Origin of the sequence: Micrococcus sp. R8502A1, from assembly GCF_006704135.1 — a bacterium.
Lineage (GTDB): Bacteria > Actinomycetota > Actinomycetes > Actinomycetales > Micrococcaceae > Micrococcus > Micrococcus luteus.
Genome location: NZ_VIGS01000016.1, coordinates 1 through 44,305 on the forward strand (window position 1 = coordinate 1; position 44,305 = coordinate 44,305).

42 protein-coding genes are annotated in these 44,305 nt (G+C 73.6%); 22 read left to right on the plus strand and 20 right to left on the minus strand.

Annotated elements, in window-relative coordinates:
• Positions 1 to 18: 18 nt before the first annotated feature.
• Positions 19 to 480: an aminotransferase class III-fold pyridoxal phosphate-dependent enzyme gene (locus tag FLM69_RS04820; protein ID WP_255502722.1), complete on the plus strand. Its 462-nt coding sequence runs from the start codon at positions 19 to 21 to the stop codon at positions 478 to 480.
• Between the two features lie 62 nt (positions 481 to 542).
• On the opposite strand, the gene FLM69_RS04825 is transcribed toward FLM69_RS04820, so the two are convergent.
• From FLM69_RS04825 to FLM69_RS04840, 4 genes are read right to left on the minus strand one after another with little or no spacing between them, the layout of a single operon-like run.
• The gene (locus FLM69_RS04825; protein ID WP_095354133.1) at positions 543 to 1,715 is read right to left on the minus strand and encodes a cysteine desulfurase family protein; all 1,173 of its coding nucleotides are present in this window, start codon (positions 1,713 to 1,715) and stop codon (positions 543 to 545) included.
• Positions 1,712 to 2,632 carry a carboxylating nicotinate-nucleotide diphosphorylase gene (nadC, locus tag FLM69_RS04830; protein WP_141843294.1) on the minus strand — a complete coding sequence of 307 codons (921 nt, stop codon included), beginning with the start codon at positions 2,630 to 2,632 and terminating at the stop codon, positions 1,712 to 1,714. Before nadC ends, FLM69_RS04825 begins: the two co-directional genes overlap by 4 nt.
• Entirely contained in the window at positions 2,629 to 3,957 is a 1,329-nt protein-coding gene (gene nadA / locus FLM69_RS04835; protein ID WP_036316443.1) for a quinolinate synthase NadA, read from the minus strand. The genes nadC and nadA overlap by 4 nt, the downstream gene beginning before the upstream one ends.
• A complete protein-coding gene (locus tag FLM69_RS04840) occupies positions 3,954 to 4,676 on the minus strand; it encodes an NUDIX hydrolase (protein WP_141843295.1) in 723 nt (240 codons plus the stop codon). The genes nadA and FLM69_RS04840 overlap by 4 nt, the downstream gene beginning before the upstream one ends.
• A gap of 128 nt (positions 4,677 to 4,804) precedes the next feature.
• Here FLM69_RS04840 and FLM69_RS04845 point away from each other — a divergent pair, with 128 nt between their 5' ends.
• The gene (locus tag FLM69_RS04845) at positions 4,805 to 5,641 is read left to right on the plus strand and encodes an alpha/beta fold hydrolase (protein WP_141843297.1); all 837 of its coding nucleotides are present in this window, start codon (positions 4,805 to 4,807) and stop codon (positions 5,639 to 5,641) included.
• Positions 5,642 to 5,767: 126 nt separating this feature from the next.
• Here the strand turns inward: FLM69_RS04845 and FLM69_RS04850 are convergent, their stop codons facing one another.
• Together FLM69_RS04850 and FLM69_RS04855 are read right to left on the minus strand one after the other, a co-directional pair.
• Positions 5,768 to 6,715: a DUF808 domain-containing protein gene (locus FLM69_RS04850; protein WP_041105414.1), complete on the minus strand. Its 948-nt coding sequence runs from the start codon at positions 6,713 to 6,715 to the stop codon at positions 5,768 to 5,770.
• Between the two features lie 145 nt (positions 6,716 to 6,860).
• Complete coding sequence (locus FLM69_RS04855) at positions 6,861 to 7,379, minus strand: ferritin (protein WP_041105037.1); 519 nt, start codon at positions 7,377 to 7,379, stop codon at positions 6,861 to 6,863.
• Positions 7,380 to 7,508: 129 nt separating this feature from the next.
• Between FLM69_RS04855 and FLM69_RS04860 the strand changes: the two genes are divergently transcribed.
• A complete protein-coding gene (locus FLM69_RS04860) occupies positions 7,509 to 8,048 on the plus strand; it encodes a PACE efflux transporter (RefSeq protein WP_041105039.1) in 540 nt (179 codons plus the stop codon).
• Between the two features lie 24 nt (positions 8,049 to 8,072).
• On the opposite strand, the gene FLM69_RS04865 is transcribed toward FLM69_RS04860, so the two are convergent.
• The gene (locus FLM69_RS04865; protein WP_041105041.1) at positions 8,073 to 8,975 is read right to left on the minus strand and encodes a patatin family protein; all 903 of its coding nucleotides are present in this window, start codon (positions 8,973 to 8,975) and stop codon (positions 8,073 to 8,075) included.
• Between the two features lie 81 nt (positions 8,976 to 9,056).
• Between FLM69_RS04865 and tpx the strand changes: the two genes are divergently transcribed.
• The gene (gene tpx, locus FLM69_RS04870; RefSeq protein WP_044659388.1) at positions 9,057 to 9,557 is read left to right on the plus strand and encodes a thiol peroxidase; all 501 of its coding nucleotides are present in this window, start codon (positions 9,057 to 9,059) and stop codon (positions 9,555 to 9,557) included.
• A gap of 2 nt (positions 9,558 to 9,559) precedes the next feature.
• Positions 9,560 to 10,741 (plus strand): S1C family serine protease, encoded by a 1,182-nt coding sequence (locus FLM69_RS04875; protein WP_044659389.1) that lies wholly within the window; start codon positions 9,560 to 9,562, stop codon positions 10,739 to 10,741.
• Positions 10,742 to 10,756: 15 nt separating this feature from the next.
• Here FLM69_RS04875 and zupT read toward each other — a convergent pair whose 3' ends face one another.
• A complete protein-coding gene (zupT, locus tag FLM69_RS04880; protein WP_044659390.1) occupies positions 10,757 to 11,545 on the minus strand; it encodes a zinc transporter ZupT in 789 nt (262 codons plus the stop codon).
• A gap of 65 nt (positions 11,546 to 11,610) precedes the next feature.
• On the opposite strand from zupT, the gene FLM69_RS04885 reads away from it, so the two are divergent.
• The 10 genes from FLM69_RS04885 to FLM69_RS04930 all read left to right on the plus strand — a co-directional run bounded on the left by FLM69_RS04885 (position 11,611) and on the right by FLM69_RS04930 (position 25,566).
• Positions 11,611 to 13,089, plus strand: coding sequence for an NAD(P)/FAD-dependent oxidoreductase (locus tag FLM69_RS04885; RefSeq protein ID WP_044659391.1), 1,479 nt, complete (start codon positions 11,611 to 11,613; stop codon positions 13,087 to 13,089).
• A 251-nt stretch (positions 13,090 to 13,340) separates the two neighbouring features.
• Entirely contained in the window at positions 13,341 to 15,197 is a 1,857-nt protein-coding gene (locus FLM69_RS04890) for an ABC transporter family substrate-binding protein (protein WP_044659392.1), read from the plus strand.
• Between the two features lie 162 nt (positions 15,198 to 15,359).
• Positions 15,360 to 16,880 carry an ABC transporter permease gene (locus FLM69_RS04895; RefSeq protein ID WP_036382661.1) on the plus strand — a complete coding sequence of 507 codons (1,521 nt, stop codon included), beginning with the start codon at positions 15,360 to 15,362 and terminating at the stop codon, positions 16,878 to 16,880.
• 5 nt (positions 16,881 to 16,885) lie between these two features.
• Entirely contained in the window at positions 16,886 to 18,094 is a 1,209-nt protein-coding gene (locus FLM69_RS04900) for an ABC transporter permease (RefSeq protein WP_235186493.1), read from the plus strand.
• Positions 18,095 to 18,126: 32 nt separating this feature from the next.
• A complete protein-coding gene (locus FLM69_RS04905) occupies positions 18,127 to 19,998 on the plus strand; it encodes an ABC transporter ATP-binding protein (RefSeq protein ID WP_255502720.1) in 1,872 nt (623 codons plus the stop codon).
• A 149-nt stretch (positions 19,999 to 20,147) separates the two neighbouring features.
• Positions 20,148 to 22,058: a translational GTPase TypA gene (gene typA / locus FLM69_RS04910; protein ID WP_141843301.1), complete on the plus strand. Its 1,911-nt coding sequence runs from the start codon at positions 20,148 to 20,150 to the stop codon at positions 22,056 to 22,058.
• The gene (locus tag FLM69_RS04915; RefSeq protein WP_141843303.1) at positions 22,051 to 22,617 is read left to right on the plus strand and encodes a hypothetical protein; all 567 of its coding nucleotides are present in this window, start codon (positions 22,051 to 22,053) and stop codon (positions 22,615 to 22,617) included. The genes typA and FLM69_RS04915 overlap by 8 nt, the downstream gene beginning before the upstream one ends.
• Positions 22,614 to 22,940: a ferredoxin gene (fdxA, locus tag FLM69_RS04920; RefSeq protein ID WP_141843306.1), complete on the plus strand. Its 327-nt coding sequence runs from the start codon at positions 22,614 to 22,616 to the stop codon at positions 22,938 to 22,940. The genes FLM69_RS04915 and fdxA overlap by 4 nt, the downstream gene beginning before the upstream one ends.
• Positions 22,941 to 22,945: 5 nt before the next feature.
• Entirely contained in the window at positions 22,946 to 24,097 is a 1,152-nt protein-coding gene (gene dapC / locus FLM69_RS04925) for a succinyldiaminopimelate transaminase (protein ID WP_141843308.1), read from the plus strand.
• A gap of 182 nt (positions 24,098 to 24,279) precedes the next feature.
• Positions 24,280 to 25,566 (plus strand): citrate synthase, encoded by a 1,287-nt coding sequence (locus FLM69_RS04930; RefSeq protein WP_141843310.1) that lies wholly within the window; start codon positions 24,280 to 24,282, stop codon positions 25,564 to 25,566.
• A 96-nt stretch (positions 25,567 to 25,662) separates the two neighbouring features.
• Here FLM69_RS04930 and FLM69_RS04935 read toward each other — a convergent pair whose 3' ends face one another.
• A complete protein-coding gene (locus tag FLM69_RS04935) occupies positions 25,663 to 26,670 on the minus strand; it encodes a DUF559 domain-containing protein (RefSeq protein WP_095347503.1) in 1,008 nt (335 codons plus the stop codon).
• Positions 26,671 to 26,927: 257 nt separating this feature from the next.
• Entirely contained in the window at positions 26,928 to 27,893 is a 966-nt protein-coding gene (gene dapD, locus FLM69_RS04940; RefSeq protein ID WP_141843312.1) for a 2,3,4,5-tetrahydropyridine-2,6-dicarboxylate N-succinyltransferase, read from the minus strand.
• A gap of 69 nt (positions 27,894 to 27,962) precedes the next feature.
• Here dapD and dapE point away from each other — a divergent pair, with 69 nt between their 5' ends.
• Positions 27,963 to 29,099, plus strand: coding sequence for a succinyl-diaminopimelate desuccinylase (dapE, locus tag FLM69_RS04945; RefSeq protein WP_141843314.1), 1,137 nt, complete (start codon positions 27,963 to 27,965; stop codon positions 29,097 to 29,099).
• A 61-nt stretch (positions 29,100 to 29,160) separates the two neighbouring features.
• On the opposite strand, the gene FLM69_RS04950 is transcribed toward dapE, so the two are convergent.
• The 4 genes from FLM69_RS04950 to FLM69_RS04965 form a co-directional block, all read right to left on the minus strand.
• Entirely contained in the window at positions 29,161 to 30,048 is an 888-nt protein-coding gene (locus tag FLM69_RS04950) for an amino acid ABC transporter permease (protein ID WP_141843315.1), read from the minus strand.
• Positions 30,045 to 30,725: an amino acid ABC transporter permease gene (locus FLM69_RS04955; protein ID WP_049146610.1), complete on the minus strand. Its 681-nt coding sequence runs from the start codon at positions 30,723 to 30,725 to the stop codon at positions 30,045 to 30,047. Before FLM69_RS04955 ends, FLM69_RS04950 begins: the two co-directional genes overlap by 4 nt.
• A 105-nt stretch (positions 30,726 to 30,830) precedes the next feature.
• A complete protein-coding gene (locus FLM69_RS04960) occupies positions 30,831 to 31,724 on the minus strand; it encodes a glutamate ABC transporter substrate-binding protein (protein ID WP_123244004.1) in 894 nt (297 codons plus the stop codon).
• 47 nt (positions 31,725 to 31,771) lie between these two features.
• The gene (locus FLM69_RS04965) at positions 31,772 to 32,506 is read right to left on the minus strand and encodes an amino acid ABC transporter ATP-binding protein (RefSeq protein WP_179288613.1); all 735 of its coding nucleotides are present in this window, start codon (positions 32,504 to 32,506) and stop codon (positions 31,772 to 31,774) included.
• A gap of 178 nt (positions 32,507 to 32,684) precedes the next feature.
• Between FLM69_RS04965 and FLM69_RS04970 the strand changes: the two genes are divergently transcribed.
• The 3 genes from FLM69_RS04970 to FLM69_RS04980 all read left to right on the plus strand — a co-directional run bounded on the left by FLM69_RS04970 (position 32,685) and on the right by FLM69_RS04980 (position 34,180).
• On the plus strand, positions 32,685 to 33,488 hold the full coding sequence (locus FLM69_RS04970; protein ID WP_123244003.1) for a TIGR00730 family Rossman fold protein: 804 nt from the start codon (positions 32,685 to 32,687) through the stop codon (positions 33,486 to 33,488).
• On the plus strand, positions 33,485 to 33,829 hold the full coding sequence (locus tag FLM69_RS04975) for a cell division protein DivIVA (RefSeq protein WP_123244008.1): 345 nt from the start codon (positions 33,485 to 33,487) through the stop codon (positions 33,827 to 33,829). Before FLM69_RS04970 ends, FLM69_RS04975 begins: the two co-directional genes overlap by 4 nt.
• A gap of 180 nt (positions 33,830 to 34,009) precedes the next feature.
• Positions 34,010 to 34,180, plus strand: coding sequence for a DUF3117 domain-containing protein (locus FLM69_RS04980; protein ID WP_002855133.1), 171 nt, complete (start codon positions 34,010 to 34,012; stop codon positions 34,178 to 34,180).
• Positions 34,181 to 34,258: 78 nt separating this feature from the next.
• On the opposite strand, the gene FLM69_RS04985 is transcribed toward FLM69_RS04980, so the two are convergent.
• On the minus strand, positions 34,259 to 34,909 hold the full coding sequence (locus FLM69_RS04985; protein ID WP_123244002.1) for an O-methyltransferase: 651 nt from the start codon (positions 34,907 to 34,909) through the stop codon (positions 34,259 to 34,261).
• A gap of 196 nt (positions 34,910 to 35,105) precedes the next feature.
• Between FLM69_RS04985 and FLM69_RS04990 the strand changes: the two genes are divergently transcribed.
• On the plus strand, positions 35,106 to 35,972 hold the full coding sequence (locus tag FLM69_RS04990; RefSeq protein ID WP_061867036.1) for an anti-sigma factor: 867 nt from the start codon (positions 35,106 to 35,108) through the stop codon (positions 35,970 to 35,972).
• A gap of 60 nt (positions 35,973 to 36,032) precedes the next feature.
• Positions 36,033 to 36,641, plus strand: coding sequence for a twin-arginine translocase TatA/TatE family subunit (locus FLM69_RS04995; protein WP_049147241.1), 609 nt, complete (start codon positions 36,033 to 36,035; stop codon positions 36,639 to 36,641).
• 48 nt (positions 36,642 to 36,689) lie between these two features.
• Here the strand turns inward: FLM69_RS04995 and FLM69_RS05000 are convergent, their stop codons facing one another.
• From FLM69_RS05000 to FLM69_RS05010, 3 genes are read right to left on the minus strand one after another with little or no spacing between them, the layout of a single operon-like run.
• Positions 36,690 to 37,838, minus strand: a complete 1,149-nt coding sequence (locus tag FLM69_RS05000; RefSeq protein ID WP_123244001.1) for an Mrp/NBP35 family ATP-binding protein — start codon at positions 37,836 to 37,838, stop codon at positions 36,690 to 36,692.
• Entirely contained in the window at positions 37,835 to 38,626 is a 792-nt protein-coding gene (locus tag FLM69_RS05005; RefSeq protein WP_036382691.1) for a DUF1003 domain-containing protein, read from the minus strand. Before FLM69_RS05005 ends, FLM69_RS05000 begins: the two co-directional genes overlap by 4 nt.
• Positions 38,627 to 38,666: 40 nt before the next feature.
• A complete protein-coding gene (locus FLM69_RS05010; protein WP_036339212.1) occupies positions 38,667 to 39,935 on the minus strand; it encodes a magnesium transporter MgtE N-terminal domain-containing protein in 1,269 nt (422 codons plus the stop codon).
• 92 nt (positions 39,936 to 40,027) lie between these two features.
• Here FLM69_RS05010 and FLM69_RS05015 point away from each other — a divergent pair, with 92 nt between their 5' ends.
• Positions 40,028 to 40,804, plus strand: coding sequence for a general stress protein (locus tag FLM69_RS05015; RefSeq protein WP_101967527.1), 777 nt, complete (start codon positions 40,028 to 40,030; stop codon positions 40,802 to 40,804).
• 6 nt (positions 40,805 to 40,810) lie between these two features.
• Here the strand turns inward: FLM69_RS05015 and FLM69_RS05020 are convergent, their stop codons facing one another.
• On the minus strand, positions 40,811 to 42,616 hold the full coding sequence (locus FLM69_RS05020; RefSeq protein ID WP_141843317.1) for a pyruvate kinase: 1,806 nt from the start codon (positions 42,614 to 42,616) through the stop codon (positions 40,811 to 40,813).
• 33 nt (positions 42,617 to 42,649) lie between these two features.
• Positions 42,650 to 44,161 carry an aminopeptidase P family protein gene (locus FLM69_RS05025; protein ID WP_141843319.1) on the minus strand — a complete coding sequence of 504 codons (1,512 nt, stop codon included), beginning with the start codon at positions 44,159 to 44,161 and terminating at the stop codon, positions 42,650 to 42,652.
• Positions 44,162 to 44,305: the final 144 nt, after the last annotated feature.

The window sequence follows — 44,305 nt, forward strand, 5'->3', positions numbered from 1 at the left end:
GCCCGCCAGCTCTACGCCGTGCGCGGTGCCCGGGGCGTCCACCTCGACCTCGAGGGGCCGGGCGGGGAGCGTCACCGCGCCATCGACGCGATGGCGTCCTGGTGGTCCGTGGTGCACGGGCACGGGCCCCCCGCGCTCGTCGAGGCCCTGACCCGGCAGGCCGCGGCCTTCCCGCACGTCATGTTCGGCGGGCTCACGCCCGCGCCCGCCGTCGACCTCGCGGAACGGCTCGTCGCGCCCCCCCCCGCCGCGCCCGAGCGCGCGCTTCTCGCCCCCTCCCGCTCCGGCTCGGGGGGGGGGGCTCTCCAGCCCGCCCCCCCCGACCCTGCCCCCGCCACCAGAGGGGGCGGGGGCGAACACGGCGGCGGACGCCGCGGCGAGCACCGAACGGCGGGAGGCGGAGTGGGACAGGGGTGCGGTGGTCTGCTTCACGGGGCCAGGGTGGGGCACGCAGGCGAGGGACATGTGGCGTCGGGCTGACCCCCGGGTGAACTTCCGACGCCGGCCCCCGGCGGCAGCGGGGTCGACCGGCCCGGGGCCGCTCAGCGCAGGGCGGCGACCGTCCGGACGGCGTCGACGATCGCGTCCGCGGCGGCCTCGAGCAGCGGGGCGTCGGCGTCCGGGCCGAACGTGCAGCGCAGGGCCGTGCGGGCCTCGTCCTCGCTGAGGCCCAGCGCGAGCAGGGCCGGGGACGGCTCGGCGTCGTGGGCCGAGCACGCGGACCCCGCCGAGGCCAGCACGCCCCGGCGGGCCGCCTCCTCCAGCACCGACTCGCCGTTCACGCCGGGCAGCACGAACGAGGCGTGACGCGGCAGCCGCCGCGCGGGATGGCCGGTCAGCCGCGCGTCGGGAACGAGCTCCCGGACGCCGTCGAGCACGCGCGCCGCGAACCGGTCCCGCAGCCCGGACCACGCGTCCGCGGCCGCGGTGCGCTCCGCCTCGGCCTCCTCGAAGGCCGCCGCGAACCCGGCGGCACCGGCCACGTTCTGCGTCCCGGACCGCCGGCCCCGCTCCTGGCCGCCGCCGGGCACGAGTGGTTCCAGGGCGTGACCCGGGCGCACCCACAGCGCGCCGACCCCCTTGGGCCCGCCGACCTTGTGCCCGGACAGCGCCACGAGATCCGCCCCGAGGGCGCGCACGTCCACCGGGATCTGCCCCGCGGCCTGCACCGCGTCCACGTGCAGCGGCACGCCCGCCTCCCGGGCGACGGCGGCCAGCTCGGCCACCGGCTGCACCGTGCCCACCTCGTTGTGGGCCAGGTGCACGCTGACCAGCGCGGTGTCCGGGCGCAGGCGGGCGGCGAGGTCGTCCGCCGAGGTCAGGCCGTCACGGTCCAGCGCGAGGTGCTCGACCTCGACGCCGTGCAGCCGGGCCAGCTGGTCACAGGACTGCCGCACCGCGCTGTGCTCGATCCCCGTGGTCAGCACGTGGTTCGCCGGGCGGCCGGCGAGGATCCGGGCGCGCACCGTGCCGAGCACGGCGAGCGCGTCGGCCTCCGTGCCGCCCGAGGTGAACACGACCTGCCCGGCCCGGGCGCCGATCGCGCGGGCCACCCGCGCGCGGGCGTCCTCGAGCAGGGCCGCCGCCGCCCGGCCGGCCTCGTGCGCCGAGGAGGGGTTGCCGTAGACGCCGGTGAGGGCGGGCCACATCGCCTCCAGCGCGCTGCGCCGGACGGGCGAGGTGGCCGCGTGGTCCAGGTCGAGGGTGGTGCTCATCGGCGCGGCGAGCCCTCCTCGACCACGGCGTCCAGGCCCAGGTCCAGGGACTGGACGGTATGGGTCAGCGCTCCCACCGAGATCACGTCCACGCCCGTGGCCGCGATCGCCCCGATCGTCTCGAGGCTCACCCCGCCGGAGGCCTCGACGACGGCGCGGCCCGCCACGAGCTCGACGCCGGCCCGCAGCTCGGCCGGCGAGAAGTTGTCCAGCATGATCGTGTCGACCTCGGCGGCGAGCACCGCCGGGATCTGCTCGAGCCGGTCGACCTCCACCTCCACGTGGGTGGTGTGCGGCAGGCGGGCCATCCCGGCGCGCAGGGCCGCGGTGAGGGCCTCGCCCGGGTCGCCGGCACCGCCGAACCCCAGCGCGGCCAGGTGGTTGTCCTTGAGCATCACGGCATCCGAGAGGCTGAAGCGGTGGTTGTGCCCGCCTCCGTCCCGCACCGCCTGCCGTTCGAGCACGCGCAGACCCGGGGTGGTCTTGCGGGTGTCCACCACCCGCGCGTGCCCGCCGCCGGCGCGCACGGCGGCCACGTGGGCGGCCGTCGTCGTGGCGATCCCGGACAGGCGCTGGACGAGGTTCAGCGCCACGCGCTCGGCGCGCAGCACCGAGCGGGCGGGGCCCGCGACCTCGGCGACGACGGCGCCGGGGGACAGGTCGGCGCCGTCGGCCAGGTGCAGGGTGACGGACACGGCCGGGTCGACGAGCCGGAAGGCGGCCTCGAGGGCGTTCGTGCCGGAGAGCACCCCGGCCTCGCGGGCCACCACGCGCGCGGTGATCCGGGCCTGCTCCGGGACGAAGGCCTCCGAGGAGACATCACCCCAGGGCGCGTCCTCGGCGAGCGCTGCGGCCACGATCCGCTCCACGTCCGGCTGCGGGGCCGGCGTCGCCGGGGCGCGGTCGGCCGGGGTCACGTCCCGGCCCCGGCGGACTGCGCGGCCGACTGCTTCGGCGCGACGGCCAGCATCCGCTCGAGCGCGGTGCGGGCCGGGTCGGCGACGGACGCGGGCACGGTGATCCGGTTGACCACGCGGCCGGCCACGAGCTCCTCGAGCACCCACGCGAGGTAGCCGGGGTGGATGCGGTACATGGTGGAGCACGGGCAGATCACGGGGTCGAGGCAGAAGATCGTGTGCTCGGGGTGCTGGGCGGCCAGGCGCTGCACGAGGTTGATCTCGGTGCCGATCGCGAAGGTCGAGCCGGCCGGCGCCGCCTGGATCGCCTTGACGATGAAGTCGGTGGACCCGGAGGAGTCCGCGGCCTCCACCACGGGCAGGGGGCACTCGGGGTGCACGATCACCTGGACGTCCGGGTGCTCGGCGCGGGCCTGCTCGATCTGCGCCACGGTGAAGCGGCGGTGCACCGAGCAGAAGCCGTGCCACAGCAGGACCTTCGCGTCCCGCAGGGCGTCCTCGGAGTTCCCGCCCAGCGGCAGGCGGGGGTTCCACGTCGGCATCTGCTCGAGTGGGATCCCCCTGGCGCGGCCCGTGTTCCGGCCCAGGTGCTGGTCCGGGAAGAACAGGACGCGTTGGGCACGCTCGAACGCCCAGTCCAGCACGGCCGAGGCGTTGGAGGACGTGCACACGATGCCGCCGCGCTCGCCGACGAAGCCCTTGAGGGCCGCGGAGGAGTTCATGTAGGTCACGGGCAGCAGGGGCACGCGCCCGTCGTCGTCCGGCTCGGTGCCGTAGACCGCCTCGAGCTGCTCCCACGCGTCCTCGACCGAGTCCAGGTCGGCCATGTCCGCCATGGAGCAGCCGGCGGCGAGGTTGGGCAGGATGACGGCCTGGTCCGGGGTGGAGAGAAGGTCCGCGGTCTCCGCCATGAAGTGCACGCCGCAGAACACGATCGCCTCCGCCTCGGGCCGGCCCTGGGACGCCCGCGCGAGCTGGAAGGAGTCGCCCACGAAGTCGGCGTGCTGGACGACCTCGTCGCGCTGGTAGAAGTGGCCCAGCACGACGACGCGTTCGCCGAGCGTCTGCCGCGCCGCGCTGATCCGGGCGTGGAGCTCCTCGTCCGAGGCCCGCTGGTACTCCTCGGGGATGCGGCCCTGCACGGGGGCGTCGGCCGGGACGGCGTCGTCCTGCGATGCGCCGGGGCCGTAGGCGGGCAGGCCGGCGTCGAACGCCCAGGGGCCGCGGGTCAGGTCGGGGGAGCACGAGGAGCCGCGCGCGGCGTCCTTGTCGATCAGGGTCAGGGTGCGGGCCACCGAGGCGGTGGTCCCGGTCGGGGTGGTCATGGGTGACTCCTGGGTCGGGGCTGGTGGTCAACGGCGGGCCGGTAGCGGTAGAGCTTGGGCGGGCGGTGCGGGGTGCCGCCGCGGACCTCGCCGGTCTCCTCGAGGGTCCCGGCGGCGAGGGTGGCGCGGCGGAAGTTGGCGGCGTCGAGGCCGCGGCCGAGGACGGCCTCGTGCACGACGCGCAGCTCGGCGAGGGTGAAGGAGGGCCCCAGCAGCGCGTGCCCGACGCCGGCTCGCGGCAGGTCCGCGCGCAGGCGCGCCACGGCCGCCGCCAGGATCTGCGCGTGGTCGAACGCCAGCGCGGGCGGCGCGTCGGCCCGGTGCCAGCGCACATGGACCCCGATGGGCAGCCCGGCCACGTCCGGGTCCGGGCTGGACGCCGGGGCGGCGCCGTCGTCGTCCAGGGCGGGGCTGAGCGCCCAGTGGGCCACCGTGAGGACGCGTCCGGTGGGGGAACGGTCCACGGCGCCGAACGCCGCCAGCTGCTCGAGGCGACGGACGGGACCGGGCACGCACTCGGCGGCCACGCGTGCGGCGACGTCGGCCAGCTCCTCGTCCGCGCCGAGCCACGCGCCCGGCAGCGCCCACCGGTCCAGGAACGGCTCGCGCATCCGCGGGACGAGGGCGACACAGAGGCGGGGCACGCCGTGCGGGTCCGGGCGCACGCCGAAGACGGCCGTGGACACGGCCACGCTGACGCGGGCCTCAGCGACCGGCATGGGACCTCCCGGGGCGGACTGGCGGGGCTGTTCTGGTCAGTATGACACTGTTCGCGCCCATCTCAGAGGGTCGAGATGACTGTAAGGCGGGGGAGGCGCCGGCGCGGTCCCGCGCTAGCCTGAGTCGGGTGAACACGACCGCCGCCGCCTCCGACCCGTCCGACGCCCCCCTGGCCTCCACCCGCATCGGGGAGGGCCCGCGCCGCGTCGCGTTCCTGCACGGCCTCATGGGCCGGGGCCGGAACTTCACCGGCCCGGCCAAGGAGCTGGGCGACGACTTCACGGTGGAGCTGATCGATCTGCCGGACCACGGCGCCTCGCCCTGGACGGACCGGGTGGACTACCGCGAGATCGCGGACCGGGTGGCCGCCCACCTGCGCGCCGGCCTCGCCGCCGACGGGCCGGTCCACCTGCTGGGCCACTCGATGGGCGGCAAGGTCGCGATGGTGCTCGCCCTGCGGCACCCGGAGCTCGTGGACCGGCTGATCGTGGAGGACATCTCCCCGCGGCTCTCACCGCAGGCCACGGACGAGTTCGTGCACCTGCTGGGCACCATGCTGCGCATGGACCTGGACGCGTACGACTCGCGGGCCGAGGCCGACGCGGCCATGGCCGAGCACGTCCACGACGCGCGGGTGCGCGGCTTCCTGCTGCAGAACCTGCGGCGCACGGCCGGCCACTTCGCGTGGCAGCCCAACGTGGCCATGCTCTTCGAGCACCTGCGGGAGATCGGCTCGTTCCCGGACCCGGTGGTCCCCGAGGACCCGGCGCGCGTGTTCGACCATCCGGTCCTGTGGCTGGCCGGCGCCGAGTCGGACTACGTCCAGGACGAGGACGTGCCGCGGATGAAGGAGCTGTTCCCGCGCGTCGTGCGCGTGACCGTCCGTGACGCCGGCCACTGGCTGCACGCCGACCAGCCCGAGGCCTTCGTCTCCGCGGTGCGCACCTTCCTCACCGCCGACTGACGGGGCCCGTCGGGAGACGGAGACAGCGCCGAGGCCCGCAGACGCGCCGCTACGTTCCGTGCGTAGCGGCGCGTCTGCGGGCCTCGGCGTCGGGCGCGGGTGGGAGTAGACCCGTCAGCCGCCGCATCAGTGGGCGGGCGCGGCCTTCTTCCCGCGCAGGCGTCCGACGAGCAGGACCACCCCGAGCGCGACCGAGCCCCAGAGCAGGCCCCACACAGCCGACGTCGCAGTCTCCGTGAGCCAGCCGAGGAACGCGCCGGCGGCGTGTGTGACGGGCTCGACGATCCCGTGCTGCACGGCGTAGGGCCACGGCACGCCCAGTGCGTCCAGCTCCACGAGGGCGATGTGGCCGCCCACCCAGAGCATCGCCACGGTGCCGATGACGGTCACCACGCGCAGCACGTGCGGCATGGCCTTGACCAGCCCGGCGCCGAACGAGCGGCCGCCGGAGGTCGAGGCGTTCTGGTGCAGGTGCAGGCCGACGTCGTCCATCTTCACGATCAGCCCCACGGCCCCATACACGCCCACGGTGATGAGGACGGCCACCACCGCCAGGACCGCCGCCTGCATCCAGAAGCCCAGGTCGGCCACCTCGTTCATGGAGATGACCATGATCTCCAGGGACAGGATGAAGTCCGTGGTGATGGCCCCGCGCACCACGGTGTCCTCGGCCTCCGGACCCCGCTCGACGGCGGGCTCCTCGTCGTCGGCATGCCCGTGGCCGGTGAGCTTGCCCCACACCTTGTGCGCGCCCTCATAGGACAGGTAGGTGCCGCCGGCCAGCAGCAGCCACGGCAGGATCCAGGGGGCGAGCCAGTCGAGCAGCAGCAGGGCGGGCAGGATGAACACGAGCTTGTTGCGCAGGGAGCCCTTGGTGATCCGCCAGATCATCGGCAGCTCGCGGGCCGCGGCTGCGCCGGCCATGTACTGCGGGGTCACCGCGGCGTCGTCGACCACCACACCCGCCGCCTTGGCCGCGGCGCGTCCCGCCCCTGCGGCCACGTCGTCCACGCTCGCGGCGGCGAGGCGGGCGAGGGCGGCGACGTCGTCGAGCAGGGCTACGAGTCCGACCATGGTTCCTCCTGGGGTGGGGCCGACGGGCGCGCCGGTGCGCGGGCAGGGCGCAGGTCGAGCATAGCGGCGGGGACGGACACGCACCGGCCCGGTCCCGTGGGGGACCGGGCCGGTGCGTGCGCGGCCGACGAGGCCGCCGGTGGGCTCAGGCGTCGTTCTCGGTGGTCTCCACGGGACGGGAGCCCAGGCGGCCGTCGATGCGGAGCAGGCCCGAGCCGTCATCGCCGACGAGCTCGAGCTGGCCCACGATCTCGGAGACGGTGGCCTCCTCCTCGATCTGCTCGTCCAGGAACCAGTTCAGCAGCGGGCGCGAGTTGAGGTCGCCCGCGGACTCGGTGGCCCGGTACAGCTCGCGGATCGCCTCGGAGACCTTCTGCTCGTGCGCGAGCGCGGCCCGGAAGATCTCCAGGGCCGACAGGCCGGCCTGCACGGGCGGGGCCGGGATGGCGCCGATCGTCGGGAAGCTGTCCCGGTCGGCGACGTGGTCGATGAACTTGTTCGCGTGGACGATCTCCTCGTCCGCCTGGTGCCGCAGCCACGCGGCCATCCCGGACAGGTCCAGGTCGTCGGCGGCGATCGCGAGCTGGCGGTAGACCATGGACGCCTCGAACTCGAGGGTGATCTGTTCGTTGAACTTCTGCAGCAGGTCATCGGTGAGCTTCATGCCTCGAACTCTAGGCAGGCGGCCGGGGCGCGGTGAAGGCGCGCCCGCCCCTCATCGAGGAGCGACGACGGCGGGCGGCCGGTTCCGCCGGATTCGGCGCCCCGCGGTGCCAGCCCTAGGCTGGGCGCCGTGTCCGAGACCCGCCGCGCCCGCCCGGGCGTCGACCCCGTGTCGACGCCGCCCTCCGACGTGCCGCGGGGCCCGGGGGGCCGGGACGCGCTCGTGCGCCGCCGCGTGTTCCGGACGCCCCTGCTGCGCCGCGTGGTCTACGCGGTGGTCTTCGAGCTGCTCGCCATCCTCTTCACCACCGTGATCCTGGCGGCGCTCGGCAACGGCGGCGGGCCCTCGCTCGCCGTGGCGGTCGTGTCCTCGACCGTGGCCCTGCTGTGGAACATCGTGTTCAACTCGGTGTTCGAGACCCTCGAACGCCGCCTCGGGATCACGGGCCGGCCCTGGTGGGTGCGCGTGGCCCACGCCGTCGGCTTCGAGGGCGGGCTGATCGTGTTCCTCGTGCCCGCGGTGGCGCTGATCCTCGGCATCGGGCTGGGGGAGGCGTTCCTCATCGAGGCCGGCCTGCTCGTGTTCTTCCTCGTCTACGCCGCGGTGTACGCCTATGCGTTCGACTCGGTGTTCGGCCTGCCGGACTCGGCCGCCCGCGCCGAGGCCTGACCCGCCGCTCGGAGCAGGCGCGGCTCAGCGGGACGCCGGCAGCCCCAGGAACGCGCGGATCGCGGGCATCTCGCGGCGCACCTGGTCCAGGCCGAGCTCGTGGGCGGCGGCCAGCTTGGCCACGGACCGCTCGCCGTTGGCGATGGGCATGGTCTCGGGCACGAACAGATAGGCCCGTCCCTGCCGCTCCATCTCGAACAGGCGCTCGCGGGTGGCGTTGTACCGGCGCCAGCGCGTGAGCAGCGCGTCCGCGACGGCGGGGTAGCGCCGGAAGGTGCGCTGATAGAACGAGGGGAACCGCTCGGGCCGCTTCACGTACCCGCGCTCCCGGGTCAGGACCACGAGGACCTTCTCGAACCCCGCGTCCTCCGCCGCGGTCAGCGGGATCCCGCCGTCCACGCCGAGGGCGCCGTCCACGAACACGGTGCCCTCGGCGTGCACGGGGGGCATGAGGACCGGCATCGTGGACGACGCGCGGACGCGGACCATCAGGTCGGTCAGGGTGGTCATGTCGGAGCGGTCCCACCAGCGGGTCTCGCCGCTCGCGGCGTCGAACCCGCCCAGCACGAGCCGGGCGGGGTTCGCGCGGAACGTGGCGAAGTCGTAGGGCAGGTCCGCCTCGGGCAGGCCGGCGTGCTCGTAGATGTACTCGGCGTTGAACAGGCCCTTGCCGCGCACGAAGCTCAGCCAGTTGCCGAACCGAGGATCGTCGGCGAAGTCCACGAACGAGCGCCGCGCACGGGCCGGGTCGCGGGACAGGTAGTTCACGGCGTTGGACGAGCCCGCCGAGATGCCGGCCACGAAGTCCACGTGGATCCGCTCGCGCAGCAGTTCCGCCACCACGGCCGAGGTGAGCGCGGCGCGCATGCCCCCGCCCTCGAACAGCAGGGCCGTGTCGGTGACGTTGGACGTCATGGGCTCGGTCATGGTCGGTCCCTCCGTGTTCGCCGTCCGCCGAGCCGGGCGGGGAGTGCTCCCGTCCGGCCGCGCCCATCCTAGGCTGTCCCCATGGCGACGACCCACATGAAGAGCACCCCCGTCCACACCGTCGGTGAGCTGCCCCAGGTGGGTTCCCCCGCCCCCGACTTCACCCTCACCGGGGCGGACCTGTCCCCGGTGACCCTGCGGGAGCTGCGCGGCCGCCGCGTGATCCTGAACATCTTCCCGTCCCTGGACACCGGCGTGTGCGCCGCCTCCGTCCGCGAGTTCGACTCCCGCGTCGCGGACCTCGGGGACACCACCGTCGTGGCCGTGTCCGCGGACCTGCCGTTCGCCGCCGCGCGCTTCTGCTCGGTCGAGGGCATCGACCACGTCCGCAGCGGCTCTGTGTTCCGCTCGTCGTTCGGCGGCGACTACGGCGTGCGCATGACCGACGGTCCGCTCGAGGGCCTGCTGGCCCGCGCCGTCGTCGTGGTCGATGCCGACGGCGTGGTCCGTCATGCCCAGCTCGTCCCCGAGATCTCCGAGGAGCCGGACTACGAGGCCGCCCTGGCGGCCGCCCGGGGCTGAGCGTGACGCCGCCGGGCTGGCCGCCGCGCGCACGACGCTCGCCCCTGGCGTTCGTCATCGCGCTGTTCGGCGTGCTCGGGGCGCTGGTCCTGGCGGGGGGCCTCACCGCGCTCCTCGCCGGCCGGATGGTCGACGTCGCCGCGGACTCCGCCCCGACCGTGCCCGCCGCCGAGGCCCCGGCACGGGAGGCGGGCGAGCTCGCGGCGGGCCTGACCCACGTCCACGACGGCGTGACGGTGGACTGGTCCGCATCGGCCCACGACGGCTCGTCCCTGGACCCGGGCCAGCCGGTCGCGGACGCCCCGGGCATCCTCCTCGTGGAGACCGCCCTCGGCGCCCGCACCGGCACGGGGACCGGCATGGTGCTCTCCCCGGACGGGCTGGCGGTGACCAACTACCACGTGGTCGAGGACTCCTCGGAGGTGCACGTGGTGGTCGCGGACACCGGCGCGCGGCACACGGCCACGGTGCTCGGGCGCGATGCCGAGCACGACATCGCGGTGCTCGACGTCGAGGGCGTCTCAGACCTGCCGGTGGCCAGCGTCTCGCTGGACCCGGTGCGGCGCGGGGACCAGGTGGCCGCCGTCGGCAACGGCGGAGGCCAGGGTTATCTGACGGCCGTGCGCGGCACCGTGCTCGGCACGGACCGCTCGATCATGGCCGCGGCCGAGGGCACCGATCAGTACGCGCGCCTGTCCGGCCTGATCCAGACGGACGCGGACGTCGTGCCCGGCTACTCCGGCGGCCCGGTGGTGGACGACGCCGGCCAGGTGGTCGGCGTGACCGTGGCAGCCAGCGACGGGACCACCGCAGACGAGGTGGACGGCTTCGCGATCCCGCTGGAGGTGGCCTTCGACGTGGCGGACCAGGTCCTCTCGGGCGAGGAGACGGACACCGTGAGCATCGGTGCGGACGGCGCCCTGGGCATCATGGTCGGCGCGGATCCCGACGTCGGCGTCGTGGTCATGCAGGTGGACGCGGGCTCCGCCGCCGAGCAGATCGGCCTGGTCGAGGGCGATGTCATCCTCGAGATCGAGGGGCGGACCGTCGGCGACGACGCCTCCCGGATGTCCCGCCTGGTCAACGACCACAACGTGGGGGACCGGATCACCGTCCAGTGGCGCACCGCCGACGGCGAGGTGCGCGAGGCCGAGGCGGTCCTGCAGCCGGCCCTCGTGAACTGACCGGCCCCCCGGCGCTCAGGAGAGCAGGTCCAGTGAGAGGGCCATCGCGGCCACGCCCAGCAGCACGCCGCCCAGCGCCGCGGCGCGGCCCCCGGCCGCCCGGGCGGCGGGCAGCAGCGCGTCGAGGCTCACGGTCACCATCACGCCCGCCACGGCCGCGAAGACGGCGGCCAGGAGCGCGGGTGTGAGGAACGGGGCCAGCAGCAGCCAGCCGATCAGCGCGCCCAGCGGCTCCGCGATCCCCGTGAACGCGGCCCACGCGAAGGCCTTGCGCCGCGATCCGGTGGCCTGCCGCACGGGCACGGCCACGGCCACGCCCTCGGGAACGTTGTGCACGGCCATCGCGACGGCCAGCGCGAGGCCCACCGACGGATCCTGCAGGGTGCCGGCGAAGGTGACGAAGCCCTCCGGCAGATTGTGCAGGCCGATCGCCAGGGCCGTCACCGTGCCCAGGCGCAGCATCCGCCGCCGGTCCAGGCCGGCCGGGTCGTCGACGTCGCCCGGCATCTCCGAGACGGGGTCGGGGACGGCGCGCTCGAGCAGCACGTAGGAGCCTGCGCCGAGGATCAGGGCGGCCACCGCGACGGCGGTCGCCGCGGGGCCGACCGCCCCGCCCAGCCCCTCGACGGCGGCCGGCAGCATCTCCAGGAAGGAGACCGCGAGCATGACGCCCGCGGCGAGGCCGAGGGCGGCCCCCAGCCCGCGGCCCGAGGGCGCGCGTCCGACGATCGCCAGGACGCCGCCCAGCACCGTGGCCAGCCCGGCGAACGTCGTGAGAGCGAGCGCGGTCCAGAACGGGTCCACGGGGGAGGGCCTCCTGACGGGCGGCGGGCGGGGTGCGACCATCCTAGGGACTACAGGAGGAGACCATGACCGAAACCGCCACCGGCCCCGGATTCGCCCTGCCCCGGGGCGTCGAGCCGGGCCGCGCCGTCGTCGTGGGCGCCGGACCCAACGGCCTGACCGCCGCCGCCCTGCTGGCCCGCGAGGGCTGGGAGGTGGACGTGTTCGAGCGGGCCCCGGTGCCCGGCGGCGCGTGCGCGTCCGCGCCGGTGCTGGGGGAGGGGACCGTGGTGGACCTCGGGGCGGCGGGCCATCCGTTCGGCGTCGCCAGCCCCGTGTTCCGGGAGCTGGGGCTGACGGACCACGGGCTCGCCTGGCTGCACCCGGCCGTGCCGATGGGACATCCGCTGCCGGACGGGCCGGCCGCCCTCCTGCACCGGGACCTCGAGGCCACCGCCGTGGGTCTCGGCGTCGACGCGCGGGCCTGGCGGGCCGTGCACGGGGCCCTGGTCGACCACGTCGACGAGATCCTGGCGGGCGCGCTCGGCCCGGTGTTGCGACCCCCGCCCCATCCGGTGGCGATGGCCCGCTTCGGCCTGCGCGCCCCGTGGCCGGCCGATCTGCTGGGCCGGGCGATGTTCCGCACGGCGGCCGCTTGCGCCCTGTTCACGGGCTCGGCGGCCCACGCGATCCTGCCCTCGAGCCGGCCCCTGACGGCGGCGTTCGGTGCGCTCTTCGGCGCGCTCGGGATGAGCTCGGGCTGGCCGGTGGCGCGCGGCGGGTCGGGGGCGATCGTCGAGTCGCTCGTGGCGGTGCTGCGGGCGCACGGCGGGCGGCTGCACCTGGGCCACGAGGTCACGGACCTGCGCGCGCTGCCCGCCGCGGACGCCGTCGTGCTGGACCTGACCCCGCGCCAGGTGCTGCGCGTCGCCGGCACGGGCCTGCCGCCGCGCTACGCCGCGGCCCTGCGCCGGTGGCGCCCCGGGCCGTCCGTGTCCAAGGTCGACTTCCTGCTCGACGGGCCGATCCCGTGGCGCGACGCCCGGCTCGCGGGCGCGGGGACGGTGCATCTGGGCGGGACCGCCGCCGAGATCCGGCGGGCCGAGGACGACGTCGCGGCCGGCCGGATGCCGGCGCGGCCCTTCGTCATGCTCTGTCAGCAGCAGGCGGCGGACCCCACACGGGCCACCGGGCCCGCCCGGGGGCACACGGTCGTCTGGTCCTACGCCCATGTGCCCCACGGCCACCCCGGCGACGTCCGTCCGCTGATCGAGGCGGAGGTGGAGCGGCACGCACCCGGCTTCCGGGACCGGATCCAGGCCGCGGTCGCGATGCGCCCGGCCGACCTGGAGGTGTGGAACCCGAACCTCGTGGGCGGCGACATCGCGGGGGGATCGCTCGCGGGAGCGCGCGCGCTCCTGCGCCCCACTGCGTCGCCCCGGCCGCACCGGGCGGGCCGGGCCGGGCTGTATCTGGCCTCCGCCTCCACCCCGCCGGGCGCCGGCGTCCATGGCATGGGCGGGGCGTGGGCCGTGCGGACTCTGTTGGCGGACCGTCGTCGCTGACCGCGCCGCCGCCCGGGCGGAGCGGCGCCGTGCCGGGGTCTGCCGGGGTGTCGGCGACCGCTGTGCGCCACGGCTGAGACTGATCCGGATCCGGACTTTCGCGAATCGGAATGTGCCCGCTACAGTGTGGTTCATCTCACGGAACGTCCCGTCTCGGCGGAACGGCCCGGGGGTCGTCTCGCACCATCGGATCCCCACAGGGATGCGGGCGCGCGACGTCCTTGCACCTCTCATGAACGGAAGCACCTTCCATGAAGTACACGAAGCTCTCCGCTGCCGCGGCCCTGGCCGCCGGCTCGGCCCTCATCCTCTCCGCGTGCGCCCCGGGCGGCGGCAACGCAGGCGAATCCAGCAACGGCTCCGGCGCCAGCCAGGGCGGCGACTCGGGCGCCGGCAACGTCATCGAAGGGGACAAGGGCCAGAAGCTCACCGCCGAGGCCTCCGGGCCGGAGATGGCCGACCTGGGCGACGTCAAGACCCAGGACGGCTCCATCGCCTACTCGGTGGGCGCCGACGACTTCCTGTCCTACAACGGCCTGCAGTCGAACACGTACACCACGTACAACTCGGCCGTCGCGGACCGCATGTTCTCGTCCTTCTGGTACTTCGGCACCGACGGCTCGATCATCCCGAACGAGGACTTCGGCACGTACGAGAAGACCTCGGACGACCCGCTGACCGTGAAGTACACCATCAGCGACGACGCCAAGTGGTCCGACGGCACCCCCGTCACCGCCGGCGACTTCATCGTGCACTGGGCCGCGAACAACGACACGGTCAAGGCCGAGGGTTCCGAGACCCCGCTGTTCGACTCGATCTCCTTCGAGCAGGGCAAGTACATCCCGGAGGCGCCCGAGGGCGAGGCCGACGGCAAGGAGTTCACCGTCACCTACCCGGAGCCCTACGCGGACTGGGAGATCCTCATCAGCACCGCGCTGCCGGCGCACATCGTCGCCAAGGAGGCGGGCATGAGCTTCGAGGAGCTCGTCACCGCTGCGAAGGAGAAGGACGTCGAGGCGCTCACCCCGGCGGCCGAGTTCTGGAACGACGGCTGGGACTTCAGCCCCGGCGAGCTGCCGGACGCCTCGCTGGTGCCCTCCATGGGCCCCTACAAGTTCAAGGACGGCGGCTGGCAGGCCGGCCAGTCCATCACTCTCGAGGCCAACCCTGAGTACTGGGGCACCCCGCCGGCCACCAAGGAGCTCGTCCTCCGCTTCGCCGACCCGAAGACCCACGTGCAGGCCCTGCAGAACGGCGACCTCGACGTCATCGAGCCGCAGGCCACCGTGGACACCCTCCAGCAGCTCGAGGGCCTCGGCGAGGACGTCAACGTCCAGACCGGTGACCAGCTGACCTGGGAGCACGTGGACTACAACCGCGGCGAGGGCTCCGTCTTCGCGGACTCCCCGGAGCTGCGCGAGGCCTTCGCCCTCTGCCTGCCCCGCCAGCAGATCGTGGACAACCTGATCAAGCCGATCTATGCGGACGCCCAGGTCATGAACCTGCGCGAGGTCTTCCCCTTCCAGGACAAGTACCAGGAGGTCGTGGACGAGGCCTACCCGAAGGAGATGGACGAGCCGAACATCGAGAAGGCGAAGGAGCTCGTCGAGAAGTCGGGCGTCTCCACGCCCACGGTCCGCCTCGGCTACCAGGCGGGCAACCAGCGTCGCACCGAGACCGTCGCGCTCATCAAGAGCTCCTGCGACCAGGCCGGCTTCGACGTGCAGGACGCCAACTCGCCGGTGTTCTTCAAGGAGGTCATGCCGGCCGGTGACTACGACGCCGCCCTCTACGCCTGGGCCGGCTCGGGCCAGAAGGCCTCCGGCGCGAACATCTACCAGTCGGACGGCGCTCAGAACCAGCAGAGCTACAACAACCCCGAGGTGGACGCGGCCTGGGACAAGCTCGCCACCTCGCTGGACGAGAACGAGCAGCTCGAGCAGGTCAAGACCATCGAGAAGCTGCTCTGGGAGGACTTCCAGGCCATCCCGCTGTACGCTCACCCGGGTCTGGTCGGCCACAAGGCCGACGTCGCCAACGTGCGCGACACCGCCGCCCAGTCGGGTGCGCTGTGGAACGTGGAGCAGTGGGTCCGCGTCCAGGAGTGACGCCCCGCTGACCTCTGACCCGGCGGTCCGCCTCCCGCGGACCGCCGGCGTCGGGATCGAGGACAGAGCCCGGCCGGGCACCGGCCGGACTCTGGCCGTGAACCGCGGCGAACCCGCACCCCTCCCTTTCCCTTGCACTCGCGCGGAAGGTCACCCCCTGTTGTGCTGAAATTCATCCTCAAGCGCCTCGGCAGCTCCCTCCTGGTGCTGTTCGGCGCGTCGATCCTGCTCTTCTTCCTCGTGGCCCACTCGGGTGACCCCCTCCAGGACCTGCGAGAGTCACAGAACCCCAACCGCGAGACCCTCATCGCCGCCCGCACCGAATTCATGGGGCTGGACCAGCCCTGGTACGCCCGGTACTGGGACTGGCTCCAGGGCATCGGCGGCTGCGTCACCGGTCAGTGCGACCTCGGCCTCAGCCGGAACGGTCAGTCCGTCGGTGACCTGCTGAGCAACGCCGCGGCCTCCACGCTGCGCCTCGTCGTGCTCGCGACCGTCCTGGCGATCATCATCGGCATCGCGATCGGCATCGTCACCGCGATCCGCCAGTACTCCGGCCTCGACTACGTGGTCACGTTCCTGATCTTCCTCTTCTTCTCGCTGCCCGTGTTCTGGGCGGCCGTGCTCCTGAAGGAGTACATGGGGATCCGGTTCAACGACTGGATCCGCAGCCCCGAGCTGAACTGGCCCCTCCTCATCGGGGTCGCCGTCCTCGCGGGCCTGGTCCTGCAGGCCGTCATGGCGGGCGACCTCAGGCGGCGCGCCTTCACGTTCGGTGCCACCGCCGCGTTCATCCTGCTCGCCGGCTGGGTGCTGTTCGCCGTCGACTTCTGGCGGCATCCGCAGATGGGCCCGGTCGTGCAGCTGGTCATCGGCCTGGCCGCTGCCGTCGGCGCCACCGCGGTGATCTCCGGTCTGCGCAACCGATCGGTCCTCAAGGCTGCCCTGGTCACGGCCGCGATCGGCCTCGTCGCCTACTACGCCACCTACGGCCTGCTGTGGCGGACGCCGTCCGCGCTGCTGCTGGCCGGCCTCGGCGTCATCCTCGTGCTGGTGGCCATCCTGGTGGGCCGCCTGCTCGGCGGCTTCTCCAAGGGCTCGGCCGTGTCCGCCTCGCTGGTGACCGCCCTGATCATGGGCGTGGCGATCGTGGCGGAGCACCTGATGAACTACTGGCCGACCTTCCTGAAGGTCAAGCCGCGCCCGATCTCCACGATCGGCTCGGGCACCCCGAACCTGGACGCCCACTTCTGGGTGGTGTTCCTGGACCGCGGTGCGCAGCTGCTGCTGCCCACCATCCTGCTGACCATCATCTCGGTGGCCACGTACTCGCGGTACACGCGCTCCTCCATGCTCGAGGTCTCGCGCCAGGACTACATCCGCACCGCGCGCGCCAAGGGCCTGCCGGAGCGCCAGGTGATCCTCAAGCACGCGTTCCGCAACTCCCTGATCCCCGTCACCACGATCATGGCCTTCGACTTCGCCGGCCTGATCGGCGGCGCCGTGATCACGGAGCAGGTGTTCGGCTGGAAGGGGATGGGCGAGCTGTTCGCCACCGGCCTGCGCGACGTGGACCCCATGCCCGTGATGGCGTTCTTCCTCGTGACGGGCACCGCCGCCGTGCTGATGAACCTCGTGGCGGACGTGCTCTACGCCGTCCTCGACCCCCGGATTCGAGTGTGAGCCAGATGACCACCAACAACTCCTCGACGACGGGCGCGCAGCTCGACGAGAAGCAGATCTTCGACCTCGCGGAGGCGGAGGACGCCAAGCTCCGCGTCAAGGCCGGGAAGTCCTACTCCCAGGGCGCCCTGGTCCGCAAGCGGTTCTTCCGCCACAAGGCGGCGATGATCTCCCTGATCGTGCTGGTCTTCATCACGCTGATGGCGTTCTCCTCCATCGGCTTCGCCGGCATCCCCGGCTGGTGGGACAAGTCCTACACGGCCGCGGCCTCCGTGGTGAACGGCGGTCGCCCGACGCTCTCGGTCGTGCCGCAGGCGTTCGGGGGCGAGGGCCTCCGCTGGGGCGAGCACCCCTTCGGCCAGGACACCACGGGCAAGGACTACTTCGCCCTTGTGATGCGCGGGACCCAGCAGTCCATGATCATCGCGGCCATCGTGGGCCTGCTCTCCACCGTGATCGGCGCGATCGTCGGCGCCGCGTCCGGCTACTTCGGCGGCTGGGTCGACTCCGTGCTGATGCGCCTGACCGACCTGATCATCGTCATCCCGCTGCTCGTGCTCGCCGCGGTGCTCGGCCAGATGGCCAGCGGCGCGAACATGGGCATCCTCCCGCTCGCGGTGGTGCTCGGCCTCGTGTCCTGGACGTCCCTGGCCCGCCTCGTGCGCGGCGAGGTCCTGTCCCTGCGTGAGAAGGAGTTCGTGGCGGCCGCCGTCGCCATGGGCGCCAAGCCGGGCCGCCTGATCTTCAAGCACCTGCTGCCCAACACGATCGGCGTGATCGTCGTGAACGCGACGTTCGCGATCGCGGGTGCGGTGCTGCTGGAGACCTCGCTGTCCTTCCTCGGCTTCGGCGTGAAGGCGCCGGACTCGTCCCTGGGCCTGCTCATCTCCGACTACCAGAACGCGTTCACCACCCGTCCGTGGCTGTTCTGGTGGCCCGGCATGATCATCCTCGCGATCGCCCTGTCCGTGAACTTCCTCGGTGACGGCCTGCGCGACGCCTTCGATCCGCGTCAGGGCGCGGCGGCGGGCCGCAAGCGCGGCCTGTTCGGCCGCCGTGCCGCCAAGACCGACGCCGGCGCCACCACCGCCGGCGGCCTGGGCACCGCGCCCACCGCCCGTGACGGTGAGGCGGACGACCTCATCGCCGACCCCGACGCCCCCGAGCACCGCCGCGGCGGAGCCGGCGGCCCGGCAGGAGGTGTGGGCCAGTGACCGCGCACGGCAACGACAAGGAAGGCCGACCGATGTCCGGCATGAAGAACCAGCACGACGCCGCCGGCACTGAGCCGACGGCGGTCGGGACCGGCGCCGGCGAGCACGGCTCGCACTCCGCCGACCTCGACGCGCGCGGCGCGGCCGTGCCCGGCTCCTCGGGCACGGGCGGGCCGACCCCCGGCCCGGCGACCAGCTCCATGGGGGTCGTGGCCCGCCACGACGACCTGGACGGCAAGCCCGTGCTCGCGTTCCGCGACGTGGACGTGAAGTTCGGGACCGAGTTCGGCGAGGTCCACGCCGTGAAGGGCGTGACGTTCGACGTCAAGCCCGGCGAGGTCGTCGCCCTGGTGGGCGAGTCGGGCTCCGGCAAGTCCGTCACCAGCGCCACCGCCATGGGCCTGCTGCCGAGCAACGCGGACATCACCGGCTCGGTGCAGCTCGCGGGCCGCGAGGTGCTCGACATGACCCCCGGCCAGCTGCGCGGGATCCGCGGCGACGAGGTCGCCATGGTGTTCCAGGAGCCGATGACGGCGCTGAACCCGGTGCTCACGGTGGGCGACCAGCTCACCGAGGCGCTGGAGCTGCATGGCATCGCCTACGGCACCGAGGCGGACAAGCGCGCGGTCGAGCTGCTCACCATGGTGGGCATCCCGGACGCGGCGGAGCGCCTGAAGCAGTACCCGCACCAGTTCTCCGGCGGCCAGCGCCAGCGCATCGTGATCGCGATGGCCATCAGCTGCTCCCCGAAGGTGATCATCGCGGACGAGCCCACCACGGCGCTCGACGTGACGGTCCAGGCGGAGATCCTGGAGCTGCTGCGCTCGCTGAAGAACAAGATGAACACCGGCATCCTGCTCATCACGCACAACATGGGCGTGGTGGCGGACATGGCGGACCGCGTGTGCGTGATGCTCCACGGCGAGCTCGTGGAGCAGGGCACGGTGCACCAGGTGCTCCAGCACGCCCAGCACCCCTACACGCAGAAGCTGCTCTCCTCGGTGCCGCGCCTCGGCGCGACGTACGAGGTCGCCGAGCCGGAGCCGGTCACGGCCACCCAGACGACGGCCAAGTACGCGATCGAGGCGGAGGACCTGCACCTCGAGTACGACCACCGCGGCAAGAAGAACCGCGTGGTCCACGACGTGAGCTTCCAGGTGGCCCCGGGCGAGATCCTGGGCCTCGTGGGCGAGTCCGGCTCGGGCACGTCCACCATCGCCAAGTCGGTGCTGGGCCTGCTCACCATCGCGGAGGGCTCGCTGCGGATCCAGGGCCACGACCTGGCTGCCATGCCGAAGTCGGAGCAGCGGAAGCTGCGCAAGAACATCGGCGTGGTGTTCCAGGACCCGGCGGCCTCGCTGGACCCCCGGTTCCCGATCGGCGACGTCATCACCGAGCCGATGGTGGTCCACAAGGTGGGGGACCGGCGCTCGCGCCTGGCCCGCGCCGAGGAGCTGCTGGACGCGGTGCGCCTGCCCCGCTCCGTGGTGAACCGCTACCCGCACGAGCTCTCGGGCGGCCAGCGCCAGCGCGTCTCGATCGCCCGCGCCCTGACCCTGGACCCCCAGGTGCTCATCGCGGACGAGCCGACCTCGGCGCTGGACGTGTCCGTCCAGGCCGCGGTGCTGGACATGTTCGCCGAGCTGCAGCAGCGCTACGAGTTCGCCTGCCTGTTCGTGTCCCACGACCTCGCGGTGGTGGACATGCTGGCCCACAAGGTGCTCGTCCTCAAGGACGGCCGCCAGGTGGAGCAGGGACCCACCAAGGAGGTGCTCCACAATCCGCGTGAGGAGTACACCCGCCGGCTCCTGGCCGCGGCCCCCGTGCCGGACCCGGACCAGCAGGCGGAGCGGCGCCAGGAGCGCCGCGACTTCCTCGCCTCCCTCGGCGAGGGCGTCTACTGATCCCCTGAGGGTGCGCGGCGGGCCGGTCCCGCCGCGCACCCGGGCCGACCGGCCCGCCATCCGACGGCGGCCCCTGCGCGTACAATCGCACGGGGGCCGCCGTCGTCGTGCGTCCCCGCCCCACGCCTCACGAACCGGACAGGACGCCCATGACCTCGACCGACACCCGCCGCTCCGACCTGCGCAACGTGGCCATCGTGGCCCACGTGGACCACGGCAAGACCACCCTCGTGGATGCCATGCTCCGTCAGGGAGGCGCCTTCGCGGCCCACGGGGAGGTGGCCGAGCGCGTCATGGACTCTGGGGACCTGGAGCGCGAGAAGGGCATCACGATCCTGGCCAAGAACACCACCGTGTTCTACTCCGGGCCCTCCGCCCCCGAGGGCCAGACCGTGACCTTCAACGTGATCGACACCCCCGGCCACGCCGACTTCGGCGGCGAGGTGGAGCGCGGCCTGTCCATGGTGGACGGCGTCGTGCTGCTCGTGGACTCCTCCGAGGGCCCGCTGCCGCAGACCCGCTTCGTGCTGCGCAAGGCGCTGGCCGCCAAGCTGCCCGTGATCCTCGTGGTCAACAAGACGGACCGCCCGGACGCCCGCATCGACGGCGTCGTCTCCGACTCCATGGACCTGCTCCTGGGCCTGGCCTCGGACCTCGCCGACGAGGTGGAGGACCTGGACCTGGACTCCGTGCTGAACCTGCCCGTGGTGTTCGCCTCCGGCAAGGCCGGCCGCGCCTCGCTGAACCAGCCCGAGGACGGCTCCCTGCCGGACTCCGAGGACCTGGAGCCGCTGTTCGCCACCATGATGGAGCACATCCCGGCCCCCGCCTACACGGAGGGCGAGGTCCTCCAGGCGCACGTCACCAACCTGGACGCCTCCCCGTTCCTGGGCCGCCTGGCCCTGCTGCGCATCTTCAACGGCACCCTGAAGAAGGGCCAGCAGGTCGCCTGGGCCCGCCAGGACGGCACGCTGAAGACCGTGAAGATCACCGAGCTGCTCGGCACCAAGGGCCTGAGCCGCGAGCCGATCGAGGAAGCCGGCCCGGGCGAGATCGTGGCCGTGGCCGGCATCGAGGACATCATGATCGGCGAGACCCTCACGGACGTCGAGAACCCCAAGCCGCTGCCGCTGATCACAGTGGACGACCCCGCCATCTCCATGACCGTGGGCATCAACACCTCCCCGCTGGCCGGCCGCGTCAAGGGCGCCAAGGTCACGGCCCGCCAGGTGAAGGACCGCCTGGACGCCGAGCTGATCGGCAACGTCTCCCTCAAGGTGCTCCCCACTGAGCGCCCGGACGCCTGGGAGGTCCAGGGCCGCGGCGAGCTCGCGCTGGCCATCCTCGTGGAGCAGATGCGCCGCGAGGGCTTCGAGCTGACCGTGGGCAAGCCGCAGGTGGTCACCAAGACCGTGGACGGCAAGGTCCACGAGCCCATGGAGCTGATGACCATCGACACGCCCGAGGAGTTCATGGGCGCCGTCACCCAGCTCATGGCCGCCCGCAAGGGCCGCATGCAGGAGATGTCCAACCACGGCACCGGCTGGATCCGCATGGAGTTCTCCGTGCCCGCCCGCGGCCTGATCGGCTTCCGCACCCAGTTCCTCACGGACACGCGCGGCGCCGGCATCGCCTCCTCCATCGCCAACGGCTACGAGCCCTGGGCCGGCACCATCGAGTACCGCAACAACGGCTCGCTCGTGGCGGACCGCGCCGGCACGGCCACCCCGTTCGCCATGATCAACCTGCAGGAGCGCGGCTCCTTCTTCATCCAGCCCGGCTCCGAGGTGTACGAGGGCATGATCGTCGGCGAAAACTCCCGCGCGGACGACATGGACGTGAACATCACCAAGGAGAAGAAGCTCACCAACATGCGTGCGGCCTCCTCGGACTCGTTCGAGGGCCTGACGCCCCCGCGCCAGCTCACCCTCGAGGAGTCCCTCGAGTTCGCCCGCGAGGACGAGTGCGTGGAGATCACTCCCGAGGACATCCGCATCCGCAAGGTCGTCCTGGACGCCAACGAGCGCCTGAAGGCCGCGCGCGCCCGCGCCCGTGCCTGACCGTCCCCGCCGCCGCGCCCGGCCCGCCGACGTGGTGGGCGGGGCGCTGCTCGGCGTCGTCGCCGGCGCGCTCGGCACGGCGGTCCACCTGACGCTCTCGCCACTGCCGGGCGGCTGGACCCTGCCCTGGGGTGCGGTGCTGGCGCTCGTGCTGGCCGGCTCGGTCCAGCGGTGGTGGATGCGCCGGACCGCCGAGCGCGGCGGCGCGCCCCTGCCGGCCGGGGCGGCCGTCGTCGCCGGGGCGTTCACCGCGGTCCTGGCCCTGCACCGCCTGCCGGTCCACGACGCCCTGGGGGTGTCCTGGACGGCCGGCCTGTGGGCGGCGGCGCCGGGCGCCGTCGTCGCCTCCGTGGCCTGGAACGTCGGTCAGCCGGTGCTCGGCCTGGTCCTGTTGGCTGCGGGCCGGCGGCTGGACCGCCGACCCGCGGAGGCCGCCGACGGCGCCACGCGCCCCCGCCGGGCTAGTGTGACGGCCCGCGAAACGCGTCCGGGGGAGCGAGTACCCTGGACCGCAGCCCCGCAACCCCGTGCCCAGAGAGAGGTGGACGGTCAGCCATGACCTACGTGATCGCGTTGCCGTGTGTGGACGTCAAGGACAAGGCGTGCATCGACGAATGCCCCGTGGACTGCATCTACGAGGGGGAGCGCTCCCTGTACATCCACCCGGACGAGTGCGTGGACTGCGGCGCCTGCGAGCCCGTCTGCCCCGTGGAGGCCATCTACTACGAGGACGACACCCCGGAGGAGTGGGCCGACTACTACAAGGCCAACGTCGAGTTCTTCGACGACCTGGGCTCCCCGGGCGGCGCCGCCAAGCTGGGCATGATCGCGAAGGACCACCCGATCATCGCCGCCCTGCCCCCGCAGAACGCCGACGCCTGATCGGCATGCTGACGCTGCCGGACTACCCGTGGGACACGCTCACCCCCTACCGTGAGCGCGCCGCCGCCCACCCGGACGGCGTGGCGGACCTGTCCATCGGCACGCCCGTGGACCCGACGCCGGAGCTGATCCGCCGGGCCCTCACCGAGGCCGCCGACGCGCACGGCTACCCGACGACGCACGGCACCGCCGACCTGCGCCGCGCGGTCGTGGACTGGTACGCCCGCCGCCGCGGCGTGGCCGGGCTGGACCCGGAGGCCGTGGTGCCCACGGTGGGCTCCAAGGAGTTCATCGCGTGGCTGCCCACGCTCATGGGCCTGGGCGCCGGGGACGTCGTCGTGCACCCCGAGGCCGCCTACCCCACCTACGCGATGGGCGCGCTGATCGCCGGCGCCGAGGCCGTGGCCGCGGACGACCTCGCCTCGCTGGCCCCCGAGGTGCGCGAGCGGGTACGCCTGGTGTGGACCAACTCCCCGGCGAACCCCACGGGCGCCGTGCTGGACGCCGCCGCGCTCAAGCGCGTCGTGGACGACGCCCGCGCCCTCGGCGCCGTGGTCTGCGGCGACGAGTGCTACGCCGAGCTCGGCTGGGACGAGTGGGACGGCGAGCTCGTCCCCTGCATCCTGTCCGAGGAGGTCTCCGGCGGGGACCTGACGGGCCTGCTCAGCGTCTACTCGCTGTCCAAGCAGTCCAACCTCGCCGGGTACCGCGCCGCCTTCGCCGCGGGCGACCCGGGGCTGGTGGCCACCCTGGTGAACACGCGCAAGCACGCCGGCATGATCGTGCCCGCCCCCGTGCAGCACGCCATGGCCGTGGCACTGGCGGACGAGGGCCACGTGGCGCAGCAGAAGGACCGCTACCGTCGCCGCCGCGACGCCCTGCGCGCCGCCCTCGAGGCCTCCGGCCACGCCGTGGACCACTCCGAGGCGGGCCTGTACCTGTGGACCCGCCGGGCGGACACCGACCCGGCCGCGGCCACGGAGCAGGACTCGTGGGACCTGCTGGGCGAGCTCGCCGACCTCGGCATCGTGGCCGGACCCGGCGTGTTCTACGGCGACGCCGGCGACGGCTACGTCCGCGTCGCGATCACCGCCACGGACGAGGCCGTGGAGCAGGCCGCCCGCCGGCTCGCCGCGCGGGGTCCGCTGCGCCGCTGAGCGCGGCCGGCACACCGCTCCCACACGCCCGCGGCCGCCGCGGTCACGCGGCGACGTCGGAGCGGACGGGCGGGGCGATCGGACCCGGTCCTTGGTAGTTTGGAGCAGAGTCGTCCCCGTGGGCGCGTGCCTGACCGGCGCGCGGGCCCGGACCATCCAGTAGAGAACGAGGGAGCACACCCGTGACCCAGAACGAGTCCGTCCGGCTGACCGTCGGCGAGCAGAGCCTGGACCTCGGCGTCGAGCGCGCCACCGAAGGCAACAACGGCATCAACATCGCCCCGCTCCTGAAGGAGACCGGCGACGTCACCTACGACCCGGGCTTCATGAACACGGCGAACGCCAAGTCCGCCGTCACGTTCATCGACGGCGACGAGGGGATCCTGCGCTACCGCGGCTACGCCATCGAGGACCTCGCCGCGAACTCCTCGTTCATGGAGGTCGCCTACCTGCTGATCTACGGCGAGCTGCCCGAGTCCAAGGAGACCCTGGAGGCCTGGGAGACCAACATCCTGCGCCACAACATGGTGCACGAGGACCTCAAGCTGTTCTTCAACGGCTTCCCGCGGGACGCGCACCCCATGCCGGTGCTGTCCTCCTCCGTGTCCGGGCTGTCCACGTTCTACCCGGACTCCCTGGACCCGCACGACCCGGAGCAGGTCCACATCTCCACCGTGCGCCTGCTGGGCAAGCTGCCGGTGCTGGCCTCCTACGCGTTCAAGAAGTCCCTGGGCCAGCCGTTCATGTACCCGCACAACTCGCTGAACTACGTGGAGAACTTCCTCCGCCTGTGCTTCGGCGTGCCCGCGGAGGAGTACGAGATCGACCCGGACGTGGTCAAGGCCCTCGACCTGCTGCTCATGCTGCACGCCGACCACGAGCAGAACGCCTCCACCTCCACCGTGCGCCTCGTGGGCTCCACCCAGGCCAACCTGTTCGCCTCGGTCTCCGCCGGCATCAACGCCCTCTACGGCCCCCTCCACGGCGGCGCCAACGAGGCCGTGCTGAACATGCTCCGCACGATCCAGTCCGACGGCATCAAGCCCGAGGACTTCATGGAGAAGGTGAAGAACAAGGAGGACGGCGTCCGCCTGATGGGCTTCGGCCACCGCGTGTACAAGAACTACGACCCGCGGGCCAAGATCATCAAGAAGACCGCCGAGGACATCCTGTCCAAGATGGGCGGCAACGACGAGCTGCTCGAGATCGCCCAGCGCCTCGAGGAGAAGGCCCTCGCGGACGACTACTTCGTGGAGCGCAAGCTCTACCCGAACGTCGACTTCTACACCGGCGTGATCTACAAGGCCATGGGCTTCCCGGAGAAGATGTTCACCGTCCTCTTCGCCCTCGGTCGCCTGCCCGGCTGGATCGCCCAGTGGCGCGAGCTCATGGAGGACCCGGCCACCAAGATCGGCCGCCCGCGCCAGATCTACGTGGGCGAGCAGCTGCGCCAGTACCCGCAGCGCTGACCCGGGGGCGCTGACCCTGCGTTTGGGGGCGGTTTCGGGTGGTATTCCGACGGAATACCACCCGAAACCGCCCCCAATGCGTTCGCCGGAGCGTCTTCATGTCGAGGCGGAGTGGCCGAGGCGGCGTCGGACCACCGCGACGACGCCACGGAAGTCCTCGCGCCCATCGGCCCAGGTGACGCGGAGCGTCGTCCAGCCGCGCGCCTGGCCGTAGCGGTCCCGGCGGGCGTCGCGCGCCTGCTGCTCCCGCGTGCGGTGCCCGGCACCGTCGTACTGCAGGGCCAGGCGCACGTGGCGGTAGGCGAGGTCGGCCACGGGGGAGAAGGGGTCCTCGGGTTCGAGCGCGGCCTGCAGCCCCGGCTCCGGCAGCCCGCCGGCCACGAGGGCGAGGCGCAGGCGGGTCTCGGGCGGCGAGTCCGCCCCGACGCGAACGGAATCCAGCGCCTCCCGGGCGGCCGGGCGGCCGTGGAAGCGTCCGGACGCGTGCAGCGCCGACCGCAGCGCGGCGATCGTGGTGGCCGGATCCGTCCGGCCCGCGGGCGTCCACGGGTGCCGGACGGCGTGGTCCCCGGCGGCCACGAGGTCCTCGAACGTCCACGGGGGAGTCAGGGAGCACAGGTCCAGCCAGGTGCGATCGACCGTGGTGACGCGCAGGCCGTGCACGTGCGTGACGAACTCGGGCGCCAGTGGCCGCCGGTGGTCCATCAGACCAGCCCGCCGGACGCGTCGTGTCCCCCGGGCCACGGTGAGGTGAACCGGCGGGTCGACGTCGAGCTCGCCGGTCGCCGGGTCGCGCCGCCGCCAGGCACGCGCGGGCATCGGCAGACCGTGCAGGTGGGCCGCGGTCTCGTGGGAGAGGACGGCATCCGGGCGTCGGCGCAGAAGCGCGGCGAGGTGATCGGGGGAGAAGCCGTGCCCGGGCTCGGGCAGGCCCAGGTCGGCCCATCCCGTGCCAGGGTGCGCCCGCTGCCGGTGGATGCCCTGCCCCACCCGCTCCAGGTCCGACCGGCGGGCGCGGTCGGGCGGCAGTCCCAGTCGGGCCAGGTCCGTGGCCAACAGGACGGCGGGCTGGTCGGGCGGCAGAGGAGTCACGACGCGCGGCATGCACCCATCGGACGACACCGGCGGGGCGCCCGGGGCGAGGTGGACGTGGCACGGGGACGACGCGCGGGGCGAGCGCCGCTGTGCAGGAGCCGGCGGCCCGCGCCGCGTGCCGCCGTCGTCGCCCCGCCCCCGGACCGCCGTGGAGCTCCGGGGGCGATAGTGGGCGTTATCCCGGCGGGATACCACCGGAAATCGCCCCCCCCAACGCGGCGGGGAGCGGGGAGGGGAGGGAAGAGCCGCGGGGCGAGTGCGCCGGGTCAGTTCGCGTGCAGCGCCGCGTTCAGTTCGACGGTCCGGCCGGCGCGGGGGAGGGCCTCGACCCCGCCCGTGGTGGAGTTGCGGCGGAACAGCAGGTTCGGCACGCCGGAGAGGTCGACGGCCTTCACGGTCCGCGCCGCCTCGCCGTCCTGCAGCACGCTCACGCGCGTGCCCGCGGTGACGTACAGACCGGCCTCGACCACGCAGTCGTCGCCGACGGAGATGCCCACGCCGGAGTTCGCGCCGAGCAGCACGTGCTCGCCGATCACGATCCGCTGGGTGCCGCCGCCGGAGAGCGTGCCCATGATGGACGCGCCGCCTCCGACGTCCGACCCGTCGCCCACCACGACGCCGGCCGAGATCCGGCCCTCCACCATCGAGTGCCCCAGGGTGCCCGCGTTGAAGTTCACGAAGCCCTCGTGCATCACGGTCGTCCCCTCGGCAAGGTGGGCGCCCAGGCGCACCCGGTCCGCGTCGCCGATGCGCACCCCGGAGGGCACGACGTAGTCCGTCATGCGCGGGAACTTGTCCACGCCGTACACCTGCACGGCGCCGCGGGCACGCAGCCTCGCCCGCGTCAGCTCGAAGTCGGCGACCGCGCAGGGTCCGCGGTTCGTCCACACCACGTTGGTGAGCAGCCCGAAGACGCCGTCGAGGTTGAGCTCGTTCGGCCGCGTCAGGCGGTGCGAGAGGGCGTGCAGGCGCAGCCACGCGTCCGCGGTGGAGGCCGGGGCGGCGTCCAGGTCGACCTCCAGCTCGACGACGGCCTGCGTGGTCCCGCGGTCCGCGTCGTCCGCGGCGAGGGCGCGCAGGGTGTCGCGCAGCGAGGCGTCCGCAGCGGAGAGCGGGCCGGCCACGGGGGCGGGGAACCACACGTCCAGGACGGCGCCGTCGGCGGCCGTGGTGGCCAGGCCGTGGCCGGAGACGAGACGGGAGGAGGGCTGCTGTGCGGCGGTCTGGGTCATGCGCCTCAGCCTACTGAGTGGCGGTGGCACGCTGCGGGGCGACGGGAGGCGCGTCCGTAGACTGGACACATGAGTCTCACCCCCGTGTCCCTGCCCGACCTCGCCGATCCGGACCTCGACGTCGCGGCGCTCACCGCCACCCTGCTGGACGTGCGCTCCGTCTCGGGGGAGGAGGGGCCGCTGGCCGACGCCGTCGAGCAGGCCCTGCGCGCCCTCGGCGGCCTCGAGGTGCGGAGGTTCGGGGACGCCGTCGTCGCCCGCACCGCTCTGGGGCGGCCGACCCGCGTGATCCTGGCCGGGCACCTGGACACGGTGCCCCTGCCCACCGTGCCGGGCTCGCGCGGGACCGTGCCCTCGGCGTGGGACGGGGACGTGCTGTACGGCCGCGGGGCCGTGGACATGAAGTCCGGCGTCGCCGTGCAGCTGGCCCTGGCCGGCCGCTTCGGCCGCGCGGACGGCCCGACCCCCGTGCACGACGTCACGTGGGTGTTCTACGACCACGAGGAGGTCTCCTCGGACCTGTCGGGCCTCGCCCGCGTGGCCCGCCAGGCCCCCGAGCTGCTGGAGGGCGACTTCGCGGTGCTGCTCGAGCCGACCGACGGCGTCGTGGAGGGCGGCTGCAACGGCACGTGCCGGTACCGCGTCACCTTCTCCGGTGTCGCGGCGCACTCGGGCCGCGCCTGGCGCGGCGACAACGCGATCCACAAGCTGGCCCCCGTGCTCACCGCCCTGGCGGCGTACGAGCCGGCCACGGTCACGGTGGAGGGCCTGGAGTACCGCGAGGGGCTGCACGCGATCCGCGTGGCCGGCGGCGTCGCGGGCAACGTCATCCCGGACGAGGCGTCCGTGGACCTGAACTACCGGTTCGCTCCGGACAAGACCCTCGACCAGGCCCACGCGCACGTGCGCGCGGTGCTGGAGGGGGCCGGCGTGGACTGGGACGCCCAGGTGCGGATCGACGACGCCTCGCCCGCCGCCCGCCCCGGTCTGGACCGGCCGGCCGCCGCCGCGTTCGTCGCCGCCGTCGGGGGAGAGCCCCAGCCCAAGTACGGGTGGACGGACGTGGCCCGGTTCTCCCAGCTGGGCGTGCCCGCGGTCAACTTCGGCCCCGGCGACGCCCTCCTGGCCCACACGGACGACGAGCACGTGCCCCGCGAGGCGGTCCACGCGTGCCTCGCGGCGCTCACGGCCTGGCTGGCCGGCTGACCCGACGACGTCGGCCGGTGCCAGCCGCCCGACCTGCGGGCCCGCCTCGCCCGCCGCCCGGTCAGCCCGCCGTGTCCGTGGGCGCCCCGACGCGCGGGGTCGTGGGGGCGCTGGCGTCGCCAGCCGTCCGCGACGACAGCCGCCGCGAGAGCCGGGTGGCCGCCCAGGTGAGGAGGAAGTTGATCACGATGAAGATCATCGCGGCCACCACGAGGGACTGCAGGATGTTGCCGTTGCCGGAGCCGAGCTGGCGGGCGTACTGCAGGAGTTCGAAGAAGCCGATGAGGTAGCCCAGCGCCGAGTCCTTGAGGATCACCACGAACTGGCTCAGCAGCGACGGCAGCATGGCGATGAGGGCCTGAGGCACCTCCACGAGCCGCAGGGACTGCATGCTCGTCATGCCCACCGCCGCGGCCGCCTCGCGCTGGCCGCGCGGCAGCGAGCGCACCCCGGAGCGCACCAGCTCCGCGATCACAGACCCGTTGTACAGGGTCAGCGCCGCGATCACCGCGTAGTACGGGCCGTCCTGGGGCTGGATCGCCCCGGTGCGCGCGACCTGTGCGAACAGCAGGTAGAAGAACACCATCATCACGAGCACCGGCACGGCCCGGAAGAACTCCACGACGACGGCGGCCAGCCAGCGCACCGGGCCGACCGGGGCCAGCCGCAGGAAGCCGAACACCAGGCCGAACACCACGGAGGAGACCACGGCGATGCCCGCGGACTGCAGGGTGAACTGCAGGCCCGGCAGGTAATAGTTCCGCCACGCGTTGCCGTCGACGGCGGCCAGCCAGCGGCGGCCGGAGAGCTGGCCGGTGGCGTTCATCTGGATCAGCACGAGCACCGCCACGACCAACACCGCGGCGAGGGAGACGAGGTTGGCGAGGAGGATCCGCCGGCGGGCGATCGGACCCGGGGCGTCGAAGAGGACGGAGGCCTGGGCACTCATCGGGCCACCGCCCACTTCTCCGAGGCCCACGTGGTCAGCAGGCCGATGGGGATGACGATCAGGCAGAAGCCGATCGCGAAGGTCAGGAAGATCGCCACCATCACGTCCGGGCTGAACTCGATCATGCGCTTCATCAGGCCCGAGGCCTCCGCCACCGACGCCGCGGCGGCGACGGTGGTGTTCTTGGTCAGCGCGATCACGGTGTTGCCGAGCGGGGTGATGGCCCCGCGCAGCGCCTGGGGCAGGATCACGTGGCGGGCCGCGGGCAGGAAGCCCAGGCCGATGGAGCGGGCGGCCTCGGCCTGCCCGAGCGGGACGGTGTTGACGCCGGAGCGGATCGCCTCGCACATGAACGCCGCGTGGTAGAGCGAGAGGGCGATCACGGCGTAGATGAAGAAGTTCAGCGTGAAGTCGGACGAGAAGCTGATCTTCAGCTGTCCCCAGACGGCGAGCACGCCGAGCAGCATGATGATCGTGAGCGGGGTGTTGCGGACCACGTTGACGTAGCCGGCGCCGAGGGCGCGCAGCGAGGGGACGGGCGAGATGCGGAACAGGGCGAGCACCACGCCGAGGACGAACGAGCCGAGGGTCGCGAGGAACGCGAGCCTGATGTTCGTCCAGAACGCGAGCGGGATGTCCGCGCCGTAGTCCGCGAGGAGCGAGGAGATCGATTCCATGAGTTCTCCGAGGGTCGGGACAAGGCTGACGGGCAGGGGAGCCGCCGGGCGGGCCGAGGGTGACGGTTCAGGTCACGTCCCAGGCCCACCCGGCGGCGCAGGTCGTCAGGCGCAGGGCTCGAACTCGGCGTCCTCGCCGGAGTTCAGCGTCTCGTCGTAGGTGTAGCCCGTGCCCTCGGTGTTGGACTCGAGGGCCTTCTCCCACTCGCCGGAGTCCTTCATCTCCTTGATGGCTTCGTTGATGTCCTCGCACCGCTCCGAGTCCTTCGGCAGACCGACGCCGTAGCGCTCCGTGGTGAAGGTGTTGCCGACGACCTTGAACTTGCCCTTGTTGGCGTCGGCGGCGGCCAAGCCCGCGAGGATGATGTCGTCCGTGGTCACGGCGTCCACCTGGCCGGACTCGAGGTAGGTCACGCATTCGGCGTAGCCGCCCTGCTCCACCAGGTTCACGCCGGAGGCGAACTGGTCCTTGATCTTCTGGGCCGAGGTGGAGCCGGTGACGGAGCAGAGGTTCTTCCCGTCGAGGGCCTCGGGGCCGGTGATCGCGGTGTCGTCCGCGCGGACCAGCAGGTCCTGGCCGGCCACGAAGTACGGGCCCGCGAAGGCGACGCGCTCCTTGCGGGCGTCCGTGATGGAGTACGTCGCGAAGATCATGTCGACCTCGCCGTTCTCCAGGGCGTTCTCCCGGTTCGCAGACGGGGTCTGGACCCACTCGATGTCCTGCTCGGCCACGCCGAGCTTGTCCGCCACGTAGCGGGCCACGTCCGTGTCGAAGCCGGTGGGCTGGGCCGAGCCCTCGCGGTAGCCCAGGCCCGGCTGGTCGAACTTGATGCCGATGCGCAGGCTCTCGCCGGAGCCGGACGACGTCGACTCGCCGGCCGAGGACGAGCCGGCGGCGTCGCCACCGCCGCCCTGCGAGGACGACGGCGCGCAGGCGGTGAGGGACAGCGCGGCCGCGGCGGTGACGGCGGACAGGGTCAGGAGCTTCGTGCGGAGCATGGTGCTCTCCTCTGGTTCGGTGCGGTGGGGTGCGACGGGGGACGGGGTCAGTGCGCGAGGATCTTGCCCAGGAAGTCCTGGGCACGCTCGTGTCGGGGGTTCGTGAAGAAGGTGTCGGGGTCGGTGTCCTCGAGGATGGCGCCGTCGGCCATGAAGACCACGCGGTCCCCGGCCTTGCGGGCGAAGCCCATCTCATGGGTGACCACGACCATGGTCATGCCGCCCTCGGCGAGCTGGACCATGACGTCGAGGACCTCCTGCACCATCTCGGGGTCGAGGGCGGAGGTCGGCTCGTCGAAGAGCAGGGCCTTCGGCTCCATCGCCAGGGCACGGGCGATGGCCACGCGCTGCTGCTGCCCGCCGGAGAGCTGGGCCGGCATCTTCCTCGCCTGCTGGGCCACGCCCACGCGCTCGAGCAGCTCCATGGCGTGCCGCTCGGCGTCCGCCCGGCGCTTGCCCTTCACCTTGATGGGCCCGAGGGTCACGTTCTCCAGGATCGACTTGTGCGCGAAGAGGTTGAAGGACTGGAAGACCATGCCGATCTCGGCGCGCAGCTGGGCGAGCTGTCTGCCCTCGGTGGGGAGCGGCCGCCCGTCGATCAGGATGCGGCCGCCGTCGTCGTCGATGGTCTCGAGCCGGTTGATCGTGCGGCACAGCGTCGACTTGCCGGAGCCGGACGGGCCGAGGACGATCGCCACCTGGCCGCGCGGGATCCGCAGGTCGATCTGGCGGAGGGCGTGGAAGTCGCCGAAGTGCTTGTTGACGCCCTCGAGGACGATCAGGTCATCGCCCGCGGCACCGCGACGGCGCCGCACACCGGCCTCGTCGGGGAGGTGGGCGCCGTGGGGCTGCTCAGGCGTGATCTGCGTCATGCCAGTGGAATATAGCGCACGCCACACCCGGCGCGGTGCGCCGTGCGACGCCGGCCCCGGCGGCCCGCCGGCTCGTTAGGCTGGCGCCATGGCCCCACATGAGCACCCCTCGGGCGGCGACGTCGCCGCCAAGCCCCAGCGCGTCCGCCGCGGCGGGCAGGTCCTGCGCGGGGAGGCGGCGCGCACCCCCACGTTCGACCAGCTCCTCCTCGACGGCCGGCGGCCCGGCGACGCCGCACGCCCCGCCGCCGACGTCGCCTCGACGACGTCCGAGGCCTGGCGTGTCCTGCGCATCCAGGCCGAGTTCGTCGAGGGCTTCGGCACCCTCGCGGGGCTGGGTCCCGCGGTCTCCGTGTTCGGCTCGGCGCGCACGCCCGAGGGCAGCGCCGAGTACGCCCTGGCCCACGAGGTCGGGACCCGCTTGGCCCGGGCCGGGTACACGGTCATCACCGGTGGGGGGCCCGGCACCATGGCGGCCGCCAACCGGGGCGCCCACGAGGCCGGTGGAGAGTCCGTGGGCCTGGGCATCGAGCTGCCGTTCGAGACCGGTCTGAACCCCTGGGTGCACGTGGGGGTGGACTTCCGCTACTTCTTCGTCCGCAAGGTCATGTTCCTCAAGTACGCGCAGGGGTTCATCGTGCTGCCCGGCGGCCTCGGCACCCTGGACGAGCTCTTCGAGGCCCTCACCCTCGTGCAGACCGGCACCGTCACCCGCTTCCCCGTGGTCCTCGTGGACCGCGGCTTCTGGGGCCCGCTCGTGGACTGGATCCGCGGCACGCTCGTGGAGCGCGGCATGATCTCGCCCGAGGACCCGGAGCTCGTCCAGCTCGTGGACACGGCGGAGGAGGCCGTCGCGTGCGTGCTCCGCTCGGCGGGGAGGGCCGACGCGTGAGCGGGCCGCAGTGGATCGTCCTCGTGGCCGTGCTCGTCGTCGTGCTGGCGGCCCTGGCCGCCGCCCTCGCGGGCCGGCTCACGCTCCGGGCCGGCGACCCGGCCGGGAGGACGCCCGGGCACCCCGTGCTGCTGCCGGAGCGGCCGCGCGCGGCGGACGTCGGCCTGCTGCGGCTGGCCGTCGCGGTGCCCGGCTACCAGCGGGACCAGGTGGACGCCGTCCTGCTGCGGCTGCGGGACGCCCTCGCGGAGCGTGAGGACGAGGCGACCGCACTGCGGGCCCGGGTGGCCGAGCTCGAGGCCGCCGACCCGTCCCGGAGCGATCCGGCGGGGCGCGCCTGAGTCGCGGGCCGGGCTCGGTGCGGGCCATCGTTTGGCGCGAGCACGCGGAATCCGCGATAATGGTGATGTGACCGGCCTCGCGCACGCCCGCGTGCGGGGGCGCCGGAGGCGTCCGGACAGCGCCCGCTCCCGCGGTCGCCGGACGCCGTGACGGGAACATCATCCAGAAGGGAAGTCGCAATGGCCGCCATGAAGCCCCGCACCGGGGACGGTCCCATGGAAGTGACCAAGGAGGGGCGCAGCCTGATCATGCGCGTGCCGATCGACGGCGGCGGCCGTCTCGTGCTGGAGATCAACGCGGACGAGGCCCGCGAGCTCAAGGAGTGCCTCGAGGGCGTCATCCAGGCCTGAGCCCGGACCCCTTCGACGCGGACGCCCCGCGCACCGTCACGGTGCGCGGGGCGTCCGCGTCCCCGGCGACGCCGCGGATCAGCGGCGCACCGCGATCAGCACGCCCGTGCCGGAGGGGACGACGGCGGACAGCCAGTGCTCGTCCTCCCGGATGAGGCGGTCCACCGCCCGGGCGGACACGGTGGACTCGTCGCGCACGGCGGGCCGGGGAACGCGGTCCCCGTCGAGGGCGTCCACCACGACGAGCACGCCGCCGGGGGCGAGCACGCGCGCGGCCTGCTCGACGTCGAACTGACGCGCGGCCGGGTCCCCGTCCACCAGGACCATCTCATAGGCGCCGCTCGTGAGCCGGGGGAGGACGAGCCGGGAGCGCCCCGTGATCATGCGGGTGCGGCTCGTGGGCAGGCGGGCCTCCGAGAACGCCTCGCGGGCCGCACGCTGGGCCTCCGCGTCCGGGTCCACGGTGGTGAGGACCGTGCGCTCGGGCAGACCGCGCATCAGGGCGAGCCCCGAGACGCCGGCGCCCGTGCCCACCTCCACGACCGCCGCGGGGGCCCGTGTGGCCGCCAGCACCGTCAACAGGGCCGCCGTCCCCTCGCTCACCGGCGGCACGTCCAGCTCGGCGGCGCGCTCGCGGGCGCGCAGGACGACGTCGTCCTCGGTGGCCCGGCTCTCCGACCAGGCCCAGGACGCGTGCTTGTCGGTGGGCTGGGGCTGCAGGGCGCTCATGGCTGACTCCGGGACGACGACGGCGGGACCTCGCCCGCGGCACGGGCGACGCGGGCCAGTGTACGGGCCGGCACGCGGCCGGGACCCAGTGTTCTCCCAGGAGGCGGGCCGATGATGGGACACGGCACGAACCGGCTCCCGCCGTGCGGGAGGCCGTTCGCCGGACCGAGGACGCGAGGACCGAGGAGGTGGCCGCATGGGACGTCGACACACCCAGCGCCACATGGACGCCTACCTCGAGGGCTCCCTCCCCGCCGCGTCCCGGGCGCGCATCGCCCGCCACCTGGACCGCTGCCCCGAGTGCCGCGCCACCGTCCAGGCCCGGGCCCGCGTGCTCGACGCCGCCCGCACGGTGCACCAGCGTCCGGCCGGCGCCGTCGTCGCCCCGGTGCTGCGCGCCCGCGGCGTCTCCGGCCGCCTGGTGGTGGGGCTGCTGACCTTCGTCGTCCTGCTCGGCGGGCTGTTCACCGCGGTCTGGGTGGCCGGCGCGCCCCGCACCACGGCCCAGCGCACGGCCCCGACGGACACCGTCGCCCTGCCGGCGGCCGGGACCGCGTCGACGGACCGGCGCGGCACCGTCGCGGAGCTGCGGGGTCAGGGCTGGACGGTGCCCTCCCTCGTGGGGGCCGGACTGGAGCCGCTCACCGTGGACACCACCCAGACGGCCGAGGACGTGGAGGTCGTCGTCGGCTGGGGCCGGGACGAGCCGACCGTGACCGTCCGCGAGTGCCGACCCCGGATCGAGGGAGCCACCCCGGAGGGCTGTGCCTCGACCGCGCCCCTGAGCACGGGGGCACAGGAGCGTCGGCTGGCCGGCGGCGGCGTCTACCGGATCGTCCCGGCGGGGGAGCAGGACGGCTGGACGGCCGAGCTGACCACGCCCCAGGCCGCCTACCGCGTGGAGGCCAGCCTGCCGGACGAGCGCGCCGACGCGGTCCTCACCCACCTGCTGGTCTCCGAGCGGGCACGGGTGCTCGAGCTGGGCGGCGGCGACGCCGTCGAGGAACGCCTCGAGCGAGGCCTCGAACGCATCGCGGACGCCGTGCCGCGCCCCCGCGGCTGAGCCGCCCCGCCCCCGCGGCTCCGGGCTGTGGGGCGGTGCCGCTCTAGTAGAGTTGGGAGGGTGTTTGGTATCAACGGCGGCGAGTTCATCATCTTGGCGGTGCTCGCGATCGTCATCCTCGGGCCGGAGAAGCTCCCCGAGTACACGCGCGCCTTCACCGACTGGCTGCGCGTCATGCGCGACAAGGCCGAGGGTGCCAAGGCGCAGTTCAAGGAGGAGACCGGCACGGACTTCGACGAGGTGGACTGGCGCAAGTACGACCCCCGCCAGTACGACCCGCGCCGCATCATCCGCGACGCGCTCCGCGAGCCTGCCGGCGGCTCGTCCACGCCCGCGTCCCGGGCGGCGCAGGCGACGGGCGTCAGCGCCGAGGACGTGCACGGCGGCCTCACCCGCCAGGACCTGGCGGACATGGATCCGCGCACGCTCTTCCGCCGCCCCGCCGGGGCCGGCAGCACCGCCGCCGCGGAGTCCGGTGCCGCCGCACAGACCCGGTCGACCGCGCCCGCCGCCGGGGCGGCCGCCGTGGGCGGCGCCGCCGCAGCCCTGATGGCCTCCGGCCGCGCCGAGGCCCTCGCCGAGGAGCGTCCTGCCGCCGTGGAGACCGCACCGGACCCCCTCGAGCTGCTCGGGCTGGCACCCGCCCCCTTCGACGTCGACGCGACCTGACGCCGTCGCGCGCGTCGGGTGCCCCGGCCGGGGCGCCGGCACCCGAGGTCAGCGCGGGGTGAACGGCAGCGGCCGCCCGGCCAGCCCGCGCGGCCGCACGGCCAGCCGCTGCGCGATCTCCGCCAGCGCCCGGCCCGCGGGGCTCTCCGGCGCGGACACCACCACGGGGTCGCCGGCGTCGCCGCCCGCCCGCAGCGCCGGGTCCAGGGGAACGGTGCCCAGCAGCGGCACCTGGGTGCCCAGCACCCCGGACAGCCGCTCCGCCACCTCGGCGCCACCGCCGGTTCCGAACACATCCAGGACGGTGCCGTCCGGCAGGGTCATCGGCCCCATGTTCTCCACGACCCCGGCCACGGTCTGGCCCGTCTGCTCCGCCAGCTGACCGGCGCGCGCGGCCACCTGCGCGGCGGCGTGCTGCGGCGTGGTCACCACGAGCAGCTCCGAGGCGGGCAGCAGCTGCGCCGTCGAGATCGCGATGTCCCCGGTGCCCGGGGGCAGGTCCACGAGCAGGACGTCCAGGTCGCCCCAGTGCACATCCGTGACGAACTGCTCGAGCGCGCGGTGCAGCATCGGCCCGCGCCAGGCCACCGGCCGGTCCGCGTCGAGGAACATGCCGATCGAGATGACCTTCACGTCCCGCACCACGGGGGGCAGGATCATCCGGTCCAGCTTCGTCGGGGTGCCGGTCACGCCCAGGAGCCCGGGGATGGAGTAGCCGTGCACGTCCGCGTCGATCAGGCCGACGGCGAGCCCGCGCGCGGCGAGCGCGACCGCGAGGTTGGCCGTGACCGAGGACTTGCCCACGCCGCCCTTGCCCGAGGCCACCGCGAGGACGCGCGTGAGCGTCCCCTCCCCGAACGGGTTCGTCGGCCGAGTCGCGCGCAGGGCGTCCTGCAGCGCCAGGCGGCGCTCGGGCTCCATGACCCCGACGCGAACGTCCACGGATTCACAGCCGGGCACGACGGCGACGGCGGCGGCCACGTCCGTCTGGATCGTCCCGCGCAGGGGGCACGCGGCGATCGTGAGCAGGACCGCGACCTCGACGACGCCCGGGGCGGTCTCCACGACCGACTCCACCATGCCGAGGTCGGTGATCGGGCGGCGGATCTCGGGGTCCTGGACCGTGGCGAGCCGTTCCAGCACCCGGCGCTCGAGGTCGGTGCGGACCTCGGGCACGGGCAGGCCCAGGGCGCTCATCGGCCGCCCCCGTCCACCGGGCCCGCACCGTCGGCGGGACCGGCCGCCGGACCGGACCCCCCGGCCTCGCGGGCCTCCTGGGCCGCGAGGGTGGCGAGCGTGGTGGTCGTGGGCTCGGCGCCGGCGTCGCCGCGCCGCGCATCCCGGCCGCGGCCCTTGGTCTTCTTGTTCTTGCGGGGCTGGGCCTCGGCGCCCGGGAGGCCGGCGCGCAGCTCCTCCCGGATCTCCTCCCGGATCTCCTCCCGGATCTCCTCCCGCAGCTCGGCGCGCAGCGCCTCGCGGAGGTCGTCCCTGAGGTCGTCCTGGACGCCGCGCAGCTCGCCGCGCACGAAGTCGCGCGTGGCGACCTCCTGGACGGCCAGCCGCAGACCGGCGATCTCGCGGGTGAGGAACTCGGTGTCGGCGAGGTTGCGCTCGGCGCGGTCACGGTCCTCGCGCAGCGCGACCCTGTCCCGGTCGTCCTGGCGGTTCTGCGCCAGCAGGAGCAGGGGTGCGGCGTAGGACGCCTGGAGGGAGAGCATGAGCGTGAGCGCGGTGAAGCCGAGCTCGGCGGAGTCGAACCGCCACTCCATCGGGCCGAACGTGTTCCAGCCCAGCCAGGCGGCGCAGAACAGCGTCATCCAGACGAGGAACTGCGGGGTGCCCATGAAGCGGGCGATGCCCTCGGTGGCCTCGCCGAAGGCGTCCGGGTTCGGGGCCAGCCGGGGCACGCGGCGCCCGCTGGCGCTCAGCGGGGTGTCCAGGCCGGTGCCGCGGCCCGGGCGCAGGTCTCGCGCGGTCTGGGTCATGCTCACACCTCCGGTGTCGTGCGGCGGCGGGCCGCGGGGGTCAGGTTGCGGGGCGGGTCTCGGCGTCGTCGAGGTCCATGGCCCGCCAGTCGTCGGGCAGGATGTGGTCGAGCAGGTCGTCCACGCTCACGGCCCCGACGACGCGGTCCTGCTCGTTCACCACGGGGATGCACGTGAGGTTGTAGGTCGCGAGCTCGCGGGTCACATGGGCGATGGGGGCGAGGTCCGAGACGGGCTCGAGGTCCTTGTCCATGATGTTGCCGATCGCCTCCGGCGGCGGGTACCGCAGCAGGCGCTGGAAGTGGACGACGCCGAGGAACCGGCCCGTCGGCGTCTCCAGGGGCGGCCGGGCCACGATCACGAGCGAGGCCAGCGCGGGGGAGATCTCCTGCTGTCGGATGGTCGCCATGGCCTCGGCCACGGTGGCCTCCGGGGGGAGGATGACCGGCACGGGGGTCATGAGCGAGCCCGCGGTGCCCTCCTCGTACTCGAGCAGGCGCCGGACGTCCTCGGCGTCCTCCGGCTCCATGCGTTCGAGCAGCAGCTCCTGCTGGGAGTCGGGCAGCTCGTGGAGCAGGTCCGCCGCGTCGTCCGGGTCCATCTCCTCCAGGACGTCGGCGGCGCGGTCGATGTCCAGCTGGGAGAGGATCTGCACCTGGTCGTCGTCGGGCAGCTCCTGGAGCACGTCCGCGAGGCGTTCGTCCTGCAGCTCGCTGGCGACCTCGACGCGGCGCTTCTCCGACATGTCGTGGAGCATGTCCGCCAGGTCGGCGGGCTTGAGGTCCTCGTGCGCGGCGAGGAAGCTCGTGGCCCCCTGCGGGTCGGCCTGCGCCGTCCAGCGGGCCTCGTCCCAGTTCAGCAGGAGGTGCTCGCCCCGCTGGGCGCGGCCGAAGGGGCCGCGGCCGACGATGCGGCGCACGTACAGGTCCGAGACCAGCCAGTCGCCGTTGCGCTGCTGCTCCAGCCCGATGTCCTCCAGGAAGGCCTCGCCCGACCCGTCGGAGAGGCGCACCTTCCGGTCGAAGAGGTCGGCGGCCACCATCTGCTCGGCGCCACGGCGGGAGAACCGGCGCAGGTTGATCAGCCCGGTCGTGATGATCCGGCCCGAGTCCATGGACGTCACCCGCGTCATCGGGACGAAGACGCGCTTCTTGCCGGGGACCTCGATCACGAGGCCGGTGGCGAACGGGGCTGCGGCGGGGCCGCGGTCCAGCACGACGACGTCGCGCAGCCGTCCCAGGCGGTCGCCGAGGGGGTCGAAGACGTCCAGGCCCAGCAGGCGGGCCACGAAGATCTTGGGGGAGCTCACCGACCCAGCCTACGGCGTGCCGGGCCGCGGCTCCGTGTCCGCGGACGGCGGACCGCCGCCCGCCCGGGCGCCGGGCCGGGCACAATGGGTCCATGTCGTTCATGATGTCCAACCCTCAGCCCGGCGCCGAGCAGGGCCTGCCCCGCGGAGAGCTGCTGGCCACCTACGCCACCTACGCGCAGGCGCGCGAGCAGGTGGACCGCCTCGCCGCCACGGACTTCCCCGTGAGCGCCGTGTCGATCGTGGGCAAGGACCTGCGGGTCGTGGAGCGGGTGCGCGGCCGGCTGAACTACGCCCAGGTGGCGTTGTCCGCGGGAGTGCGCGGCGTGTTCTTCGGTGGACTGATCGGCGTGTTCCTCTACCTGCTGGCCCCCGAGGCCGGCCCGGGGCAGATCCTCACCTCCATGCTGCTGGGCCTGGCGGTGTGGCTGATCTTCGGCGTGATCGGCTTCGCGATGCGTCGGGGCCAGCACGGCTTCGCGTCCTCGCAGGCCGTCGTGCCCACGGCCTTCGACCTCGTGGTCGCGTTCGACCACGCCGCCCGCGCCCGCCAGGAGCTGGGCCTGGGCGGTGCCGCGGCCCCGACGCCGCAGCCGGCCCCGCAGCCGGCGCCCGCCCCCGCCGCGGAGGAGGCCGGGGGCGGGTCCGTGCAGGCCACCCCGGCCGCCGCGCCGTCGTCGGGCGGGTCCCACGCGGCGCCGGCCCCCGGCGGAGCCAAGGCGTCGGCCCGGCCCACTCCGGAGGCGGACACCGCGCCCACCGGCCTGGACCGCTCCTACGGCGTGACCCTGCCCCCGGAGGAGGTCGCCAAGCTCATCGAGGCGCGCGGCGGCCACCCGCCCCGGCCCCAGGACGAACCGCGCGGCTGAGCCCCGTCAGAGGGACCAGGACTCGAGTCGCCGGAGCATGTCGCGCTTCTTGCTCGCATGACCGTGCATCCGGCCCAGGATGTCGCCGAGGACGGTGACGGCGCGGTCGATGTACGGGCCCTTGTTCAGCATCGCGGCCTCGGCCCGCTGCGCCATCGCGGCGTCCGTGATCTCCGCCCGTGAGGGCAGGCCGGTCTTGGCGAGGGACTCGAGGACCTGGGTGGCCCAGATCGCGGGCACGTGCGCGGCCTCGCACAGCCACAGGATCTCCTCCTGCAGCTCGGCCATGCGTTCGAAGCCGGCCTCCACCGCCAGGTCGCCGCGGGCGATCATCACCCCGACGTCCCGCCAGCGCATCGCCTCGAGCAGCATCCGCGGCAGCTGACGGAAGGCCTCCACCGTCTCGATCTTCAGCGTGATGTCCACGTCCGGCGCGTCCTCGGCCTCGAGCGCATCGATCAGCTGGGCCACGTCCTCGGCCGAGCGGACGAAGGACATGTTCACCATGTCCGCGTGGCGGGCCGCGAACGGGATGTGGGCGAGGTCCTCGTCCGTGAGGGCCGGGATGGCCAGGTGCGTGTCCGGGAAGTTCACGCCCTTCTCCGCCTTGAGCTTCGCCCCGCGCGGGCCGGCCTGGGTCACCTCGAGGGTGATCTCGTCGTCGGACACCGCCGTGATCCGCGCGCCGATCCGTCCGTCGTCGAGGGAGACCCGGTCGCCGACCTCCGCGTCCGCGAACGCCTGCGCCAGGGTGAGGCCGATCCGGTAGGGCGGCGCGTCGACCGCCGGGACCGGCTCGAGCGAGCGGGTCAGCACGATCTCCTCGCCCTCGTGCACGCGCATGGACTGCTCGAGCGGGGGCAGCTGGCCCACCTCGAGCGGTCCGTGCGGCGTCGTCAGCGCCGTGCCCGTCGCCCAGTAGACCGTCTTCTCCGCCCGCACGAGCACGCCCTCGCCGTCCACCTGCTCGACCTCCAGCCTGCGGTGTGCACCCCGCGCATCGGTCAGCTCGATCTCGTCGCCGCGCTGCAGGACCGCCAGGGTCTTCCCCTCCGGGTCCGCGAGCGGCACGACGACGGCGCCGTCCGGCCGGTCCGCTGTGGCCACGGCGTCGTGGGGCCCGGCGGCGAGCCACACGCGGGAGGGCTCGGTGACGATCCCGGAGGGGTCCCGGGCGGGCTTCACCTTCACGACGCGCGGTCCCGGCTCGATGGGGCCGGTGCGCACCTTCGGCCCGGCCAGGTCCATCGCGACCAGGGGTGCGGGCCGGCCCGCACCGGCACACCGGCGGACCGCCGCGATCATGGCGGCCCACGCCTGCTCGTCGTCGTGGGCGCAGTTCACGCGCGCCAGGTCCATGCCGGCCTCGGCGATCCGGGCCACGAGCTCCGGGTCCGTGGCGGCCTCGGAGGGCATGGTCACCATGATGCGCGCGTCCCGGTCGCCGCGGGCCGGACCGAGCAGGCTCGCCGCGTTGCGGGCGAGGATGGCGCGGCCCTCGGCGGAGGTCAGGGCGTCGTCCTCGGGCGCGGGGGCGGGGTCGCCGTCGAGTGCGCGGGCGGCGGCCAGCACGGCGTCCACGTGGCCCAGCACGCCGGCCTCCATGCGGCCCAGAGAGGACAGTCCGGCGTCGCTCAGCGCCTCCTGCAGCGGCCGCAGGTCGGTGCCGCGCAGGGCGACGTAGTGCACGAGGTTCCGGGCCGAGGCCCGGTGGCGGTCCCGGACGCGGCAGATGAGGTCGGCGTGCTCCGCCTCGGCGGAGAGGAGGCGGTCGCGGAGGGCGGTGAGCTCGGTGGTCAGGTCGATACCCATGGTCCGAACCCTAGGGGCGCCCTCCGCGCCGGATCACGCCTGGAGCCGCGCCATCCAGGCCTCGATCTCGTCCGGGGTGCGGGGGAGGGCCGCGGAGAGGCTCTCGGCCCCGTCCTCGGTCACGAGGATGTCGTCCTCGATGCGCACGCCGATGCCGCGGTACTCCTCGGGGACGGCCAGGTCCTCCTCCTTGAAGTACAGACCCGGCTCGATCGTGAAGACCATGCCCGGCTCGAGCACGCCGTCCAGGTAGAGCTCGCGCTTGGCCTGCGCGCAGTCGTGCACGTCGAGGCCGAGGTGGTGCGAGGTGCCGTGGGGCATCCAGCGCCGGTGGTGCTGGCCCTCGTCCGAGAGCGCGACCTCGGCCGAGACCGGCAGCAGGCCCCAGCCGTCGAGGCGGTCGACGAGCACCCGCATGGCCTCGGCGTGGAGCTCGCGGAACCGGATGCCGGGGCGCACGATCGCGAAGGCGGCGTCCGCGGCGTCGAGGACCGCCTGGTAGATGCGGCGCTGCACGTCCGTGAACGTGCCGGACACGGGCAGGGTGCGGGTGATGTCCGCAGTGTAGAGGGAGTCGTCCTCGACGCCGGCGTCGAGCAGCAGCAGCTCACCCGGGCGCACGGCGCCCGTGTTGCGGATCCAGTGCAGGATCGTGGCGTTGTTGCCGGAGGCCGCGATCGTGTCGTAGCCCAGGTCGTTGCCCTCGAGGCGGGCGCGGGCGAAGAAGGCGCCCTCGACCACGCGTTCGCCGCGGTCGTGTCCCACGGCGCGCGGCAGGGCCCGCACGACGTCCTCGAAGCCCGCGATGGTCGCGGCCACCGAGGCGCGCATCCGCTCGACCTCCCACGCGTCCTTCACCAGGCGCAGCTCGGAGAGGAACTCGGCGGTCTGGGCGTCGGCCTCGGCCGCGGCGGCCAGGTCCACGCCGGCCTCGGTCCGGACGGCGGCCAGCAGGGCGTCCACGTCCTGGTCGGTCTCGGCCAGCAGCCGCACCGCGGTGCCGTCCGCGGCCACGTTCTTGGTGACGGCGGACTCGAGCTCCTCGAGCCCCGCCGTGCGCAGACCCGTGCGGGCGGCCAGGCCGGCCAGGGTCGGACGGGGGCCGATCCAGAACTCGCCCGAGCGCGAGTCCGCGTAGAACTGCTCGGTGTCCCGGCCGGCCAGGGGACGGAAGTACAGGGTGGCGGTGTGGTCCGTGCCGTCGTCGCCGGCGCCCGGGTCCGTGGGCTCGAGCACGAGCACGGCGTCTGGCTCGTGGTCCACGCCGAGGCCCGTCAGGTGGGCGAACGCGGAGTGCGCGCGGAAGCGGTAGTCGGTGTCGTTCGAGCGGACCTTGAGGCGGCCGGCCGGCACCACGATCCGCTCGCCCGGGAAGCGCGCGGACACGGCGGCCCGCCGCCGGGCGGCGTACGGGGCCGCGGCGTCGGCGTCGGGCAGGGCGTCCGACGACGGCGCCCAGTCGGAGGCCATGAAGTCGCGGAAGGCGTTCGAGGCGGGGCGCTGCGAGCGGTTGTCGACGCGCTCGGCCAGCGGCTGGGGGTTCACCGCGCCCGGGCCGTCCGGGCCCGGCGAGCGGGGGTGGAGGGCGGGAGCCCGCCCCTATACCCATATGACTCTTCCCACCAACGCATCAACAGTGGCATCCGTGGGTGTAACAACACCTACAAAGAAAATATACAAGACTGTCGA

Bases quoted from the DNA above. Each gene is read 5' to 3' on its own strand.
- FLM69_RS04950 (WP_141843315.1), bottom strand. From the start codon at position 30,048: ATGAGTGCCCAGGCCTCCGTCCTCTTCGACGCCCCGGGTCCGATCGCC.
- FLM69_RS04840 (WP_141843295.1), bottom strand. From the start codon at position 4,676: ATGCCGGTCGCTGAGGCCCGCGTCAGCGTGGCCGTGTCCACGGCCGTC.
- FLM69_RS04985 (WP_123244002.1), bottom strand. From the start codon at position 34,909: ATGAGCGCCCTGCAGCCCCAGCCCACCGACAAGCACGCGTCCTGGGCC.
- FLM69_RS04825 (WP_095354133.1), bottom strand. From the start codon at position 1,715: ATGAGCACCACCCTCGACCTGGACCACGCGGCCACCTCGCCCGTCCGG.
- FLM69_RS04955 (WP_049146610.1), bottom strand. From the start codon at position 30,725: ATGGAATCGATCTCCTCGCTCCTCGCGGACTACGGCGCGGACATCCCG.
- FLM69_RS04935 (WP_095347503.1), bottom strand. From the start codon at position 26,670: ATGCCGCGCGTCGTGACTCCTCTGCCGCCCGACCAGCCCGCCGTCCTG.
- dapC (WP_141843308.1), top strand. From the start codon at position 22,946: ATGCTGACGCTGCCGGACTACCCGTGGGACACGCTCACCCCCTACCGT.
- FLM69_RS04855 (WP_041105037.1), bottom strand. From the start codon at position 7,379: ATGAAGCTCACCGATGACCTGCTGCAGAAGTTCAACGAACAGATCACC.
- fdxA (WP_141843306.1), top strand. From the start codon at position 22,614: ATGACCTACGTGATCGCGTTGCCGTGTGTGGACGTCAAGGACAAGGCG.
- FLM69_RS05000 (WP_123244001.1), bottom strand. From the start codon at position 37,838: ATGAGCGCCCTGGGCCTGCCCGTGCCCGAGGTCCGCACCGACCTCGAG.
- dapE (WP_141843314.1), top strand. From the start codon at position 27,963: ATGAGTCTCACCCCCGTGTCCCTGCCCGACCTCGCCGATCCGGACCTC.
- dapD (WP_141843312.1), bottom strand. From the start codon at position 27,893: ATGACCCAGACCGCCGCACAGCAGCCCTCCTCCCGTCTCGTCTCCGGC.
- FLM69_RS04885 (WP_044659391.1), top strand. From the start codon at position 11,611: ATGACCGAAACCGCCACCGGCCCCGGATTCGCCCTGCCCCGGGGCGTC.
- FLM69_RS04865 (WP_041105041.1), bottom strand. From the start codon at position 8,975: ATGACCGAGCCCATGACGTCCAACGTCACCGACACGGCCCTGCTGTTC.
- FLM69_RS05020 (WP_141843317.1), bottom strand. From the start codon at position 42,616: ATGGGTATCGACCTGACCACCGAGCTCACCGCCCTCCGCGACCGCCTC.
- FLM69_RS05005 (WP_036382691.1), bottom strand. From the start codon at position 38,626: ATGACCCAGACCGCGCGAGACCTGCGCCCGGGCCGCGGCACCGGCCTG.
- FLM69_RS04990 (WP_061867036.1), top strand. From the start codon at position 35,106: ATGGGACGTCGACACACCCAGCGCCACATGGACGCCTACCTCGAGGGC.
- FLM69_RS04905 (WP_255502720.1), top strand. From the start codon at position 18,127: ATGTCCGGCATGAAGAACCAGCACGACGCCGCCGGCACTGAGCCGACG.
- typA (WP_141843301.1), top strand. From the start codon at position 20,148: ATGACCTCGACCGACACCCGCCGCTCCGACCTGCGCAACGTGGCCATC.
- FLM69_RS04980 (WP_002855133.1), top strand. From the start codon at position 34,010: ATGGCCGCCATGAAGCCCCGCACCGGGGACGGTCCCATGGAAGTGACC.
- FLM69_RS04960 (WP_123244004.1), bottom strand. From the start codon at position 31,724: ATGCTCCGCACGAAGCTCCTGACCCTGTCCGCCGTCACCGCCGCGGCC.
- FLM69_RS04890 (WP_044659392.1), top strand. From the start codon at position 13,341: ATGAAGTACACGAAGCTCTCCGCTGCCGCGGCCCTGGCCGCCGGCTCG.
- FLM69_RS05015 (WP_101967527.1), top strand. From the start codon at position 40,028: ATGTCGTTCATGATGTCCAACCCTCAGCCCGGCGCCGAGCAGGGCCTG.
- tpx (WP_044659388.1), top strand. From the start codon at position 9,057: ATGGCGACGACCCACATGAAGAGCACCCCCGTCCACACCGTCGGTGAG.
- FLM69_RS04900 (WP_235186493.1), top strand. From the start codon at position 16,886: ATGACCACCAACAACTCCTCGACGACGGGCGCGCAGCTCGACGAGAAG.
- nadA (WP_036316443.1), bottom strand. From the start codon at position 3,957: ATGACCACCCCGACCGGGACCACCGCCTCGGTGGCCCGCACCCTGACC.
- FLM69_RS04850 (WP_041105414.1), bottom strand. From the start codon at position 6,715: ATGGTCGGACTCGTAGCCCTGCTCGACGACGTCGCCGCCCTCGCCCGC.
- FLM69_RS04970 (WP_123244003.1), top strand. From the start codon at position 32,685: ATGGCCCCACATGAGCACCCCTCGGGCGGCGACGTCGCCGCCAAGCCC.